This window comes from Streptomyces sp. NPDC001549, assembly GCF_042894025.1.
GTDB classification, from domain to species: Bacteria; Actinomycetota; Actinomycetes; order Streptomycetales; family Streptomycetaceae; genus Streptomyces; species Streptomyces kutzneri.
Genome location: NZ_JBIAVJ010000001.1, coordinates 561,640 through 607,559, shown reverse-complemented (window position 1 = coordinate 607,559; position 45,920 = coordinate 561,640). Strand labels below are relative to the sequence as shown.

Sequence of the window (45,920 nt, the reverse complement as noted above, 5' to 3'; positions counted from 1 at the left end):
GGCCCCCGCCCCGCGGCCCCCGCCCCCCCCCCCCGGGGCCCGCCCCCCCCCCCCCCCCCCCCCCCCCCCCCCCGCGCCCCCCCCCGGGGGGGGGGGCGGGGGGGGGCGCCGGCGCCCCCCCCCCCCCCCCCCCCCCCCCCCCCGCTTCCGTAGGCTCAGGGCGATCACGGGATCAGGGGACCAGGGGGGTAGGGGATGGGCTTCTTCGACGGCATCATGGGCAGCCGGGCCGTGCAGTTCCAGTCGGGCAGTGCCTCGTCGAACGCGATCGAGCTGACCAAGCGACATGCGACGGTGTCGCTCACCAAACAGGGGGCCGTCCACGGCAATCTGCGGGTGAATCTGTCCTGGCGCATGCGCACCTCGGACATCGGAGGCCGCTCCGGCCAGAGCGGCCAGCTCTTCCGGCACCCGTTCAAGCTGTTCAAGCCGGACATGGTGCAGGCGCACACCCAGGGCATGGTCAACGTCGACCTCGACATGGGCTGCCTGTACGAGCTGACGGACGGCACCCGCGGCGCCGTGCAGCCACTGGGGAACCTGCTGGGCGACCTCAACGACCCGCCGTACGTCAAGCTCAGCGGGGACGACCGGTTCGGCTCGGCGTCGGGGGAGACGCTCTACGTCAACCTCGACCACGCCGACGAGATCAAGCGGCTGCTGGTCTTCGTCTACATCTACGACCAGACCCCGGCCTTCGACCGGACGCACGCCATGGTGACCCTCTACCCCGTCACGGGGCCGCGGATCGAGATCCCGCTGGACGAGCGGCACCCGCAGGCCCGGTCCTGCGCGGTGGTCTCCCTGGAGAAGGTCAAGGGCGAGCTCGTGGTGCGGCGCGAGGTGAAGTTCGTGTACGGGTTCCAGGCCGAGCTGGACCGGCTGTACGGCTGGGGGCTCCAGTGGGGGCGGGGCTACAAGAGCACCAAGAGCTGACCGGGGCCCCGGGACGGGCGACCGTCCGCGGGGCCCTCGGTGTGAGCCGGGCCGACCGGGCCGACCGGGCCGGCAGGCCCGGCAGGTCGGGCGGCACTGGCAGGCCGGCTCGGTCCGGCGTCGGCGGGGTCAGCGGCGGATGAACTGCGGGCCCTGCACCGGCAGCCGGAAGGACGGATCGCCGCCCGGACCCGGCACCGGGGCCGGGGACACCGGCTGCGGGTACCCGTAGGCGGGCTGGACGGGCGGCGGGGCCTGCGTGGGCGGGGCCATCATCGCCGTCTGCTCGGAAGCGGGCCCGGAGGCGGGACCGGCGGCAGCGTCGGCCGCGGGCGCCGCCTCGGCCTCGGCGGCGTTCTCGTCCACCGAGATCCCGTGGTCGGTCGCGAGCCCCACCAGCCCGTCGGAGTAGCCCTCGCCGAGCGCCCGGAACTTCCACCCCTCGCCCCGCCGGTACAGCTCCCCGCAGATCAGCGCCGTCTCGGCGCCGGTCTCGGGCCGTACGTCGAAGTAGGCCAGCGGTTCGGAGCCGCCGGTCGCGGTGGCGTCGTAGAGGAGGATCCGCAGGTCGCTGACCCTGCGGAACGGGACGTCCTCGGCGGAGGCGACCACCAGGATCCGGTCCACCATGGGCGTCACCGTCCGCAGGTCCGCCTGGACGGCGTCGGTGATCGCGTCACCGATCTGCTTCTTGCCGAGTCGCCAGACGGCCCCCGAGGGGTGCCGGGGCTGGTTGTAGAAGACGAAGTCCTCGTCCGAACGCACCCGGCCGTCCGGGCCGACGAGCAGTGCCGAGGCGTCCACGTCCGGCACCTCGGGGCCGCCGGTCCAGCGCAGCACCGCCCGGACCGCCACGGCGGCCACCGGGATGTTCGAGCCCTTCTGCATCGCGTGCGTCATGCACGTCATCCTGCCCTCCCGGGGTGGACAGGGACAATGCGGCCCCCCGTAGGGCCTTGTCTCGAACGCGAGACCTGGGCATGGTGCAAGAGGGTTACCTGAACTTCATGTGCTTGAGGAACTCTTGACTCACGTTCGTACGTACTATTACCGGCCATGCCAGTTGGGCCGCCGAGGCAGTACGGGGGAAGCACATGCGTCACTTTGGGCACATATCGCCCACCGTCCGTAAGGACCTCTTCCACCAGGAACCGGCGGAATTCACCGGAGCCTCGCCCTCCCGCGTCCTCGCGGCGGCACTGGGAGCCACGCTCTACAGTCCGGCCACCCGGCCCACGCTCGCGGCCGACATCCGCAAGCAGGCCGGCCGCGGAGTCGTCTCGATGGTCCTCTGCCTGGAGGATTCCATCAGCGACGGCGATGTCACCGGAGCCGAGGAGAACCTCGTCCGGCACTTCTCCGAGCTCGACGCCGACGCCGCGGAGCTCCCGCTGCTCTTCATCCGCGTCCGCACGCCCGAGCAGATACCCGACCTGGTGCGTCGGCTGGGCGGCTCCGTGCGGCGACTGGCCGGATTCGTGCTCCCGAAGTTCGACGAGAACCGCGGGATCGCCTTCCTCGAAGCCGTCGCCGAGGCGGAGGCGGTCGGCGGACTGTCCCGCCTGTATGCCATGCCGGTCCTGGAGACCCCGGACCTCCTCCACCTCGAAACCCGCGTCGAGGCCCTCGCCGGCATCTCCCGCACGGTCAACAGCCACCGCGAGCGCGTCCTGGCGCTGCGGCTCGGCGTGACCGACTTCTGCTCGGCCTACGGCCTGCGGCGCACGCCCGACATGACCGCCTACGACGTCCAGATCGTGGCGGGCGTCATCGCGGACGTCGTCAACGTCCTCAGCCGGGCCGACGGCACCGGCTTCACGGTGACCGGGCCCGTCTGGGAGTACTTCCGCAGCCAGCAGCGCCTCTTCAAGCCCCAGCTGCGCCGCAGTCCGTTCCTGGAGGAGGGCGTGGAGGAACTGCGCACCGCCCTGATCGAGCACGACCTGGACGGACTGCTGCGCGAGATCGAGCTGGACCGGGCCAACGGGCTGCTCGGCAAGACCTGCATCCACCCCGCCCACGTCACGCCCGTGCACGCGCTGTCGGTGGTCTCGCACGAGGAGTTCTGCGATGCGCAGGACATCCTGCGGCCCGAGCGCGGCGGCGGCGGCGTGATGCGTTCCGCCTACACGAACAAGATGAACGAGGTGAAGCCCCACCGGGCCTGGGCCGAGCGCACCATGCTGCGCGCCGAGGTCTTCGGTGTGGCGAAGGAGGAGGTCGGCTTCGTCGACCTGCTCACGGCCGGGCTCCAGGTGTGAGCACGCCCGCGCGGACGCCGGCCCAGGACCGGGACCGGGCCCAGGACCCGGCACAGCCACAGGCACAGGCACGGACAATGACGATGACGATGACGAGGAAAGGCAAGACGATCGAAGAGGTGTGGTCGGGTACCTGGGTCGCGGACCGGCTGGGCGTGAGCCTGGAGGACTCCGGTGACGGTCCGCGGCTGACCGAGCTGCTCGGACTGGCCCTGCGGCGCAACCCCAAGCGCGCCCACCTGCTGGTCTCGCAGGTCCTCGGCAAGCACGTCCCGCAGTCCCCGGCGGTCGTCCACGCCGCCGGTTTCGGCCTCGGCGAACGCGTCCGGGCACTGCTCGGTGAGGACGGCGCCGCGTCCGCCGTGGTCCTCGGCTACGCCGAGACCGCCACCGGGCTCGGCCACTGCGTGGCCGACGGCCTCGGCCCGGCCCCCTACCTGCACTCCACCCGCCGGCCCGTGCCGGGCGTGCGGGCGGCCGGCGGCTTCGAGGAGGCGCACTCGCACGCCACCTCGCACCTGCTGCTGCCCGAGGACCCGCGGCTGCTCGCCGGCAGCGGGCCCCTGGTCCTCGTAGACGACGAGTTCTCCACCGGCAACACGGTCCTGAACACCATCCGCGACCTGCACGCCCGCCACCCCCGCTCGCACTACGTCGTCGTCGCCCTCGTCGACATGCGCTCGCCGGCCGACCGCGACCGGCTCACCGCCTTCGCCGCCGAGCTGGGCGCGCGCGTGGACCTGATCGCCCTCGCCTCGGGCACCGTCTCCCTCCCGGACGGCGTCCTGGCCAAGGGCCAGGCCCTGGTCGAGGAGTACGAGGGGTACCAGGCGCGGACCGCCCCGCCGGAGCGGGACCGGGGCGGCCCCGCCGCTGCGGCGGACGCCCCGCGGCCGGTCACCCGCGTGGACCTGGACTGGCCCGCGGGCGTCCCCGACGGCGGCCGCCACGGCTTCACCGCGGCGCACCGCACCCGCCTGGAGGCGGCCCTGCCCGAGCTCGCCGGCGCTCTCGCCGCCGCGCTGGGCGAGAACCCCGGGCGGGTCCTCGTCCTCGGCAACGAGGAGCTGATGTACGCGCCGCTGCGCCTCGCCAAGGCCCTGGAGGACGCGGGGGCGGCCCGCGAGGTCCGCTTCTCGACCACCACCCGCTCGCCCGTGCTCGCGGTCGACGACCCCGGATACGCGATCCGCACCCGGCTGGTCTTCCCGGCCCACGACGCCCCGGCCGACGGCCCCGGCGACCGCTACGCCTACAACGTCCACAGCGCGGACGGCGCCGGTTTCGACGCCGTCGTCGCCGTCGTGGACTCGGCCGGGGACACCCCCGAGCTGCACACGGGACTGCTGGCGGCGCTCGCCCCGCACACCGGCCACGTCGTCCTGGCCGTCGTCCCGTCCTACACACCCGACCGGCGGGAGCCGAAGCCGATCATGACCGAGCCGACCGAGCCGACCGAGCAGCCGACCGCGCTGACCCAGCAGCTGACCGAGCAGCTGACCGAGCCGACCCTGCGCGAGCCCCTGCGCGGCCCCGCCTTCTCCTCGTACGCCCCCGAGGACGTCGGCTGGCTGCTCCAGGACTTCTCCGACGTCGAGCTGGAGGCGCCGACGGAGGAGCGCGAGGAGGCGATACAGGCGGGCGGCGCCCACTACGCCGAGTCCCTGCCCGTCGAGTACCAGCCGTCCCCCCAGTACCAGGAGCTGTACGGGAGTGCGCTGGCCGCCTCCGCCGTCCGCGTGGCCCGGGCCGTCGGCACGGTCACCGAGACCGTCCTCGCCGAGCGCTCCCCGTCCCCGGTCCTGGTCTCCCTGGCCCGCGCCGGCACCCCCGTAGGCGTACTGATGCGCCGCTGGGCCCGCGCCCGCCACGGCCTGGACCTGCCGCACTACGCCGTCTCCATCGTGCGCGGCCGCGGCATCGACGCCAACGCCCTGCGCTGGCTGGCCGCCCACCACGACCCGGCCGACGTCGTCTTCGTCGACGGCTGGACCGGCAAGGGCGCCATCACGCGCGAGCTGCGCGATGCCCTCGCCGGGTTCGAGGGCTTCAACCCGGAGATCGTCGTCCTCGCCGACCCCGGCTCCTGCGTGGACACGTACGGCACCCGGGAAGACTTCCTGATCCCCTCCGCCTGCCTCAACTCCACCGTCTCCGGTCTCATCTCGCGTACGGTTCTGAGGTCCGACCTCGTCGGTCCCGCCGACTTCCACGGCGCGAAGTTCTACCGCGAGCTCGCCGGAGCCGACGTCTCCGTCGCATTCGTCGACACCGTCGCCGCCCACTTCGACGACGTGGCCGACGCCGTCGGCGAGGAGGTCAAGGAACTCCTCGCGGCCGACCGCACACCCACCTGGGAGGGCTGGGCGGCGGTCGAGCGGATCAGCGAGGAGTACGGCATCCACGACGTGAACCTCGTCAAGCCCGGCGTCGGCGAGACCACCCGCGTCCTGCTGCGCCGGGTGCCGTGGAAGATCCTGGCGCAGCGCGGCGCCGGGGCCGACCTGGACCACGTACGGCTGCTCGCCGAGCAGCGCGGCGTCCCGGTGGAAGAGGTCGACGGGCTGCCCTACACGTGCGTAGGACTCATCCACCCCCGATTCACGCGCGGCGCCACCGGCGCCGACGGAAAGGCTGTGGCCTCGAAGTGACTGTCCTCGTAGCCAGTGATCTCGACCGTACGCTCATCTACTCGACGGCCGCCCTCGGCCTGACCATGCCCGACCCGGTGGCCCCGCGGCTGCTGTGCGTCGAGGTCCACGAGAGCAAGCCGCTGTCCTACATGACGGAGACGGCGGCGGGACTGCTGGCGGAGCTGACGGCCGATCCTTCGGTGGTCTTCGTCCCCACCACGACCCGGACCCGCAAGCAGTACCAGCGCATCCGCTTCCCCGGCCGCCCGGCCCCGTACGCCATCTGCGCCAACGGCGGGCAGCTGCTCGTCGACGGGGTCCCGGACCGGGACTGGCGGCGGCAGGTCGCGGCGCGCCTGGCCGAGGAGTGCGCCCCCCTGGAGGAAGTGCACCAGTACCTGCTGGCCACGGCCGACCCGGAGTGGCTGCGCAAGGCGCGCCTGGCGGAGGACCTCTTCGCCTACCTCGTCGTCGAGCGGGACCTGGTCCCGGACGAATGGCTCAAGTCCCTGACCCGGTGGGCCGAGGACCGCGGCTGGACGGTATCCCTCCAGGGCCGGAAGATCTACGCGGTCCCGCGCCCGCTCACCAAGAGCGCGGCGATGCGCGAGGTCGCCCGCCGTACGGGGGCCACCACCACCCTCGCGGCCGGCGACTCGCTGCTGGACGCGGACCTGCTGCTGGCGGCGGACGTCGGCTGGCGCCCGGGCCACGGCGAACTGGCCGACGCGGCCTGGACGGCGCCGTCGGTGACCGCGCTGGCCACGGCGGGCGTCCTGGCGGGCGAGGAAATCGTGCGCGCATTCGCCCAGGAGGCGGCCCGACTGGGCAGACTGGACGCATGACCAAGGGCAACAGCACCAAGATCACGGATGAGCTCTACCGGTACATGCTCGACCACAACCCCCCGCTGGACCGGGTCCAGCGGGGGCTGGTGGCGACGACGTACACCGAATTCCCGGACGTGGCCGGGATGCAGTCGGCGGAGGAGCAGGGGCCGCTGCTGGCCTTCCTGGTGCGGCTGACAGGCGCCCGCCACATCGTGGAGGTCGGCACCTTCACCGGCTTCTCGGCCCTGTCGATGGCCCAGGCACTGCCCGCCGACGGCCGCCTCATCGCCTGCGACGTCTCCGAGGAGTGGACGCGGTACGGCCGGCAGGCCTGGGAGGAGGCGGGCGTCGCGGACCGCATCGAGCTGCGCATCGCACCGGCGCTGGAGACCCTGCGCGCGATGCCGGCCGAACCGCACATCGACATGGCCTACGTGGACGCGGACAAGCAGAGCCAGATCTCCTACTGGGAGGAGCTCGTGCCGCGGCTGCGTCCCGGCGGCCTGATCGTCACCGACAACACGCTGTTCCACGGCACGGTCCTCGACGAGTCGGCCACGGGCGCGGCGGCCGGCGTCCGCGCCTTCAACGACCACGTGTCGGCGGACCCGCGCATGGAATCCGTCCTGCTCGCGATCTCGGACGGCCTGACCCTGTCGCGCAAGCGCTGAGACTCCCGCCCGGGATCCGGGTCCGGGATCCCGGGTCCGGGATCCCGGGTCCGGGATCCGGGTCCGGGATCAGCCGCAGCCGCCGCCACCGCAGCAGCCGCCCCCGCCGCCCATCGCGGGCGCGGGAGCGCTGCTCGTACCGCCCACGGCGACGGCGGACAGCAGCTTCACGGTGTCGGAGTGCCCCGCCGGGCAGTCGGCGGGCGCGGAGGACTCGGCCATGGGCCGACTGACCTCAAAGGTGTCGTCGCAGGTCCGGCAGCGGTAATCGTATCGAGGCATGCGCACAGGCTAAGCGCGCCCGGCGCCCGGGCGCTACGTACGGCGCGGCCGCGTACGCGACGTACGCCGCGGCTACGGGCAGCGGCCGTGCATGACGGGGGTCACGGGGGCCCGCCCCTGAACGCGCCGCGCCCGGTCCTCCCGGGCCGCCTGCTCGGGGTGGCGGGCCCGCCAGTACGGATTGTCGTGCGGCAGGGCGCTGCCCACCCGCCCGTACATCCCGAACCACATCAGCATCACGCCCACGACGAAGCTGAACAGCACGTTCTGGATCTCGAAGGCCAGGAAGTTCAGCTCCGTGTCCAGCAGCGCCAGATTCACGAACCCGCTCGCGATGAACAGCACGCCCAGCACGATGTTCAGGGTCGAGGCGAAGGTGCCGCCCACCACCATCCCGAAGAACAGCAGCGCACCGATGCAGATCGACAGGACGCTCAGCGCCCCGTTGGTGTTGAGCGCGAGCACCGTGTCCCCGCCGGTGTCGAAGAACCCGATCTGATCGATCAGCCCCAGGATCCCGAACGCCACCAGGAGCAGGCCCGTCAGACCCGCCCCGACCCGGTACACCTGGCTGAGCTTGTGGTCCGTGGGCAGATGATCGTCGAGCCGCGCGTTGACGGGATGCAGCACGTGTGCCATGCGCCGCGAGACCGTGTCGGCGAGGCGTGGCGGGGCGGGCGCGTCGGGATCGGGCTCATGGGCGATGTAGGGCGCGTAGTGCTCATGCGGTTCCGTGCACCCGTACGCCGCATGAGCCACATAGGGCTCATGGGTCACAGGAGGCTTCTTGACGGTGCGGGCAGCCATGGTGCCCTCCTCTGGTCCGTTCCCGGCACCTCCCAGCATCCGCCGTAGGCCGCCCGGAAACAACCGGGTCCCCGCCGGGGGCGGCCTAGGCGTGCCCGCGCTCGGCCCGGATCCCGTTCACCACCCGGTTCACGGAAGCCCGTACGTCCGCCATCTCCAGCAGGAACGCCCAGTAGTCCGGATGCCGCCCCTCCAGCGCCGCAAGCGCCCGGGCCACCCGCGCCACCGCATCGTCCAGCGGCCGCGCGTGCTGCGGATCCGGCACACTGCGCCCCGCCATCGCCAGCCGCTGCGCATCCCGGATCGCGAAACGGGTCCGGTCCACCTCCGCCTGCGGATCCCGTGCCACCGCCTCCAGCCGCGTCAGCCGGTCCTGCGCCGCCGACACCGCCTCGTCCGTCGCGTCCAGCGAGCCGCGGACCGCCTCGATCAGCGCCCCCACATCGGCCCAGCGCTGCTCGTCCCGGGCCCGGCCGGCCTCCCGCAGCTGCTCCTCGGCCCGCGCCACGTCCCGCACCGCCTGGTCCGGTACGTGCTGCAGGTCCTGCCAGCAGGCCGCACTGAACCGCCGCCGCAGCTCACTGAGCACCGGATCCACCCGGTCCGCCCGGTTGCGCAGCGCCTGCGCGCGCGTCCGAAGGCTGACCAGCCGCCGGTCGATCTCCGCCGCCCGCTCGGGCAGCCGCGCCACCTCGGCACGTACCGCCTCCGCATCACGCAGGATCCGGTCGGCGCGCTGCACCGTCTCCTGCACACCGTGCTGGGCCGCGCCCTGGTTCAGCTTGGTCAGCTCCGGGCCGAGCGCCGCCAGCCGCGCCGCGAGGTCATCGGCCCGTATCCCCTTGGCCCGTACGGCGTCCAGCGCGTCACTCGCCCCGATCAGCGCGGCCCTGGCCCGCTCCCGGGCCGGCGCCACCCGCGCGAGCTGCGTCTCGGCCTTGTCCAGCAGCGGCTGCAGCCCCTGCGCGAACCGCTCCAGCTCCCCCTGGACCCGCACCAGCTCGTCCCGGGCCCGGGTCAGCTGCTCCCGCGCGCGCGTGGCGACCGAGGCCTCCAACTCCGCCCGGTCCAGGTCGTGCGCGTCGACCGCCTCGATGTAGACATGACTGACCTCGTCGATCCGCCGCCCCAGCGCCGCGAACCCCTCGGTCGCCTGCCGCGCGGCGGGAGACCCGTCCGCCGCGGCGATCGTCTCGATCGAGATCCGCAGATCCCGCTGCGCCGTGTCCAGCTCGTAGAACGCGGCCGCGGCGGCATCCTTCGCCGCCTGCGCATCCGCCCGCCGACTCTCGTCCCGCCCGCCGAACCACCGCCGGGATGCCGTCGTCACAATCCCTCTCCCGTACCGCGTCCGCCATGCCCCGGTCCATTCTCTCCCACGGGAACGGGTTTGCGTGGGGGGTGTGCCCGCCATGTAGGCTGTCCACTCATCCACGGGTGCGTAGCTCAGGGGTAGAGCGCTGCTCTTACAAAGCAGATGTCGGCGGTTCGAAACCGTCCGCGCCCACCAGCACAAAGGCCCCCAACCGATCTTGGTTGGGGGCCTTTGACGGTTCCAAGTGACGGCAGTCGCCTACTCGGTCGGCCGCCGACGGCGCAGCATCCGGTCCATGTGCCCTATCGCCTCGCGCCTGCCGCCGTCAGCCACGTTGGTGTAGATGTTCATCGTGACGGCGATCTGCGAGTCCCCAGGATCTCCATGACCACCCGCGTCGGCATTCCTGCTGCGAAGAGCCGGGTGGCGCACCCGTGTCGGACATCGTGCAGACGGACCCGGGGGAGACCCGCACCGTCCGCGATTTGCTCGAAGGCCGGCTGATGTTCCGCGGCTCCACCGGTCGCCCGGACCGAGTCGTGAACGCGTAGTCGCTCTCGTGCCAGTTGGCGCCGGCAGCCTCCGGCTGAGCAGCCTGGCGAAGACGCTGCCACCGGAGCGAGGCCACGCGCATCAGCGGGATCGGGACCACCCGGGTCCGGCGGTTCTTGACGGAGTCCGCGTACAGCTCTTTCTGCACCCGCTGTTCTCTCCTTCATCAAGGCGGCTCGCTCCGCAAGAACATCGGGGACAAGGCTCGGACCTTCGACGGTGCCGACCAGAAGCTCTTCGATCGCAACGGCAGCAAGTACAGCGCGGACACCGCCGCGGGGCTCCATCTCGACGGCATCGTCGTCTTCGACATTCCGAGGGGTGCGGATCCTGTTCGCATCGAGCTGCACGACTCGCTGTTCAGCGGCGGTACCACCGTCGATCTGACCGGTCGGCGTTGACCCGGGCGTGTGCCCGTCGTGCTTCCGTCCGCGTGTGCTGCGCCGCCCCCGTACGCGGGACCATCCTGGGATAGGGGAGGGGGAGTGATGACTCGGCCCAGGTGTGGGGCGCAGACGGCCGCGGGGCGGCCGTGTACCAAGCCCGCGATGGTGAACAGCTCTCGGTGCCAGTTGCACCAAGGGGGCTGGTCCGGCTACGGAGTGGCGCAGCGGAAGAAGAAGGAAGCCGAAGCGAAGATGCGGAAGCTTCGGAAGCGGAAGTGACCCGCGAAGACCCCCGGCCGGTCGTGGTCGGGGGTCTTTCGGGTGGTTCGCTCAGGCGTTGGGGCGCTTGCCGTGGTTGGCCTTCTTCTTCTTGCGGGCCCGACGCTTGTTGCCTCGCTTCGCCATGGTCGTGGTCTCCCTCGTCGGCGACAGGTTCATGCCTCGGTCAGTCTAGGTTCGGTGTGGTTCATCCGCATTTGGGGAGGCGGACGCTCTCTTGGCCGCCGGTTCGGGGCGTGGGATCGTCGGGGGATGGGCGAGCTCGCGTGGGGTGGGTTGGTCGTGGCCGTGGTCGCCGTGGCGCTGGCGCTGATGGAGCGGTCCCTGGGGGTGGGGTTCGAGCGGAAGCGGGACGAGGAGCGGGTGCGGCTGCTCGCGCACCTCGCCGAGCCGGGCGAGGCCGACAGGCCGTCCGTCGTGCCCGGCGGGGGGAAGTTCCAGGACGTCGGCGGGATCCAGCATCCCGCGGCGCAGCTCGGCGACCGGCGGGACGACTTCACGCCGATCCTCGTGGAGTACTACGCCTACGGACTGACCCAGGCGCGCAGCAGCTTCGCGACCAGCCAGCGGTTCGCCGGGGTCGGGGCGGCGATCCTGCTCTTCGGGGTCGGGCTCGCCGTCTGGAAGGCCGAGGGCGGCGGGGAGCTCTACCTGGGGATCGTCACGAGCGCGGCGGGACTGGTCACCACCCTGATCGGGCAGCTCTTCCACCGGCGGGCCGACATCGCGCTCAAGCACATGGCCGACCAGACCGCCTCGCTGCGGGACGACCGGCGGGCCGCCGAGACGACCCAGCAGGCCATCGAGCTCCTGGACACGGTCGAGGACCCGGGGCTCAGGGCCCGCCTCCAAGCCGGTTTGATCATGAAACTTTCCGGGGCCGAGCTGCCCCGGTAGCGGGATAGTGGGGGTATGTGCCGTTCCATTAAGACCCTGCGCCCGCCCGCCATCCCCGAGAAGGCGACCGAGGACGAGATCCGCGCCGCCGCCCTGCAGTACGTTCGGAAGGTGTCCGGGTTCCGGGTGCCCGCCGCGCACAACCGCGAGGTGTTCGAGGCAGCGGTGGACGCCGTCGCCGAGGCCACCGCGGCGCTGCTCGACGGGGTGCACGTACGGGGGCAGGCCGCCCCGGCATGACCCCGACGCGGGTTACGAGGCCGCCGCGCGGCGGCGCATCACCCACACTCCGGCACCCAGCGCGCCCGCGGTGAGGGCGCTGCCTACGGCGATCTGCCCGGGGCTCATCGAACCGATGCTGCCGCCCGCCCCACCACGCGCCGCACCCGTGGTGACCTGCAGCGATACGGTGGTGCGCTCGCCGCCGGGGCCGCCGCACTCGAAGTCCACGCGGTGCGTGCCCGTGTTGGCGTTGTTGAAGACGGTGGCGTTGCCGATGAGGTTGGTGGCCGCAGGGCTGCCCGGGGTCAGCCGGACCTCGCCGAAGGCGGTCGACGTGACCCTGGCGACCTGCGTTCCGCAGCCCGTGACATTGAGCGCGACCCGGCCGCCCGGGGCGACAGCGGTGGGGGAGACGGTGGCGGAGGGGTAGGCGTACGCGAGTGTGGCGGGGGCGGCGGCAGCGGCGATGAGCGTCGCGGCCGCGACGGTCATCAGACGGCGTGCCGTGGCGGGCGGTGCGGCGGGCGGTTTGGCGGGCATGGAGAGGACTCCTCGGCTCGTCGAAACGGCGCGGCCAGGCCACTGATGTGACGCGGATTCGGTTGCGCACCGTGCTGTGGACGCTAGGAGCCCAGCCCGGGGGCGGCGATCGGGGCCGGGTGAACGGGTGAGCCACTGCTCCGCCCGGGGGAGCCGAGTCGTGCTGGACGGCCTACGCCGTCGCCGCGGCCGTCTCCGGGCGGCGGACGAGGAAGGCCGCCAGGGCGCCCGCGGCGAAGAGGGCGACGACGGACAGGGCGGTGCCGAGCCACTGGGTGCCCAGCCACTGCGTACCGAAGTAGCCGAGGGCCACGCTGTAACCGGCCCAGGCCATGCCCGCCAGGACCGACCAGGGCAGGAACTCCGCCACCTTGCGCTGGGTCTTGCCCGCACCCAGCGACACCACCGAGCGTCCCGCCGGGGCGAAGCGGGCGATGACGACCAGGGCGCCGCCGCCGCGTGCCAGAGCCGTGCCGAGGCGCTCGTGGGCGCGGGTCAGCCGGCGGGAGCGCGCGATGGCCCGGTCCAGCCGGGCTCCGCCCCGCCGGCCCAGCCGGTACGCGGCCATATCGCCCAGCACCGAAGCGGTCGTGGCGATCACGAGCAGGAGCAGGATGTCCGGCACCTGTTCAGGTACCGGCACCGGCACCGGGCCCGCCGCCCCGGCGGCCGCCGCGGCCGCCGCCGCGGTGATCACCAGAACCCCGCTCGGGAGCACCGGGAGGAAGACGTCGAGCACGATGGAGACCGCCACGAGGGCGTAGATCCATGGGCTCGCGGTCAGCGATCCCAGCGTCTCAAACAAAACGGGACTCCCCAGTCCGGTTGACGTGCTGCGACACGAAGCGCCGCGGCGTCGCGGGGAGCGGCAGGAGCGGCCTGACAGCCAGACAGCGTACGCCCGGCGTTCACACCCCGGACGCCCGGGGCGCCTGCCCGGTACGCCTGGCGGGGACGCCTGCCGGGGACGGGCGCGTGCCAAGGGCGACCCCGCACCGCCGGGGCCTGCCGCATCCCCTACTCCGTTGCCGTGAGTTCCCGGTCCAGCACCGTCACCAGCACGGCCCCCTCGCGCTTCTTGCGCGCCTGGTCCAGTCGCAGGCGTGCCGTCCGCCCCGACAGGGCCAGCGTCATCAGCTGGTTCCCGAACCAGGGCCCACCCGTACGCCGCCAGTTCAGCGGCGGCCGCCCCGTCCGTGCGTGCAGGGAGAAACCGCGCCCCAGCCACCGCCCCGTCCGGGACCAGCCCAGCCGGAAGCCCCACTTCACCGCGGTATGGATGGAATTGTGAACCGGCGAGCACGTCAGCTGGAACACCCGTGCCGTAGTCGGTATTCGAGGCTCGGCCACATACGCGTGATGCACGTCCCCGGACAGCACGCACACCGTCGCCGGCGCCCGGGGCCCCGTCCCCACCTCCTCGATCAGATCCGTCAGGGCCGCGAACGAGGCCGGGAACGCCGCCCAGTGCTCCAGATCGCTGCGCCGGCGCAGATCCTCCCCGATCCGCGCCCACCGCGGCCCCCGCTCCCCCCGGCACAGCGCGGCATTCCACGTCTCGGCATCGTGGATCAGCGGCGGCATCAGCCAGGGCAGCGAGGACCCGATCAGCAGATGGTCGTAACCACCGTGCCCGGCCAGGGCGTTCTCCCGCAGCCACTGCTGCTCCGCCGGATCGAGCATCGCCCGCCCGTCCTCGGCCAGCACCCGCGCGGCCCGGGTGTCCACCATCAGCAGCCGGGTCCGGCCGAAGTCGCGCCGGTAGCTCCAGCGCACCGTGCCCGGATCGGCATCCGCCGCGGACGCGAAGGCCTGCAGTACGTCCGTACCGTCAGGGGCCTGCCGTACCGCCTCGTACACCGCGTCGGCGGCCAGCTCGGCGGGGGAGAGATTGCCCAGGTGCTGGTACACCCAGTACGACATCAGCCCGCTGAGGACACGCTCGCGCCACCACGGCGTCGCCCGCATCTCCGCCAGCCACGCCGCGCTCGTGTTCCAGTCGTCGATGACGTCGTGGTCGTCGAACATGTGCAGGCTGGGAACCGTCGACAGCAGCCAGCGGATCTCCGGGTCGAGCCAGGACTCGTAGTAGAGCCGGGTGTACTCCTCGTAGTCCGCGACCTGGGCACCCGGCGGTTCCCGCAGATCCCGCCGGGCCGCGAGCCACTGCCGGGTCTCCCGGGACAGCGCGTCCGCGTACACCTGGTCGCCGAGCAGCAGCAGGACGTCGGGGCGCTCCGCCTCCGGGTCGGCGGCCAGCCGCGCCGCGAGGGTGTCGAGCGCGTCCGCGCCGTGCGGCCCGTGCCGGCCAGCGGGCGGCGCGGCCTGCCGGCAGGAGCCGAAGGTCACGCGCAGCCCGGGCGAAGGCCGGCCCGGGCCTGTCACGGCCGGAGCGGTGATCGTGCTCGGCGGGAAACCGCTCTCCGGCAGCGGCCACACCGGCCGGCCGTCGAGCAGCACCTCATACGCCGTGGTCGCGCCCGGGGCCAGGCCGGTCACCGGCACCAGCGCGTAGTGGTGACCGGCTATCTGGAAGGTGCGCGCACTGCCGCCCGCCCCGTCCGCGCACCGCACCTCGGCCGTGCACGGGCGGTCCGCCTCGACCCATATCGTGGCCGACCGGCCCGTGTCCCAGTCGACGTGGCGCAGCAGCGGCCCCAGACGCAGTCCGGCCATGCAACTCCCCCTCCTCCGTAGCCCCTTCGATCACGGTACGACGGGTGGGGGGAGCCACGCCTCCCCCTGACGGGGGAAAGATCGGCCGGCTTGGTCAGCAGCCGTTCAGGATGTTGACCAGGGCCGTCTTCTCGCCGGAGTCCATGCTCAGACCCCAGTACTGCTTCACGTTGACCCACATCCGTGCGTACGTACAACGGTAGGCCGTCCGCGAGGGCAGCCACTTGCCGGGGTCGAGGTCGCCCTTGGCCTGGTTGACGTTGTCGGTGACCGCGATGAGCTGCGGGCGGGTGAGGTCGTTGGCGAACTGCTGGCGCTTGCTCGTGGTCCAGGAATTGGCACCGGAACGCCAGGCCTCGGCGAGCGGAACGACGTGGTCGATGTCGAGGTCGGAGGCGGCGGTCCAGGTGACGCCGTCGTACTCGGAGTACCAGCTTCCGCTCACTGCGGCGCAGGCGGAGTCCTGGACGACATTGACGCCGTCCCGCTTGAGGACGGTCTCGCGGGTGTTGCAGCTGCCGGAGACGGTGCTCCAGTGCGGGAAGAGGTCGCGGCTGTAGCCGCTGGTGGACCCCTCGGTCTTCGGGGTGACCGTCGCCAGGTAGGCGCGGGCCGCCGAGGCGCTGATCGGGGCGGGCGGGGCGGCCTGGGCGGTGGGGGCGTTCAGGAGGGAGGTGAGCGCAGCGAGTGCGGCTGCTGACGCGAGCACGCCAATTCGACGCGCGTAGATGCTGGGTATGAGTGCCATGAGGGGCTCCCTGAGTGCGGGGGGTGCGGCCGTGCGGCCCCGGCGGGGCGTGGCCATGGTCGTGGCGCCGGGTGTCGCTGGGGTGGGCGCCAGGTGACAGCCTGGCGACATGAGCACGTCACATCAAGTCACCCAACGCTCCTGATTTAAACGGTGGTTGAGATTCCGCAGGGGGCGGGTGCGGCAAGGGTGAGCGCCCGGTCCCAGGTCAGAGCGGGGGCGGCGCAGGCCGGGGCGGGGAGCGAGCGGCTGCAGCGCGCGGCGGGAGCGGGACCAAAGACCTATTCCGGCCGGTCGAGGGCGTCGCGTAGTCTGTTCTGAGCAGAAGGGGAGTAGCTCTTCGCCGGACCGTCGACATACTGCTGGGTCACACCAGCCGGCGCCCGGAGGCAGGACGCGGACAGCGGCCGGCCAGCGAGACCTTCGGCCGCAGTGTCCTGTTCAGCGCAGGCGCGTTTCGTACGCGCACGCGCAAGCCAGGGCGCCGCCGAGCCGAAGCGACCCCTGACACACCCCAGGTCTCTCGGTCCCGATGGCGCCCTGCCCGACCGATCGAGGTTTCACCCCCGTGTTCAGCTTCAGCATCACGGCGATCGCCTTCGGCGTCGTCTTCCTTGCCGAACTCCCCGACAAGACGGCCCTCGCCGGCCTGATGCTCGGCACGCGCTACCGTGCCTCCTACGTCTTTGCGGGCGTCGCCGCCGCCTTCGCCGTACACGTCGCACTCGCCATCGCCGCAGGCAGCGTCCTCACGCTGCTCCCGCACCGGCTCGTCCAGGCCGTCGTCGGGATCCTCTTCCTCCTGGGCGCGGCCATGCTGCTCCTGAAGAAGGACGACGGGGACGAGGAGGTCAAGCCGCCCGCAGACCAGTCCTTCTGGAAGGTCTCCGGGGCGGGCTTCATGCTGATCCTGGTGGCGGAGTTCGGTGACCTGACCCAGATCATGACCGCCAACCTCGCCGCCCGGTACGACAATCCCGTCTCGGTCGGCATCGGCGCCGTGCTCGCCCTGTGGGCGGTCGCCGGCATCGGCATCCTGGGCGGGCGCACCCTGATGAAGTACGTGCCGCTGCGACTGATCACCAAGATCGCGGCTGCCGTGATGGCCGCACTGGCCGCGTTCTCGCTCTACGAGGCGATCGCGGGCTGACGCGTCGGAGGTGCGGGCCGTGGTGGCGGCGGATATTTCCTTGCGGGGAGGCGACGCGCAGGTCACGCTCGTGCGCGTGACAGACACCACCGCCGCCACCGGTCCCGCCGCCTCCGCCGGCCCCGCCTCCGCCGGCCCCGCCGCCTCCGCCGGCCCCGCCTCCGCCGGCCCCGCCGTCTCCGCCGTCGAGTCCGCACCCCGATCTGCGTCCGCGCCGGTGTCCGCCGAGGACCGTCAGTTCGGCTGGTCCAACATGTTCGTCCACCCCGACGAGGACACCCGGACCGACGGCGGATTCCAGGGCGAGCGAGCCGTACTCGCCGGCTACCTGCGCGACCAGCGCCTGACGCTGGAACTCAAGTGCGCGGGCCTCGACGCGGAGGCCCTGGCGCGGCGCTCGGTGGAACCCTCCAACCTGTCCCTGCTGGGTCTTGTACGCCACCTCGCGGGCGTCGAGCAGTACTGGTTCCGGCAGGTCATGGCGGGCCAGGAGATACGGCGGCACTACCGCTCGGAGGAGGACCGCGCGGGGGAGTTCACCGGCGCGGTGGCCGACCCGGAGGTGGTCGCGGAGGCGTGGGCCACCTGGCGCGCCGAAGTCGCCTTCGCGGAACAAGTGGTCGCAGAGGCCACCGGCCTGGACGTCACGGGTGACAGCGGACACGGCGACGAGCCGATGGAGCTCCGCGAGGTCCTGGTTCACATGATCGAGGAATACGCCCGCCACAACGGCCACGCGGACTTCCTACGGGAACGCATCGACGGGCGAGTGGGGCAGTAGGGGGCTTCGGGGGGCGGGAGACGGCCGGGCGGGGTCGGGCGAAGTGCGGCGGTGCCTTCGGAAGGCGGGAGCTGGCCGGGCGGCATCAGGGATGCGTATGGGGGTTTCCCGTCAGTCCCATCGTCCCTCCCGTGTCGGGCCGGTCCCTCAAGGGCGCTCCTTCGTCGCGTCACTGCGTGATGGCCTTCGGCCACCCTTGACCGACCGTCCCGCCCCGGAGAAACGAAAGACTGCCGGGAAGCCCCCAAAGGAACGGGCCGGCCGACAAGAGACCACCGGGGCGGTCAGAGATGCCCAGGGAGATCCGGGTGGGCACGGTCCAGAGGCGGGGCCCATCCGGGCCATGGCCCGGGTCGGGGGAGGCGCACCCGATCGCTACGCGCTCCTCATCTCTCAGCGTCTCCACCCCGTCCTGGGCTGGACATAGGCCGCCTCGGATCGCTACGCGCTTCTCCATGACCGCGACCGACGGCCGTCAGGGGCTGACGAGAGTTGCTGAGAGGGGCGGACGGGCGACAGCTCGGCTATTCCGTCGTGGAGCCGGGTCAGCGCGAGCATCACTCCACAAGCTCGTGCCCTGAGAACTCCCAACGAGATGATCTTCGAGGCGGTGGATCCACTGCCGTGACCGTGTGTCCCGAGCCGGGCGATGCCTGAAAGGTCTGTCCCGGCCCGCCTCGAACCGTGTGATCGGAGTCGGTGGAAGGTAATTGCGTCGACAGTGCCTCTCGGTACCCGGCAAAGTGGCCGCTCGTGACGAGCAGTGAGCTGTGGACCCGTGCGACCGCCGACCGCTACGACGCCGAGGAGGCCGAGACGTCCTCGGCCGCCGTTCTCGGACCGACTCTTGCCTTCCTTGCCGAGCTCGCCGGAGACGGCCGGGCACTGGAGTTCGCCATCGGGACCGGACGAGTGGGCGTCCCGCTCCGGGAACGCGGCGTGCCGGTAGTGGGCATCGAACTGTCCGAGCACATGGCAGCGGTGCTGCGGCGCAAGATCGACGAGGGCACGCTCCCGGTAGTCATCGGGGACATGGCCACCACCGTCGTTCCCGGCGAGTTCACCCTGGTCTATCTCGTCTACAACACCATCACGAACCTGCTCACGCAGGACGAGCAGGTCGAGTGCTTCCGCAACGCCGCACGTCATCTGGAGCCCGGCGGCCGATTCGTCATCGAGCTGGGCGTGCCGCCGCTGCGGTTCCTGCCGCCCGGCCAGGTCGCGGTGCCGTTCGACGTCTCCGAGCAGCATCTCGGCTTCGACACCTTCGACCTCGTCGAGCAGATTCTCGTCTCGCACCACTTCACCCGCGACGGCGACGACGGCCGCTACCGCCGCGACAACTCCCGGCACCGCTACGCCTGGCCGGCAGAGCTCGACCTGATGGCACGGATCGCTGGGCTCGAGCTGGAACGTCGCGTCGCGGACTGGGATGGGGCGCCGTTCACCCAGGACTCCGCGAAGCACATCTCCGTGTGGCGCAAGCCAACCTGAGGTCGGCCACCGGGCCGTCAACGCAAGCCGTGTCTGTCCTGAAACTCCCACCGGGAGTTCAGGCGCGCCGCATGCAGATCAGTGCGTCCGGGGGTGAGGAAGGCTTCGTGGCTCGTCATCGCCCTCCCACGGCTTCGGCCGAGCCAGGGGTTCCAAGTGGGGGCAATCGGTCGGCCTTTCGGGCCACCCAGGTGTGCTGACCCGCATCCACGACGACATAGCCGCTGTCCCACGCCTTTCCACCCCAGCCAGCAGTCAGACGCCTCCCGAGAAGAGTGCTTGCGGGTCGTGGGCGGCTTATGGACGGCCGTCGGACGCATGTCGAGCGCCGGGCCGAGCTCTTGGGCGGCCTGTGAACAGCCCCAGACGGTCGCCGGACGCCGTTGGTGAGAAACGCTTGAGGTCTTGGGCGGCCTATGTCCAGCCCAAGACGGCGTGGAGACGCTGAGAGGTGTGGAGCGCGTAGCGATTGGGTGCGTTTCCCCCGACACGGCAGGGGGCTGTCATGGGCCCCGTCTCTGGACCGTGCCCACTGGGATCTGCCTGGGCATCTCTGGCCGCCCTGTCCCTGAAAGTATCGGCCGGCTCGTTCTTTTGGGGGCTTCCCGGCAGTCTTTCGTTTCTCCGGGGCGGGACGGTCGGTCAAGGGTGGCCGAAGGCCATCACGCAGTGACGCGACGAAGGAGCGCCCTTGAGGGACCGGCCCGACACGGGAGGGACGATGGGACTGACGGGAAACCCCCATACGCATCCCTGATTCCGTTCGGGCAGCTCCCGCCTTCCGAAGGCACCGCCGCACTTCGTCTGACCCCGCCCGGCCGACTCCGTACCGCGAAGCCACCCGCCACAGGCCCCCGACCCCGCCCAGCCGGCTTCCGCATCCCAGAGCCGCCGCCAGCCCTCCCGACCCCGCCCGGCCGCCCCCGTAGTCCTGGCGGCGTCTGGTGGGTGTGCCGTTAGGCCGACGGCTGGAGCGTGATGGTGATCGAGCCGTCCGGGGTGGTCGTGACGTGGAGTGCCGTCAGGTCCGGGACGTGGGCCGTCGGGGCGTGGGCGGCTGCGCGGGGGCCCACGCCGATCACGCGCATGCCCGCCGCCCGGCCTGCGGTGATGCCCGCGGCCGAATCCTCGAAGACGATGCAGTCGGCCGGGTCCACGCCCAGCGCGGCGGCGCCCATGAGGAAGCCCTCGGGGTCGGGCTTGCTGGCCTGGACGGACTCGGCCGTGACCCGTATCTCGGGCATCGGCAGGGCGGCGGCGGTCATCCGTGCCGTGGCCAGGGCGGTGTCGGCGGAGGTGACCAGGGCGTGCGGCAGGCCGTCGAGCGCGGCCATGAACTCCGGGGCGCCCGCGACCGGGATCACTCCGTCGGTGTCGGCCGTTTCGCGGGCGAGCATCACCGCGTTCTCGGCGTGGTTGACCTCCATGGGGCGGTCCGGCAGGAGTACGGCCATGGTGGCGTAGCCCTGACGGCCGTGAACCACCTTCATGGCCTCCTGCGGGTCCAGCCCGTGGGAGACCGCCCAGTCGTGCCAGCAGCGCTCGACCACCGCGTCGGAGTTGACGATCGTGCCGTCCATGTCCAGGAGCAGGGCCTTGGCGGTCAGGGCGACGGGTGCGGTGGTGGTGCTGGCCGGCATCGGCGGGGCTCCAGACGGGGCGGGAAAGAGAACAAGTGGTTCCGTCCACCGGTCAGGGAATGAGGACGGAACCATTTTGTTCCTTCACGATACAAAACAAAGGGCAGTCCGCGCCACCAGCGGACATGTGACGCTCATCCCTCCAGAGCCTTGCGGGTCACCGGCCCGTAGAAGCCCCACTCCTGATCGTCGATGCCTCTGTCGTACTGGAACTCCGACACGGCCTCCTCCACCCGCCAGTCGAACCGGCCGTTGATCCTGCCCCGGTACAGGCCCTGCGCCGCGAGCAGCCGCTGGAGCTTCTCCACCTCCGAACCGGAGTCCCCGTGCCGCAGGGTCGGGGCCTGCGTGGGCGACGGGCTGGAGGAGCGGCTCGCGCTCGGGGACGGGCTGGGGGACGGGGCTGCCGATGTGCGGGACGCGCTCGGCGACGGGGACGGCGACGCCGACTTCGAGGCGCTCGGTGACGGGGAGGCCGAGGGGGACGGGCTGCCCTTGCTCGGGGACGGGCTCGCGGAGGGCGCGGCCGGGGCGGCGCTCGTCACGGGCGCCGACGCCTTCGCGTCCATCAGCGCGGCCTCGGTCTCGGTGGAACTCGGGAGCGCCCACACCGCCACGGCCGTCCCGCTGAGGGCGACCGCCGCCGCGGCGCCGATCAGCAGCGCGAGCGGCTTTCGGGCGGACGGGCCGGTTCGCTTCTCCGGGCCCCCGCCCCCACCCCCTCCCGCTTCGCTGCCGTACGTGTGGCCCGCTGCCGGGATCGTCCGGAGCTGGACCGTCTCGGCCGGGTTCGATGCGTGCGCGGGCCCGGCAGGCCCCGCGGGCCACGGCCCGTCCTGCGGCGGCCCGGGTATCCCGTACGCCGGGGTGTCGTCCTCCGCCGGCGCAGGCACGGGCGCCGGGCGCGGGTCCGGGGCCACCACTCCGGACACCGGCTGCGGGGACACCGGGGTGTCCGGCTCGCCGGGGTCCGGCAACGTCACGTACGGGCGGATGCGCAAGGGGTTGAAACCCACACCCGGCACGCACCCGCAGCCTGCGCCGGCGGCGCCGCATTCTGGACAGTGCTGACGGCTCACTGGACTCCCTCCCTGGCTATTGCCTGCGATTATGCAGACCCGCAGGGGCCCTCCCAACCGCCCGAGAGGCCATAACCGGACACACCGCTCAGGATGGAGATGTTGATCCGGCCTGAGGAGGTACCGATGGCTCAGGATGTGACCGCGCAGGGCCCGGGCCCCGTTCTCGACCCGGAGAAGACCGGTCCCGCCGCCGAGCACGCCTCCCGCGATGTCCTCGTCTCCATCGGAGCCCTGCTGCTGGGCCTGCTGATCGCCGCACTCGACCAGACCATCGTCTCCACCGCCCTGCCGACCATCGTCAGCGACCTCGGCGGCATGGCGCACCTGTCCTGGGTCGTCACCGCCTACATGCTCGCCGCCACCGCCGCCACCCCCCTGTGGGGCAAGCTCGGCGACCAGTACGGACGCAAGAGGTTCTTCCAGTACGCCATCGTCCTCTTCCTCATCGGGTCGGCGCTGTGCGGGATCGCCCAGGACATGCCCCAGCTCATCGGCTTCCGCGCCCTGCAGGGTCTGGGCGGCGGCGGACTGATCGTGCTGTCGATGGCGATCGTCGGCGACATCGTCCCGCCGCGCGAACGCGGCAAGTACCAGGGCCTCTTCGGTGGCGTCTTCGGCGCGACCAGCGTGCTGGGCCCGCTGCTGGGCGGCCTGTTCGTGGACAACCTGTCCTGGCGCTGGGTCTTCTACATCAACCTCCCGATCGGGCTCGTCGCGCTCGTCGTCATCGCCGCCGTCCTGCACATCCCGGCGCGCTCCTCGAAGCACACCATCGACTACCTCGGCACCTTCCTCATCGCCTGCGTCGCCACCTGTCTCGTGCTCGTCGCCTCCCTCGGCGGCACCTGGGGCTGGGGCTCGGCCCGGATCATCGGCGTCGCCGTCCTCGGCGCCGTACTGCTCGCCGGCTTCCTCCTCGTGGAGCGCAAGGCCGCCGAACCCGTCCTGCCGCTGGGTCTGTTCCGCATCCGCACCTTCACCCTCTGCTCGGCGATCAGCTTCGTCGTCGGCTTCGCGATGTTCGGCGCGATGGTCTACCTGCCGACATTCCTCCAGATCGTCCAGGGCGTCTCACCGACCATGTCCGGCGTCCACATGCTGCCGATGGTGATCGGCATGCTGATCACCTCCACCGCCTCCGGCCAGATCGTCAGCCGTACCGGGCGCTGGAAGGTCTTCCCGATCGCCGGTACGGCGGTGACCGCGATCGGTCTGCTCCTCCTGCACCAGTTGCACCGCACCAGCTCCACCTGGGAAATGAGCGTCTACTTCTTCGTCTTCGGCGCCGGGCTCGGCCTGGTCATGCAGGTGCTCGTCCTGGTGGTGCAGAACGCGGTCAGCTACGCCGACCTCGGCGTCGCCACCTCCGGTGCCACCTTCTTCCGTTCCATCGGCGCCTCCTTCGGCGTCGCCATCTTCGGCACGGTCTTCACCCATCAGCTCGATGACAAGCTGGCCGCCTCCCTCGCGGGCGTCACGCTGCCGGCCGGTGCGAGCATCGCGCAGCTGGAGGCGGACCCGCGGGCCATCGGCGCGCTTCCCGCCGAGCTCCAGCCGCAGGTGCTCGACGCCTACGCCACCGCCATCACCGACGTGTTCCTCTACGCGGTGCCGATCGTGCTGATCGCCTTCGTGATCGCCTGGTTCCTGAAGGAGGACAAGCTCCGCGGCTCGGTCACCGCCCCCGATGTGACGGAGACCCTGGCCTCCAACCCCGTCCAGCGCTCCTCCCACGACGAGGTCGCCCGCGCCCTGTCGGTCCTCGGCACCCGGGAGGGGCGCCGCCACGTCTACGAGAAGATCACCGAGAAGGCGGGCTACGACCTGCTGCCCGCCTCCAGCTGGCTGCTGCTGCGGATCAAGAGGTACGGCTCCGTGGAGCCCGCGATACTCGCCGAGCGCACCAGTGTGCCGCTGAAGGTCGTCACGGACGCCGCCCGCCAGGTCGAGGAGCGTGGGCTCGCCGTCCGGGACGGGCTGCCGCTGGTCCTGACCGACCAGGGGCGCGCGTGCGCCGCGAAGCTCGCCGAGGCCCGGGAGGAGTCCCTCGCCGAGCTGCTCGGCGACTGGTGGGGCCCGGACCGTCCGACGGACCTGGTGAAGCTGGTCCGGCAGATCAACAAGGAGTTGTGCGGTTCGGACGCCGAGGAGCCCTACGACGCCTTGCCGCGCCGGGACCACGCCGCCCACTAGCGGCAGCCGCTCTGCCGGTGCGCGGCCCCGTCGCCGGGGCACGGGCTCAGGCCAGGCGCTTCTCGAACCAGTGCTGTGCGTACGGGCCGGAGTTGTAGGCCGGTATTTCCGCATACCCGTGGCGCGCGTACAACGCCCGGGCCTCCACGAGGTCCGACCGGGTGTCCAGCCGGACCCGCTCGGCGCCGAGCGCACGGCCCTCCGCCTCCAGGACCTTGAGCAGAGCCGCCCCGCCGCCGGTGCCGCGGGCGCGCCGGTCGACGTACACCCTGGTGAGCTCGGCGGTCCGGGGGTCGAGCAGCCGGATCCCGCCGCACGCCAGGGGCTCGCCGTCCAGTCTGCCGACGACGAACTGCCCCGTCGGCGGGACCAGCCCGTCGTCCGGGAAGTCCAGCAGCCCTTGGTCGATCTCGGTCTCGGTGACCTGCCGTTTCCAGTAACGGCCGGCGACCTCGGCGTAGTACGCGCGGCGCAGGGCGGTGGCGTCCCGGGTGGTGAACGGCTCGGGGGTCACGGTCCACGACAGGGTGGATGTGCGGTGTTCGCTGTGAGTGGTCATGGCGTCATTGTGGAGTTCGCGGAGGATCTCCCGCGTGGAATATCCACAAGGCCGGGCCGATGATAGGAAAAGGACATTCCCTGCGTACCCGGAGGGTGGGAACGCCATGTCAGAGCATCCCGACTGTGCCCTGGTCCGCCGCGGTTACGAGGCCTTCGGCAAAGGCGACATGGAGGCGATGAGCACGTTGCTGACGGCCGACGTCATCCACCACGTGCCGGGCAGCAACCCGCTGTCCGGGCACCACAAGGGGCGGGAGAACGTCCTCGACCTCTACCGCCGCCTCGGCGAGGAGACGAAGGGCACCTTCCAGGTGGACCTGGAATCGGTGCTGGCGGACGGCCGGGGGCACGTGATGAGTTTCCACACGGCACGCGCCGACCGCGGTGACCGCGGCATCGAGATCCGTCAGGGGCTCTTCTTCACGATCATCGGCCACAAGATCACCGATATCGACCAGTGCACGGCGGACATCGACGAGGAAGACGCCTTCTGGAGCTGACGCTTTACGAGTCCGCGAGCCGAGTCCCCGAGCCGCGAGTCCGCGTGCGCCCAGTCCGAGTGCGCCCAGTCCGAGTGCGCCCAGTCCGAGTGCGCCGAGTTCGCATGCGCCGAGTCCCCGAGTCCGTCGCGCCACGGGCCCGGGTCGGGCCGATACCGGCCTCGACCCGGGCCCGTGGCGCGCGTCCGGATCGCGTCAGGCCTGCTTCGGGGCCGCCTGCTGCACGACCTCGAACGACCACACCGTCGAAGCGGAAGCCGCGGGCTTCGGCCGCTCGCCGCCGCCCTCACCGCCACCCTGGTGAGCGGCCTTCATCGGGCCCTCCATCCACGCCTGGAAATCCTCCTCCGAACGCCAGCGCGTGTAGACCAGGTACTGGTCCGTGCCCTCCACCGGGCGCAGCAGCTCGAACCACTCGAACCCGTCCGAGCTCTCCACCGCCCCGGCCCGGGAGGCGAAGCGCTGCTCCAGGATCTCCCGCTGCTCGGCGGGAACCGTCAGTGCGTTGATCTTTACGACACTAGGCACAGGACACCTCTCATGAAACACAGGCCGGGCCAACGCCCGGCCATGACCATATGCGTGCAGTTTCCTACATCCGCCCCTCCGGAAGGCCGCAGGGACCGCACCGTGGTGCGGTGCGGTCCCTGCGCCGTGCCGGTCCGGAAGCTCGCCTCAGTCCCCAGTCCCCAGTCCCCAGTCCTCAGGTCCCAGTTTTCAGGTCCCCGATTTCAGGTCTGAGGCGGCCGGCCCTCCCCGGACGTGGGCGGCTGCTTGCCGATCTGTTCGTTGAGCTTCTGCTGCGCCGTGTCGACCTGGCTCTGGTACTTGCTCCCGGTCTTCGCGTCGAAGGCGTCTCCGGCCTTGTCGACGCCTTGACGGGCCTGGTCAGGGTGTCCCTTGATGAGGTCCTTGAGCTTGTCAAGCATGGACATGAGCCGTCCTCTCCACGGAATGCCTGTCCACCTCAGCTTCGCCACGAAGTCCGCTGTCCGCACCTGGAGGGCCCGTGGGCCCCGGATCGACCCGGGTGCCCCGTCCAGGAACGGGCCTCGCAGGCCGGCGGGCCTGTCGGTCCGCGCGATGCCCGTGACAGCCATCCAACGCATCCCGTGGGAGATATCGTCGTGCGGGTAATGGAGCGCGGCAGCCAGGCGAAGTCAGGGTTGCGGTCAACATGGCGGGAGGCCGGCGAGGCGTGGCTAACGCGGCAGAGCACAGCGGTGCGAACGGACATGCCGGAGTCATAGGCGATCACGGCAGGCTCGGGGCGGCTCGCCTTCTCCTGTGGGCGCTGGCCGGCGCGCTCGCCGTCAGACAGGCCGCCGCCGTGCTGCGGGTGCCACCGGCCGAATGGCTGAGCGGCTTCCACCTCCCCGGCCGCCTGCCCGGATCGGTCTACGACACCGGCCAGTTCTCCGACACCCCCTTCGCCGGGCTGGTCCTCAAGCCGCTGGTCGGCCTCGCCGCCCCGTCGCTGGAGGTCGCCTGGACCTGCGTGACGCTGCTGTGCGTCGCCGCCATCGGGCTCGTCGCCTCCCGTGGCCTGCCCGACCCGGTGCCGCGGCGCACCGCGCTGCTCGCCGCGCCCGTGCTCACGGCCCTGATGATGGTCTCGCTCCCCGTCCGCGAGGCCGCCTCACCCGGCCGGACCGCCGTCCTGCCCGTGCTGCTGGTGCTCATCGCCGTGTTCCGGGTGCCCGGCGACCGGCCCGCCGGCCTCCTCGTCGGCCTCGCCGCCGCACTCCAGCCCGCACTGCTGCTGTTCGCCCCACTGCTGTGGCTGACCGGACGCCGCCCCACCGCGCGCACCGCCGCCGTGACCTTCGCCGGAGCCACCGCGCTGTCCTGGGCGGCCATGCCGCGCGACTCCTGGACGTACTGGGTCGAGCACCTGGCCGGTACCGGCCTCGGCGGAGCCCCCGACGGCCTCGCCAACCAGTCCGTGCACGGCGCGCTGCTGCGCCTCGGCCTGACCGGACCCGCCGAGATCCTGCTCTACGCCGCCCTCGCGGCCGCCCTCGTCTGGATCGGCCTGCGCCGCGCGGTCCGCTACGCCCGCGACGGCCAGCTGCTGCTCGCCGTCGCCGTCACCGGCTGCGTGGCCGTCGCGGTGTCCCCGACGGGCTGGCGCCACCAGCTGCTGTGGGTGCTCCTCGCCGTCGCCGGCAAGGTGGGCAAGCGGGCCGCCGACCGGCCCGTGTGGCCGGTGGCCGTGGTCCTCGCCATGACCCTGCCGAGCACGATGCTGCTGCCGAACCTGGCCGCGCTGGCCCCCGTACGCGACAACGTGCTGCTGCTCACCGCCGTGGCCGCGGCCTGCGCGGTACCGTTCCTGCCGCGCTCGTCGGCGTACTGGCGCGAGCCCGTACCCACCGCATACGGGCGGCCCGCGGCGGCCCGCTGGGCGCGGGTGCCACTGATGCCGTTCTGGCGGCGCGTGCTGTCCCGCCCGAACCTGCTGCTGGAACTCCTGCTGATACGGGTGGGCTACTCGCTCTACTCGCACATCCGGGCCGCCGCGCCCACCAGCCGCAGCCTCGCCGAGGGCAACGGCAGCCAGATCCACGGGATCGAGCGCGCGCTGGGCATCGACATCGAACACGCCGTGAACCACGCCGTGGTGAACACGCCCTGGATGGAGGCGTTCTTCAACTTCTACTACACCTCCTTCCACTTCGTGGTCCCGCTGACGATCCTCGCGGTCCTGTACTGGCGGCGCCCCGGCGACTACCGGTGGGCGCGGGCCTCGCTGGGGCTGGCCACGGTGCTGGCCCTCATAGGTTTCTGGCTCTACCCGCTCGCGCCGCCGCGCCTGATGCCCGGCCTCGGCTTCATCGACACCGTGCACGGCCCGCAGGACCTGGCCAATCCCTCGTACGGGGCCATGACCGCGATCTCCAACCAGTACGCGGCGATGCCCTCGCTGCACTTCGGCTGGTCGCTGTGGTGCGGGATCGTGATCGTGGTGCTGGCGCCGAAGGGCTGGCAGAAGCTGCTCGGGGCGCTGCACCCGCTGATCACGGTGTGCGCGATCGTGGCCACCGCCAACCACTGGGTGCTGGACGCCGTGGGCGGGGCCGCGGTCGTGTCCGCCGGCTTCGGGCTCGTGTACGTGCTGTCCGGGCCGCGGGGGCTGCAGCTGACCCTGCCCGGGCAGCGCACGGGCGCGGAGGCGGAAGCGGAGGCGGAGGCGGAGGAGGAGCCGAGCGAGGGGGAACGGCGGCTGAACGCTCCGGCCCGGACCTCGTAGGGGTCCGCGGCGGCGCCGTGCCGGCTCCCGCAGGCGCCGCGCGCGGCCCGGTGCCAGCATCGGGGCATGAGCGCAAAGCCGACGGGGGCCGCACACGCCGCCGGGCGGGTGGCCTGACCCGTGGGCGACTGGTACCAGCGTCAGATCGTCGAACCCGGCAAGCAGCCGCTGCTCTGCCTGCTGCTGGGCTTCCTCGGCGCGTTCCTCTTCATCCGGATCAGCGTGCGGCTGATCCGGGCGCAGGTGTCCTGGTGGCCGAAGAACGTCACGCCGGGCGGGCTGCACATCCACCACGTGGTCTTCGGTGTCGTCCTGATGATCGTCGGGGGGCTGGGCCTGGCCTCCCCGACCGGCAACAGGCCCCCGTGGGCGGAGATCGACGCGGCGGTGTTCGGCATCGGGACGGCGCTGGTGCTCGACGAGTTCGCGCTGATCCTGCACCTGAAGGACGTGTACTGGTCCGAGGAGGGCCGGCTCTCGGTGGACGCGGTGGTGATCGGAGCCGCGGCGTGCGGGCTGCTGTTGCTGGGGGCGTCGCCCTTCGGCGTCGACGACGCCGAAGTCTCGGAGGGCGGTACGAAGGCCTCCGGCTGGACGTACGTGGTGGTGGTCGCGGTGAACGCGGGCTTCGCGCTGGTGGCGCTGGCCAAGGGGAAGGTGTTCACCGGGCTGCTGGGGATCCTCGTACCGTTCTTCGCGCTGGTCGGGGCGGTGCGGCTGGCCCGGCCGGGGTCGCCGTGGGCGCGGGCGAGGTATCCCGCCGGGGGGCGGAAGGAGCGGAGGGCGCGGGTGCGGGAGGAGAAGGAGGGGTGGCGGAGGCGGGTGCGGCTGCGGGTGTACGACGCGGTTGCGGGGAGGCCGTCCGAGCCGTAGCCCTGGCCGGGCCGTGGCCGTAGCCGTCTCGCCTGGCCTGGCCTGGCCTGGCTCGGGGAGGCCGAAGGGGCGCCGGGGCATTCGCTGCCCCGGCGCCCCTTCGGCTGGATCGCCGCTGCTTGCCAGGATCACTCCGTTCGGGCCGGGCCGCCACTCGAACGGGTGCGGCGCCGTTGCGGGGGCGCTGCCCCCGGACCCCCGCGCCTCAAACGCCGGCGAGGCTGGAAGAGCCGGGGCTCCGCCCCCAGTCCCCGCGCCTCAAGCGCCGGCGAGGCTGGGTGGGGGCGGCAAGGCTGGAGGGGTGGCGGGGCTGAAGACCTGGGGCCCCGCCCCCGACCCCGTGCCTCAAGCGCCGGCGGGGCTGGATGGGGGCGGCGGGGCTGGAGGGGGTGGCGGGGCTGAAAGGCCTGGGGTTCCGCCCCCGGACCCCCGCGCCTCAAACGCCGGCGGGGCTGGAGGGGGTGGAGGGGCTGGATGGGGTGGTGGTGACGCGGAGTTCCTTGATGCCGTTGAGCCAGGCTGCGCGGAGGCGGCGTGGGGGGGTGTTCGTGAGGTGGAGGTTCGGGAGGGTGTCGGCCAGGGCGTTGAAGATCAGGTCGATTTCCATCACCGCCAGCGACTTGCCGAGGCAGAAGTGCGGTCCGCCGCCGCCGAAGCCCAGGTGGGGGTTGGGGTCGCGGGTGATGTCGAAGACGTCCGGGTTCGTGAAGACCTCGGGGTCGTGGTTGGCGGAGGAGTAGAACATCCCCACCCGGTCGCCCGCCTTGATCTTCGCGCCGCCCAGTTCGGTGTCCTGGGTGGCGGTGCGCTGGAAGGACACCACCGGGGTGGCCCAGCGGACGATCTCCTCGGCGGCCGTCGACGGCCGGGTCGCCTTGTAGAGCTCCCACTGCGCGGGGTGGGTCAGGAAGGCGTGCATGCCGTGGCTGATGGCGTTGCGCGTGGTCTCGTTGCCCGCGACCGCCAGCAGCAGCACGAAGAAGCCGAACTCGTCCGAGCCGAGGTTGCCCTGGCCCTCGGCCGCCACCAGTTGGGTGACGATGTCCTTGGCCGGGCATTCCTTGCGCTGGGCGGAGAGGTTCATCGCGTAGCCGATGAGCTCCATCGCCGCGTTGGAGCCGACCTCCTCGGTGATCGCGTACTCCGGGTCGTCGTAGGCGATCATCTTGTTCGACCAGTCGAAGATCTTCGCGCGGTCCTTCTGCGGTACGCCGATCAGTTCGGCGATGGCCTGCAGCGGGAGCTCGCACGCCACCTGCGTGACGAAGTCGAAGCTGCCGTCGGCCGCCGTGGCCGCGGCCTCCTCGACGATCTTCCGGGCGCGGTCCCGCAGGGCCCCCTCCAGGCCGCGGATGGCCCGCGGGGTGAAGCCCCGCTGCACGATCTGGCGTACGCGCGTGTGTTCCGGCGGATCCATGTTCAACATGATCAGACGCTGGGCATCTATCGCATCACGCTGGATGTGCTCGTTGAAGCGGATGATCGCGGTGTTGGTCGTCGACGAGAACAGTTCCGGGTGCGTGGAGACGTACTTGACGTCCGCGTGCCGGGTCACGGCCCAGTAGCCCTCGTCGTCGAAGCCGGTGACGCCCCGCCGCTGCGGGCACCACCACACGGGTGCGGTCTGCCGCAGCTGCGCGAACTCCGGGAAGGGGACGCGGCTTTGGAGCAGGTCTGGGTCGGTGGCGTCGAAGCCTTCGGGCAGTGCGGGGCAGGACATCGGGCAACTCCAAAGTCTGACGGACCATCAGAAGTTGGCTTGAAGGTAGTAACGAGTTCTAGAAGTGACAAGGGTCCTGGCGCCAACTGTTGCGTGTGGAATCCGTGCAGGCCGCGTGCAAGACCCTTGCGTGCCGGGGCCTCAGGTCATAAGACTGCGGGGAGAACTAGAACGCGTACTAGTTCGGGCGGGGCGCCGGGACGGCCCGCCGTGCTGACGCAGTGCAGGAGAGGACGAGCTCATGGCCGCGGAACCCGTCATTGTCGAAGCCGTACGCACCCCCATCGGTAAGCGCGGGGGCGCTCTCGCCAACCTCCATCCCGCCTACCTGCTCGGTGAGACCTACCGCGAACTGCTGGCCCGTACCGGAATCCAGCCCGACTGCGTCGAGCAGATCGTCGGCGGAACCGTCACGCACGCCGGCGAGCAGTCGATGAACCCCGCCCGCAACGCCTGGCTCGCCATGGGGCTCCCGTACGAGACCGCCGCGACGACGGTGGACTGTCAGTGCGGCAGCTCGCAGCAGGCCAACCACATGGTCGCCAACATGATCTCCGGCGGGGTCATGGACATCGGCATCGCCTGCGGCGTCGAGGCCATGAGCCGCGTGCCGCTCGGCTCCGGATCCAAGCACGGCCCGGGCAAGCCCTTCCCGGACGAGTGGAACGTCGACCTCCCCAACCAGTTCGAGGCCGCCGAGCGGATCGCCCGCCACCGGGGCCTGTCCCGCGAGGACGTCGACCGGCTCGGGCTCCTCTCCCAGGAGCGGGCCGCTGCCGCATGGGCCGAGGAGCGGTTCAAGCGCGAGACCTTCGCCGTGCAGGTGCCGACGACCGAGGAGGAGCAGGCCGCCGGACAGGGCATGTGGCGCCTGGTCGGCCGGGACGAGGGGCTGCGGGACACGAGCATGGAGGCGCTGGCCCGGCTCAAGCCGGTCATGCCCACCGCCGTGCACACCGCCGGGAACTCCTCGCAGATATCCGACGGCGCCGCCGCCGTCATGTGGGCGTCGCGGAAGATGGCCCGCGCCCTCAAGCTCAAGCCGCGCGCCCGGATCGTCGCCCAGACGCTCGTCGGCGCCGACCCCCACTACCACCTCGACGGGCCGATCGACGCGACGCGGGCCGTGCTCGGCAAGGCCGGGATGTCGCTGCGGGACATCGACCTCGTCGAGATCAACGAGGCGTTCGCCTCCGTGGTCCTGTCCTGGGCGCAGGTCTTCGACCAGGACCTGGAGAAGGTCAACGTCAACGGCGGGGGCATCGCGCTCGGCCACCCCGTCGGCGCCACCGGCGCCCGGCTGATCACCACCGCGCTGCACGAGCTGGAGCGCCGTGACAAGGAGTTCGCGCTGATCACCATGTGCGCGGGAGGCGCGCTGGCGACCGGCACGATCATCCAGCGCCTGTGAGGCGCCCCTGAGTCCCGTGGGATGGGATGCAGAAGGCCCCGGAGGCCGGACCTGGGGAGGCCGGCCACCGGGGCCTTCGTATGTCTGCTGTGCTGTGCTTCGCTGTGCTGCTGCCCGCTGGTGGCCTAGTACCAGTGGTTGGCGGACCAGAAGTTCCAGGCGCCGACGGGGCTGCCGTAGCGGTCGTTCATGTAGTCCAGGCCCCACTTGATCTGGGTGGCCGGGTTGGTCTTCCAGTCCGCGCCCGCGGAGGCCATCTTCGAGGCCGGCAGGGCCTGGGCCAGGCCGTACGCGCCGGAGGAGGCGTTGGTCGCGGTGTGGTCCCAGCCGCTCTCGTGGGAGATGATCTTGTCGAAGGCGGCGAACTGGGCCGGGTCCTTGATCATCTGCTGCGCGATCGCCTTGGCGCTCACCGGGGCCGCCTGGGCGGGAACCGTGGCGAGCATGGAACCGGCGACACCCAGGGCGACGACGGTGCCCGCGAGGGCCTTCTTGGAGGCGGCGATGCGGCGGATGATGGCGTTGGACACGGATTGACCTTCCGACGGGGACAAGGGCGGTCGCAGGCATGCCGAAGACATGCGTGAGCCACTCACGCAAAGGAGAGAGGTTCGTCGGCGGCGGGTGAAGTACCCCTGCCGCCTTGCGACTCATCCAGTTCTACAGACGCCCCGACCCCCTGGCAAAGGTCCCGCTTACTAGTGGTCCTCGCAGCGGGCGGTCCACTGAGCCCCCGTGAGGGCGGGTTCAGGGGCTCCAAGGCCTACTAGCCGCGTTCGTATGTGACCCAGGTCCTATGGGGCGGGTCACCGGCGGAGGCCCCGAATGTCACCCTCCGCTGCCGTTCGTACCCCTCCCGAGGGCAGGTTCGCGCTCGATTCCGGCCACCGGATCGAAGGAACCGAAGGAGACCGGGGCGTCGAACGCAGCTTTACGGGTCGCCCGGCGCAGCGCCTTCAGCAGCGTCGCCCCGAGGGTCAGGGTCAGCACGACCGTCAGTACGGCCCGGCCCAGGTCCCAGCCCACCGAGGTCGCCAGGCAGTACGCCGCGAACCGCGCCAGGTTCGCGGCCACCGGCTCCCCCGGATGGAAGGAGATGCCCTGGCCCATGCCCTGCAGCAGCACCCACCCCTGCAGGTTCATGACCGTGCCGTACGCGAACGAGCCCACGAAGCCGTACGCGGCCAGCATCAGCAGCTCCGCCCGGCCCCGGATCCGCTCCGGGCCCGGCAGCAGCCCGGCCCCCAGCGCGAACCAGCCCATCGCCAGCATCTGGAACGGCATCCACGGCCCGACCCCGCCCGTCAGCAGGGCGGAGGCGAAAATCGTCACCGAGCCCAGGACGAAGCCGAAGCCGGGACCGAGAACCCGCGCGCTGAGCACCATCAGGAAGAACATGGGCTCCAGCCCGGCCGTACCCGCGCCCAGCGGTCTCAGCGCCGCCCCGACGGCGGCGAGCACACCGAGCATCGCCACCGCCTTCGCGTTCATGCCGTTGTCGGCGATGGTCGCGACGACCACCGCCACCAGGAGGGGGAGGAGCGCGGCGAAGAGCCAGGGGGCGTCCTGTGCGTGGGCGAGGCCCGAGCCCCGGCCGGCGAGCAGCGGCCAGCCGAAGGCCGCGATGCCGATGAGGGTGACGAGGACCAGGGCGACGGCGGCGCGGGGACCGATCCGGACGGGTCGGGCGGGACGCTTCACGGGGCCTCCGCCGCGTCGAGGGCCTCGGCGACCTGGCGCACGGTGAGCCAGTGGTCCGGGGCGAGGACCTTCGCCACCTGCGGCGCGAAGGCGGGCGAGGAGACGACGACCTCGGCGGTCGGACCGTCCGCGACGATCTCCCCGCCGGCCAGGATCACCACGCGGTGGGCGAGCTCCGCGGCGAGCTCCACGTCGTGGGTGGCCAGGACGATGGCGTGGCCGTCGGCGGCCAGGCCGCGCAGGATCTCGACCAGGCGGACCTTGGCGGCGTAGTCCAGGCCGCGGGTGGGCTCGTCCAGGAGCAGCAGGGCGGGGCGGCCGGTGAGGACCAGGGCCAGGGCGAGGGCCAGGCGCTGGCCCTCGGAGAGATCGCGCGGGTGGATGTCGTCGGGGACGTCCGGAAGCAGCGCGGAGACGAGGTCCCGGCAGGTCCCGGCGGGCGCGGCGGCGTCGGAGTCGGCGGCGGCGCACTCGGCGGCGACCGTGTCGGCGTACAGGAGGTCGCGGGGTTCCTGCGGGACGAGGCCGACGCGGCGCACCATCTCGGGCGGTGCCGTGCGGTGGGGGGTGCGGCCGCCGACGGTCACCTCGCCGGTGGTGGGGGTGACCGTACCGACGAGGGTGGAGAGGAGGGTGGACTTGCCGGCGCCGTTGCGGCCCATGAGGGCGATGGTTTCGCCGGGGGCCACGGTGAGGGTGATTGCGTGCAGGGCCTGTACGCGGCCGCGGCGGACGGTGACCCGGTGGACCTCGGCGGGGCCCGTGCCGGGGGCGTGGGCGGGGGCGTGGGCGGCGGGGTCGGCGTCGGGGGTCGGCCTGCCGCGGCGGAGCAGGCGCGCGAGGAGCCCGGGGGCTCCGGCGACGGGGGCTCCGCCCCCGGACCCCCGCGCCTCAAACGCCGGCGGGGCTGGATTTGCCTCAGGCGCGGGGTCCGGGGCGGAGCCCTGGGAAGCGGCGGGGCGGCCGGGTACGGACGGGCGGTCCGCAGGGTTCGACGGGGCCGAGGCCGACGCAGTCGACAGGCGGGACCGGAGCGGAGCGGCCTGGCGGCGGGCGTCGCGGACCGACAGGGGGAGCGGGGACCAGCCCGCGAGGCGGCCCAGGGAGACCACCGGCGGGTGGACCGGGGAGACGGCCATGATCTCGGCCGGGGTGCCGATGACCGGGGCCGCGCCCGGCGACGGCAGGAGCAGGACCCGGTCGGCGTACTGGACGACCCGCTCCAGCCGGTGCTCCGCCATCAGCACCGTCGTGCCCAGGTCGTGCACCAGGCGCTGGAGGACCGCGAGGACCTCCTCCGCCGCCGCCGGGTCGAGCGCGGACGTCGGCTCGTCCAGCACCAGCACCTTCGGGTGCGGGGTGAGGACCGAGCCGATCGCGACCCGCTGCTGCTGGCCGCCGGACAGCGTCGCGATCGGCCGGTCGCGCAGCTCGTTCAGGCCCAGCAGGTCCAGGGTCTCCTCCACCCGGCGGCGCATCACCGCAGGTGGCAGTCCCAGGGACTCCATGCCGTAGGCGAGCTCGTCCTCCACCACGTCCGTCACGAAGTGCGCGAGGGGGTCCTGGCCGACCGTGCCGACCACGTCCGCGAGCTCGCGCGGCTTGTGGGTGCGCGTGTCCCGGCCGGCGACCGTGACCCGGCCCCGCAGGGTGCCGCCCGTGAAGTGCGGGACCAGTCCGGAGACCGTCCCCAGCAGGGTGGACTTGCCGACGCCCGACGGGCCGACCAGCAGCGTCAGCTCCCCCTCGGGGATCACCAGGTCGACGCCTTGCAGGGAGGGGGCGGACGCGCCCTCGTAGGTGACCGACACCTGCTCGAAGCGGATCACTGCGACGCCTCCTTGGGCGGTACGGGTGCCACGAAGGCGGGCAGCAGGCCGATCAGGATCGCGGCCGCCGGCCACAGCGGGAGCGTGGGGGCCGCGAGCGGGACCACGCCCGGGTGCAGAGCGGCGGGATCGACGGAACCGGCGCGGATCAGCAGGGCGGCCACGGCCGCGCCCGATCCGGCGACCAGCCAGGCCCGCGGCCCCCAGCGGTCGGGCCGGTAGCGCGTCCGTACCGACCGGCGCCCGCCCAGGCGCAGACCCGCGACGGCCAGCGCCGCGCCGACGCCGAGCACGGGGAGCCCGTACGCGGCACCCTGCGCGGCGAGCAGGCCGTACGTGCCCGCGCACATGCCGATGAGGCCGCCGAGGGTGAGGGCGTTGGTGGTGTGCCGGACGGCGGGCGGGACCTCGGCCGTGCGGCCGTAGCCGCGCGCGTCCATCGAGGCGGCGATGGCGACGGAGCGTTCGAGGGCGCCCTCCAGGACCGGCAGGCCGATCTGGAGGATGGCCTTCACCCCGCCCGTGGGCCGGCCGCGCAGCCGGCGGGCGGTCCGCAGGCGGACGACGTCGGCGACCATGTTCGGCGCGAAGGTCATGGCGACGACGACGGCGACCCCGGCCTCGTACAGGGCGGCCGGCAGGGACTTCAGCAGCCGCGCCGGATTGGCGAGGGCGTTCGCGGCGCCGACGCACACCAGGAGCGCGGCCAGCTTCAGACCGTCGTAGAAGGCGAACACGAGCTGCTCGGCGGTGACGCGGCCGCCGAAGCGGATGCCCTGGGCCCAGGCCGGGAGCGGGATCTCCGGGAGGGTGAAGAGGGTGTGCGAGCCGGGGATGGGGGAGCCGAGGAGCATGGAGAAGAGCAGGCGCAGGCCGATGACGAAGAGGCCGAGCTTGAGGAAGGCACCGTAGGAACGGGCCCAGGGCGCGTCGGTGCGGCGGGCCGCGACCACGTACCCGGCGACGCCGACGATCAGCCCGAGCAGCAGCGGGTTGGTGGTGCGGGAGGCGGCGGTGGCGAGGCCGAGGGCCCACAGCCACCAGGCCCCCGCGTGCAGGGCGGTGGCCCGAGAGGCCTGCGGGGGCCTCCACCGTTCGTACGTCGACCGGTGCGCGGGATCCTGCGCCGCGGCCGGGCTCCGCCGGGCCGGGGGCACGCCGTCGGGTGCGGCTCCGGTGGGGGCGCGGTGGGCCCGCGGCCACGCCCGGCGGGTACCGGTGCCCGTGGCCGTAGTGCGGGTCGCCCCGGCGGCCGGCTTGCCGTCGGCGGTGAGGGACGCGGCCCGGCAGGTACCGGTGCCTGTGGTGCGGGTCGCCCGGGTGGTTGGCGTGCCCTCATTGCCGGTGCCGGTGCCGGTGCCGGTGCCGGTGGCGGGCGCGGTCCGGGGTGCGCCGGTGTCCGTGGTGGTCGGCTCGGCGTCGTTGCCGGGGTGTGCCGCTGCGCCGGGGCCGGTCATCGGGTGCGGCGGCGGGACTGCCAGACGCCGGCCGCGGCCAGGGCGGCCACCGCCGCGATGCCCGCGAGCAGGCCCGCGGACGGGCCCCCGCCGGAACCCGGAGCGGCGGACTGCGCCGGGTCCGACGGGGCCGACGGGTCCGACGGGGCCGGGGTGCCGGCCGCGCTGTCCGCGACCTGGTCGCCGCAGCCCTGCTTCGGGTAGCCGGAGATCGCACACAGCAGCGCCGCGCTGTTGTAGCGCAGCGGCTTGGCGACCGAGGCCAGCGCCTCGGCCGTCGTGGCCTCGGGGGCCACCTGCGCGCAGGCCGTGCGCGGGGCGGCATCGGGCGGGGTGTCACCCGTCGGGGCGTCCTCCGGGACGCCGAAGTCGATGACGAGTGCCACCCGCTTGCTGCCCTCCGTCGGGGCGGTCGCCCCGCAGACGGTCTCGAAGTCGGCCGCCGCGCGCGGCGGGGCCGCCTGTGCCGCCGCGTCCTTGCTCACCGAGAAGCGGAAGCCCTGGACGGCGCCGTCCGCGGGGCGGGCCATCGAGGGGCCCTGGGTGGCGTAGGACCACCGGCCGCCCGCCGAGCCGTCCCAGAACGACCAGTAGCGGTAGCCGGCCGCCAGCGCCGGGGTGGCGGCCAGCAGGGCCAGGGTGATCCCGAGAGCGAGGGCCACGGCGGGCAGGCGGCGGCGCATCAGGAGTGGTTCTTCTTCCGGCGGCCGCTCAGCAGGATGCCGATGCCGATACCGGCCGCGGCGCACGAACCGACGATCCACCAGACGTTCTGGCCGCCGGAGGGCTTCTCCTTCTCGCCGTCCACCTTGGTCGCTTCGGTGTCCGCGCCCTGCGGGGCCGGACCGGTCGCGTTCAGCGCGGCGACGAGGTCGGTGCCGCCGAAGGACTTCGGGTCGGTGCCGGTCGCGTGCGTGGCGAGGACGAGGGCGCCCAGGGCGGCCGGGCTGCCCTTCGCCCACTCGGCGGAGTTGGTCTCCAGCCACTTCAGGGCACCCGCCGCCGACTCCTTGTGCCCGGCGGCGGCCAGGGCCAGTACCGCGTCGACGGTGTTGCCGGTGTCGGGGGTGGGCTGGTCCGCGCCCGGGGTGACGGCCGTGAGGTGGCCGTCCTTCTTGAGGGCCTCGGCCAGGTAGCCGGCCGCGCCCTGGGCGGCGGCCACCGGGTCGGCGGCGTTGGCGGCCGGGCAGGCCAGCGGGGCCGCGGGGGTGTTCTCGGCGGACGGGACGACGGCCGCGCCCTTGCCGAGGCCGGCCAGGGCGGCGGCGGCCGTCGCGTCGGCGTTGGCGACGAGCTTGCCGTCGGCCGGCTGGTACGCGAAGGCGCCCCGGTCGGCGGCCGGCTCGGCGGTGCAGCCCAGCTGGAAGGGGAGCAGGCCCTCGTAGGCCGACTTGCCCGCCTTCGACCTGACCTCGGCCGGCTTCTCGCCCGCCACGGACAGGGCGCTGATCACCACGGCGGTGGAGTTCGCGTCGCTGGGGGAGCTGGGCCCGGGCACGTAGCTCCAGCCGCCGTCCTCGTTCTGGACGGACTTCAGCCAGTCCACGCCCGTCTTGACGGCCGCGTCCTGGCCGCCGAGCGCCTTCAGCGCCTGCACGGCCGCCGCGGTGGCGTTCGTGTCGTACGTCGTGTTCGCGTCGCACGCCACGGCGGCGTTCGGGCGGAAGGAGGCGAAGCCGCCGTTGTCGCACTGCTGGCCGAGCAGCCAGATCACGGCCCCGCGGGCGGGCTCGACACCGACCGTGTGCTGGGCGAGCAGCGCGAAGGACTGCCGCCACACGCCGTCGTACGTGGGGTCGCTCTTGCCGTACAGACCGGAGGGGATGACCGGGGGCGCGGAGGGGGAGGCGGGCGGCGCGGTGTCGGCGAGGGCTGCGGGGGCGGCGCCCACGCAGAGCACGGCGGAGGCGGCGAGCGCGGCTGCGCTGCGACGGACGTTCATAAGGGGGGTGGTGCCTCTCGTACGGGGGAACCGGCAGCAGGCACGCACAGGCACCGGGCTCCGGCTCCGTTTACCTCGACGGTGCCGGCCGCCGGGGCTCCGGCGACACGAGCCGCGCACCTCCGGTACGGGGCATTCCGGCTCCCCGCCCGGGCGGTGCCGGGTGTGGGTCACGGTTGCGGGTCAGCGCCGGAATTGCACCGGCTTCCCCCCGTACAGAGGTGTGGACGACAGGTTCACTCTACCGGCCCGTAACCAGCGGGCTCTGGGGCGCAGGGGCCGGGCGCCCCTTACAGGGCCCGGTACGCGACCGGGTCCGTGCCCGGTACCGCCTCGGCGCGGCCCTGCTTCACCAGCCGCCGCACGTGGGCTTCCGCTTCGGAGACGGCGATGTTGCGCGAGCCGTACGGGATCTGCTCCCAGGGCCGGTTCCACTCCATCCGCTCGGCCAGGCCCCACGGGGTCAGTGGCTGGGCCAGCAGCGTCCAGAGGCCGGCGAGGCGTTCCTCGTGGTGGTCGAGGAGCTCCCGTACGCGGGCGGGTGCGTCGGTGAAGGCGTGCTGATGGGCCGGGAGCACCTCGGCGGGTCCGAGGCGGCCGATGCGTTCGAGGGAGTCGAGGTAGTCGCCGAGGGGGTCGGTGACGCGGGTGTCCTCCGGGGCCTCGTACAGGCCGATGTGGGGGGAGATCCCGGGCAGCAGGTGGTCCCCGGAGAAGAGGCGGCCGTTGCCGGCGAGGTTCGCCGGGTGCGCTTCCTCCAGGTGCAGGCAGACGTGGCCGGGGGTGTGGCCTGGGGTCCAGATCGCGCGCAATCGGCGCCCGGCGAGGGGGAGCAGCTCGGCGGGGACGATCTCCCGGTCGGGGACGGCGGCGCGCAGGCCGGGCAGGGTCCGCATGCGGCCGCTCGCGCGGGCGGCGCGCAGCGGGGCGATGTGCTCCTCGGGGGCTCCGGCGGCGGCGAGTTTGGTGCTCATGTAGTCGAACCAGACGCCGGGTTCGGAGGTGCGGGTCCGTACGACGACCTCGGTGTCGGCGGCGTGCATGGCGATCCAGGCGCCGGAGGCCTCGCGGACCTGGCCGGAGAGGCCGTGGTGGTCGGGGTGGTGGTGGGTGATGACCACGCCGTGGATGTCGGCGATGGCGGTGCCGAGTGCGGCGAGGCCGGCGACGAGGGTGTCCCAGGAGGCGGGGTCGTCCCAGCCGGTGTCGACGAGGACCGGGCCGCGGTCGGTGTCGAGGACGTGGACGAGGGTGTGTCCGAGGGGGTTGTCGGGGATGGGGACCTTGATGCCCCACACGCCGCCGCCGTGATCGGTGACGTGCGGTGTGTCGCCGGTAACCGGCGATGTGTCCTCCTTGACCGGCGATGTGTCCTCCGCGACCTGTGGCGTGTCCTCGGTGACCTGTGGCGTGTCCTCCGTCATGCGCCCGCCCTCCCCTGTTCTCACCCTCGGACGAGAACGTGTTCCAGTAGTAGCCCAAGTCGACCACTTTCCGGGCTCTCTGACTAGTCGTTCGATCTTCTCCGCTGCGGCAGCGGAGGTTCCGTCCTGGCCGTGGACTCCTCTAACTAGAACTGGTATCAGTTCTGCAACGCCAAGCCGCAGGAGGCCTCAGCCATGACCGAGCTCGTGGAACACGGAAAGCTGTTCATCGGCGGGGAGTGGACGGATCCGCTGGGCACCGACACGATCCGGGTCGTCTCCCCCCACACCGAGCAGGTCATCGGATCCGTCCCGCACGCCTCGAAGGCGGATGTCGACCGCGCCGTCGCCGTCGCGCGCAAGGCGTTCGACGAGGGGCCCTGGCCGCGGATGGCCCTGGACGAGCGGATCGCCGTCGTCTCCCGGATCAAGGACGCCATAGCCGTCCGGCACGAGGAGATCGCCCGTTCCATCAGCTCCCAGAACGGGTCCCCGTACTCCTGGAGCGTCCTCGCCCAGGCGCTCGGCCCGATGATGGTCTACGACGCCGCGATCACGGTCGCCCGCGCCTACCCGTACGAGGAATACCGGCAGGGCGTGCTCGGGCCCATCCTGGTGCGCCGGGAGCCGGTCGGCGTGGTCGCCGCCGTCATCCCGTGGAACGTCCCGCAGTTCGTGGCGGCGGCCAAGCTGGCGCCGGCCCTCCTGAGCGGCTCGACGGTGATCCTCAAGCCGTCGCCCGAGGCACCGCTCGACTCCTACATCCTCGCCGACATCGCACGCGAGGCCGGGCTCCCCGAGGGCGTGCTGTCGATCCTGCCCGCCGACCGCGAGGTCAGCGAGTACCTCGTCGGGCACCCCGGCATCGACAAGGTCGCCTTCACCGGCTCGGTCGCGGCCGGCAAGCGCGTGATGGAGGTCGCCGCGCGCAACCTCACCCGCGTCACCCTCGAACTCGGCGGCAAGTCCGCCGCCGTGGTCCTCCCGGACGCCGACGTGGCGACCGCGGTCGCCGGGATCGTGCCCGCGGCCTGGATGAACAACGGCCAGGCGTGCGTCGCCCAGACCCGCATCCTCGCTCCCCGCAGCCGGTACGAGGAGGTGGCCGAGGCCCTCGCGGCGGCGGCCGGCGCGCTGGTCGTCGGCGACCCGCTCGACCCGGCGACCCAGCTCGGCCCGCTGGTCGCCAAACGGCAGCAGCAGCGCTCGCTCGACTACATCCGGATCGGGCAGGAGGAGGGCGCGAAGGTCCTGGCGGGCGGCGGCCGCCCGGCGGGCCTGGAGCAGGGCTGGTACGTGGAGCCCACCCTCTTCGGTGACGTCGACAACTCCATGCGGATCGCGCGCGAGGAGATCTTCGGCCCGGTCGTCTGCCTGATCCCCTACGGGGACGAGGCCGAGGCGGTACGGGTGGCCAACGACTCGGACTTCGGCCTCAGCGGCAGCGTCTGGACCGCCGACGTCGAGCGCGGCATCGACTTCGCCCGCCGGATCCGCACCGGCACCTTCAACGTGAACACCTTCAGCCTGGACATGCTGGGGCCGTTCGGCGGCTACAAGAACAGCGGCCTGGGGCGGGAGTTCGGCCCGGAGGGCCTGAGCGAGTACCTGGAGCACAAGATGATCCACCTCCCGGCCGGCCACGAGGCGAGTGCCTGATGGGTGACCGCTGGCAGGTCGAGGTGGACCGGGGGGTCTGCATCGGCTCGGGCATGTGCGTGAACCACGCCCCGGACGGCTTCGTCCTGGACTCGGCACGCCAGTCCCACCCGCGCACACCCCAGTCGGACGCGAACGAACCGACCCTCACGGCGGCGGAGGGCTGCCCGGTGGAGGCCATCCTGATCACCCTGGCGGCGACGGGGGAACCGGTCTTCCCGCCGGAGGAGTAGGGGAGCAGGGGAGCAGGGGAGTAGAGGAGTGAAGGAGCAGGGGAGTAGGGGCTGTTGGGGGCGGGGCGGTCGGATACGCGCCGCCCGCCCGGCCGCTGTTCGTTCCGTCGTTGATGTTGCATACTCCGCTGCGCTCGCGTTTCGAACTGGCGAGCGGGCGAGTTCAATGACAGGAACCTTGTGGCCCTACCTCATATCGTCGATTCATCCGTGTCCATCCCCATCCTCTACACCTCGGCTGCGGCTGTGGCGCTGTGCTTTCTCCTGGCCGGCCTCATACCTCCACGGCCCCTGAACGGGCGTCTGGCCGGGCCCGATCCGCAACTTCAGCTCGCGCTCAAAACCGTGCGCACCGGAGCGTGGCAGCCCGCGGCCGACCTCATGGAGGCGGCCGGAACCGACTGGGAGCGCCGTACGCACTACGCCAGGCACCTGGCGTACTCGGCCGCATATGACGGTGACGGCTGGCTGAGCGCGTGGCAGGCGGCCGGTCCGGACAACCCCGATGCGGTCCTGGTCGCCGCGTGTGCGCGCGTGAGGCGGGCGTGGCGGCTGCGCGGGGGACGCGCGGCGAGCGGGACGTCCCAGCAGCAGTTCGCCGACTTCCACCAGGAGCTTGCCACGGCCCGCGAGGAGCTGGCGCACGCCGCGCGTCTGTGCCCGGAGGATCCGACGCCGCTGGCCGAGATGGTCTCGGTCGCGCTCGGGCTGGGCTTCCCCAAGGACGACATGGGTGTGTTGTGGACCGAGGTCGAGGCGAGGTCGCCGCACCACTTCGGCGCCCACAGTGCCGCGCTGCAGTACTTCAGCAGCAAGTGGTGCGGTTCCCGGGCCGAGGTCGAGGAGTTCGCGGCGCGGGCGGCCCGGCAGGCACCGCGTGGAAGCCTGCTGGCGCTCCTGCCCCTGCTCGCCTGGTACGAGGAAGTGGACCTGAAGGGCGACGCCACGGGCTTGTTCGGTACGCCGCACGTCGTCGCGCTCGTGGACGCGGCGCTGGAGGACGTCGCCGCGGCCGAGGGCCACCCGAACCTGCCTCAGGCGCGGCACCTGCTCGCCTATTTCCTCGTCCGGCAGCGCCGCTACCGCGCGGCCCTGGAGCAGTTCCGTCAGGTCGACGGCTACGTGGACGCCATCCCGTGGAGGTACCGCACCTGGGGAAAGATCTCCTACCGGTCGCACCGTTCGCGGGCCGTGTGGGGAGCGCTGCTCACGCGCCGGTGAGGAGTCCTGGGGGGCGGGGGCTTGGGCGGCTCCGGTGGGCGGGAGCCGGCCGGGCGGCTCCCGTCCGTCGAAGCCACCCCGGCATCATCCGACCCCGCCCCATCTGGCCCGGTCAGCCCCCGGCCCCGCCCTCCAGCGGCGGCTTCAGGCCTTTTCCGGGGACGTCAGGTCGATCAGGCGGCACACCGTTTCGATGTCGATCTTGACCTGGGCGATCGAGGCGCGGCCGGAAAGCCACGTGATCAGCGCCGAGTGCCAGGTGTGCTCGATGACCCGGACCGCCGAGAGCTGCTCCGCCGTCGGCGGTCGCTCCAGGCCCATCGCGTCCAGGATGATCGCCGTGGTCAGCCGGGACACCGTGTCCACCTCGGGGCTCACGCTGCGGTCCGCGAACGTCAGTGCCCGCACCATCGCGTCGGCCAGCTGCGGCTCCCGCTGGAGGGCGCGGAAGGCCCGCATCAGGGTCTCCGCGACCCGGGCCGCCGGGTCGTCCCCGGCCGGCGGGCGTTTGCGCAGCGTGGTGTGCATGTGCTGGAGCTGGTCCTGCATGGTGGCGACCAGCAGGTGCACCTTGGAGGGGAAGTAGCGGTAGAGCGTGCCGAGGGCCACGCCCGCCGCCTCCGCGACCTCGCGCATCTGCACGGCGTCGAATCCGCCCCGGCTGGCCAACTGGGCGCTGGCGTGCAGGATCCGGCGGCGGCGTGCCTCCTGGCGTTCCGTCAGGGGAGGCGACGCCGGTGTGGTGACGGCCTTCACTTCCACTGTCATGTGTCCCGTTCCGTGTCGTTGCGCGGGCTGAATCCGGGCTGGTCGGCGGCCAGCATCGCAGGCGCCGGAGCCGTGGCGCGAATCACCTGCTCCGCCTCTTACGGTGTGGTTTCCGGCCGGTAGATTCAATGGTCTTCAACGGATCAAGTCTGAAACTTGTTCTACATTATCCGAGCGGTTACGCTCCGGCGAAAGTTGCAGTGAGAAGGGGGCCGAGAGTGACCGCTGAGGCCATGGTGACGAGCCCTTTCGCGGGTTCCGCCGCCGACGGCGACCGCCCGCTGCGTATCGCGCTCCTCACCTATAAGGGGAACCCGTTCTGCGGCGGCCAGGGCGTCTACGTCCGCCACCTCTCGCGCGAACTCGTACAACTGGGTCACTCCGTCGAAGTCATCGGCGCGCAGCCCTACCCGGTGCTCGACACGGGCGCCTCGCTCACCGAGCTCCCGAGCCTGGACCTGTACCGCAGCCCGGACCCCTTCCGCACGCCGAAGCGCGACGAGTACCGCGACTGGATCGACGCCGTCGAGGTCGCCACCATGTGGACCGGCGGCTTCCCCGAGCCCCTGACCTTCTCGCTGCGCGCCCGCCGCCATCTGGCCGCGCGCGCCGGTGACTTCGACGTCATCCACGACAACCAGACGCTCGGGTACGGCCTCCTCGCCGACCTCGGCGCCCCGCTGGTCACGACGATCCACCACCCCATCACCGTCGACCGCAAGCTCGACCTCGACGCCGCGCAGGGCCGGCTGAAGCGGGCCTCCGTGCGCCGCTGGTACGCCTTCACCCGCATGCAGGGCCGCGTGGCCCGCCGGCTGCCGTCCGTGCTCACCGTCTCCGGGTCCTCCAAGCAGGAGATCGCCCAGCACCTAGGCGTCCGGGACGAGCGCATCCACGTCGTGCACATCGGCGCCGACACCGACCTCTGGTCGCCGGACCCGTCCGTGGCCGAGGTGCCGGGCCGCATCGTCACCACCTCCAGCGCCGATGTGC

46 protein-coding genes, 1 tRNA gene and 1 riboswitch (1 of these 48 running past the window's edge) are annotated in these 45,920 nt (G+C 72.3%); of the genes, 23 read left to right on the top strand and 24 right to left on the bottom strand.

Going from position 1 to position 45,920, the window contains the following annotated elements; translation table 11 throughout:
- Window positions 1–195: 195 nt before the first annotated feature.
- On the top strand, window positions 196–936 hold the full coding sequence (locus tag ACFY04_RS02890) for a Tellurium resistance (RefSeq protein ID WP_351149271.1): 741 nt from the start codon (window positions 196–198) through the stop codon (window positions 934–936).
- A gap of 129 nt (window positions 937–1,065) precedes the next feature.
- Here ACFY04_RS02890 and ACFY04_RS02885 read toward each other — a convergent pair whose 3' ends face one another.
- Complete coding sequence (locus ACFY04_RS02885; protein ID WP_389113891.1) at window positions 1,066–1,836, bottom strand: TerD family protein; 771 nt, start codon at window positions 1,834–1,836, stop codon at window positions 1,066–1,068.
- Window positions 1,837–2,030: 194 nt separating this feature from the next.
- Here ACFY04_RS02885 and ACFY04_RS02880 point away from each other — a divergent pair, with 194 nt between their 5' ends.
- From ACFY04_RS02880 to ACFY04_RS02865, 4 genes are all read left to right on the top strand, one after another.
- Window positions 2,031–3,197 carry an HpcH/HpaI aldolase/citrate lyase family protein gene (locus tag ACFY04_RS02880; RefSeq protein WP_389113890.1) on the top strand — a complete coding sequence of 389 codons (1,167 nt, stop codon included), beginning with the start codon at window positions 2,031–2,033 and terminating at the stop codon, window positions 3,195–3,197.
- Between the two features lie 77 nt (window positions 3,198–3,274).
- The gene (locus tag ACFY04_RS02875) at window positions 3,275–5,848 is read left to right on the top strand and encodes a phosphoribosyltransferase (RefSeq protein WP_389113889.1); all 2,574 of its coding nucleotides are present in this window, start codon (window positions 3,275–3,277) and stop codon (window positions 5,846–5,848) included.
- Window positions 5,845–6,675 carry an HAD family hydrolase gene (locus ACFY04_RS02870; RefSeq protein WP_389113888.1) on the top strand — a complete coding sequence of 277 codons (831 nt, stop codon included), beginning with the start codon at window positions 5,845–5,847 and terminating at the stop codon, window positions 6,673–6,675. Before ACFY04_RS02875 ends, ACFY04_RS02870 begins: the two co-directional genes overlap by 4 nt.
- Window positions 6,672–7,331, top strand: a complete 660-nt coding sequence (locus ACFY04_RS02865; protein ID WP_389113887.1) for an O-methyltransferase — start codon at window positions 6,672–6,674, stop codon at window positions 7,329–7,331. Before ACFY04_RS02870 ends, ACFY04_RS02865 begins: the two co-directional genes overlap by 4 nt.
- Before the next feature lie 69 nt (window positions 7,332–7,400).
- Here ACFY04_RS02865 and ACFY04_RS02860 read toward each other — a convergent pair whose 3' ends face one another.
- The 3 genes from ACFY04_RS02860 to ACFY04_RS02850 all read right to left on the bottom strand — a co-directional run bounded on the left by ACFY04_RS02860 (window position 7,401) and on the right by ACFY04_RS02850 (window position 9,750).
- Window positions 7,401–7,613, bottom strand: coding sequence for a zinc ribbon domain-containing protein (locus tag ACFY04_RS02860; protein ID WP_094744670.1), 213 nt, complete (start codon window positions 7,611–7,613; stop codon window positions 7,401–7,403).
- A 72-nt stretch (window positions 7,614–7,685) separates the two neighbouring features.
- Window positions 7,686–8,420 carry a DUF4383 domain-containing protein gene (locus tag ACFY04_RS02855; RefSeq protein ID WP_389113886.1) on the bottom strand — a complete coding sequence of 245 codons (735 nt, stop codon included), beginning with the start codon at window positions 8,418–8,420 and terminating at the stop codon, window positions 7,686–7,688.
- Window positions 8,421–8,505: 85 nt separating this feature from the next.
- On the bottom strand, window positions 8,506–9,750 hold the full coding sequence (locus tag ACFY04_RS02850) for a hypothetical protein (RefSeq protein ID WP_389113885.1): 1,245 nt from the start codon (window positions 9,748–9,750) through the stop codon (window positions 8,506–8,508).
- Between the two features lie 105 nt (window positions 9,751–9,855).
- Here ACFY04_RS02850 and ACFY04_RS02845 point away from each other — a divergent pair.
- A tRNA-Val gene (locus tag ACFY04_RS02845) sits at window positions 9,856–9,930 on the top strand.
- A 152-nt stretch (window positions 9,931–10,082) separates the two neighbouring features.
- Here the strand turns inward: ACFY04_RS02845 and ACFY04_RS02840 are convergent.
- The gene (locus ACFY04_RS02840) at window positions 10,083–10,187 is read right to left on the bottom strand and encodes a hypothetical protein (RefSeq protein WP_389113922.1); all 105 of its coding nucleotides are present in this window, start codon (window positions 10,185–10,187) and stop codon (window positions 10,083–10,085) included.
- Window positions 10,188–10,403: 216 nt separating this feature from the next.
- On the opposite strand from ACFY04_RS02840, the gene ACFY04_RS02835 reads away from it, so the two are divergent.
- A complete protein-coding gene (locus tag ACFY04_RS02835) occupies window positions 10,404–10,688 on the top strand; it encodes a DUF4352 domain-containing protein (RefSeq protein WP_389113884.1) in 285 nt (94 codons plus the stop codon).
- A gap of 87 nt (window positions 10,689–10,775) precedes the next feature.
- On the top strand, window positions 10,776–10,952 hold the full coding sequence (locus ACFY04_RS02830; protein ID WP_389113883.1) for an HGGxSTG domain-containing protein: 177 nt from the start codon (window positions 10,776–10,778) through the stop codon (window positions 10,950–10,952).
- Between the two features lie 51 nt (window positions 10,953–11,003).
- Here ACFY04_RS02830 and ACFY04_RS02825 read toward each other — a convergent pair whose 3' ends face one another.
- Entirely contained in the window at window positions 11,004–11,078 is a 75-nt protein-coding gene (locus tag ACFY04_RS02825) for a 50S ribosomal protein bL37 (RefSeq protein ID WP_100661309.1), read from the bottom strand.
- Between the two features lie 126 nt (window positions 11,079–11,204).
- On the opposite strand from ACFY04_RS02825, the gene ACFY04_RS02820 reads away from it, so the two are divergent.
- Together ACFY04_RS02820 and ACFY04_RS02815 are read left to right on the top strand one after the other, a co-directional pair.
- Window positions 11,205–11,849, top strand: coding sequence for a hypothetical protein (locus ACFY04_RS02820; protein ID WP_389113882.1), 645 nt, complete (start codon window positions 11,205–11,207; stop codon window positions 11,847–11,849).
- Between the two features lie 15 nt (window positions 11,850–11,864).
- Window positions 11,865–12,089 carry a DUF2277 domain-containing protein gene (locus ACFY04_RS02815; RefSeq protein WP_351149245.1) on the top strand — a complete coding sequence of 75 codons (225 nt, stop codon included), beginning with the start codon at window positions 11,865–11,867 and terminating at the stop codon, window positions 12,087–12,089.
- Between the two features lie 12 nt (window positions 12,090–12,101).
- Here the strand turns inward: ACFY04_RS02815 and ACFY04_RS02810 are convergent, their stop codons facing one another.
- From ACFY04_RS02810 to ACFY04_RS02795, 4 genes are all read right to left on the bottom strand, one after another.
- Window positions 12,102–12,611 carry a hypothetical protein gene (locus ACFY04_RS02810; RefSeq protein ID WP_389113881.1) on the bottom strand — a complete coding sequence of 170 codons (510 nt, stop codon included), beginning with the start codon at window positions 12,609–12,611 and terminating at the stop codon, window positions 12,102–12,104.
- Window positions 12,612–12,783: 172 nt separating this feature from the next.
- Window positions 12,784–13,416: a DedA family protein gene (locus ACFY04_RS02805; protein WP_389113880.1), complete on the bottom strand. Its 633-nt coding sequence runs from the start codon at window positions 13,414–13,416 to the stop codon at window positions 12,784–12,786.
- 212 nt (window positions 13,417–13,628) lie between these two features.
- The gene (locus ACFY04_RS02800) at window positions 13,629–15,287 is read right to left on the bottom strand and encodes an alkaline phosphatase D family protein (protein ID WP_389113879.1); all 1,659 of its coding nucleotides are present in this window, start codon (window positions 15,285–15,287) and stop codon (window positions 13,629–13,631) included.
- A 94-nt stretch (window positions 15,288–15,381) separates the two neighbouring features.
- Window positions 15,382–16,026: an HNH endonuclease family protein gene (locus ACFY04_RS02795; RefSeq protein ID WP_389113921.1), complete on the bottom strand. Its 645-nt coding sequence runs from the start codon at window positions 16,024–16,026 to the stop codon at window positions 15,382–15,384.
- 577 nt (window positions 16,027–16,603) lie between these two features.
- Here ACFY04_RS02795 and ACFY04_RS02790 point away from each other — a divergent pair.
- From ACFY04_RS02790 to ACFY04_RS02780, 3 genes are all read left to right on the top strand, one after another.
- A complete protein-coding gene (locus tag ACFY04_RS02790; RefSeq protein ID WP_314254558.1) occupies window positions 16,604–17,185 on the top strand; it encodes a TMEM165/GDT1 family protein in 582 nt (193 codons plus the stop codon).
- A 253-nt stretch (window positions 17,186–17,438) separates the two neighbouring features.
- A complete protein-coding gene (locus ACFY04_RS02785; protein WP_389113920.1) occupies window positions 17,439–17,966 on the top strand; it encodes a DinB family protein in 528 nt (175 codons plus the stop codon).
- Window positions 17,967–18,719: 753 nt separating this feature from the next.
- Window positions 18,720–19,460: a class I SAM-dependent DNA methyltransferase gene (locus tag ACFY04_RS02780; RefSeq protein WP_389113878.1), complete on the top strand. Its 741-nt coding sequence runs from the start codon at window positions 18,720–18,722 to the stop codon at window positions 19,458–19,460.
- Window positions 19,461–20,416: 956 nt separating this feature from the next.
- Here ACFY04_RS02780 and ACFY04_RS02775 read toward each other — a convergent pair.
- Window positions 20,417–21,100, bottom strand: coding sequence for an HAD-IA family hydrolase (locus ACFY04_RS02775; protein WP_389113877.1), 684 nt, complete (start codon window positions 21,098–21,100; stop codon window positions 20,417–20,419).
- Between the two features lie 134 nt (window positions 21,101–21,234).
- On the bottom strand, window positions 21,235–21,408 hold the full coding sequence (locus ACFY04_RS02770; protein WP_158712014.1) for a peptidoglycan-binding protein: 174 nt from the start codon (window positions 21,406–21,408) through the stop codon (window positions 21,235–21,237).
- Window positions 21,409–21,448: 40 nt separating this feature from the next.
- Here ACFY04_RS02770 and ACFY04_RS02765 point away from each other — a divergent pair, with 40 nt between their 5' ends.
- Together ACFY04_RS02765 and ACFY04_RS02760 are read left to right on the top strand one after the other, a co-directional pair.
- Complete coding sequence (locus ACFY04_RS02765) at window positions 21,449–22,171, top strand: hypothetical protein (RefSeq protein ID WP_389113876.1); 723 nt, start codon at window positions 21,449–21,451, stop codon at window positions 22,169–22,171.
- Window positions 22,172–22,305: 134 nt separating this feature from the next.
- Window positions 22,306–24,375 (top strand): DHA2 family efflux MFS transporter permease subunit, encoded by a 2,070-nt coding sequence (locus tag ACFY04_RS02760; protein ID WP_389113875.1) that lies wholly within the window; start codon window positions 22,306–22,308, stop codon window positions 24,373–24,375.
- A gap of 46 nt (window positions 24,376–24,421) precedes the next feature.
- Here ACFY04_RS02760 and ACFY04_RS02755 read toward each other — a convergent pair whose 3' ends face one another.
- Window positions 24,422–24,934 carry a GNAT family N-acetyltransferase gene (locus tag ACFY04_RS02755; protein WP_389113874.1) on the bottom strand — a complete coding sequence of 171 codons (513 nt, stop codon included), beginning with the start codon at window positions 24,932–24,934 and terminating at the stop codon, window positions 24,422–24,424.
- Window positions 24,935–25,040: 106 nt separating this feature from the next.
- Here ACFY04_RS02755 and ACFY04_RS02750 point away from each other — a divergent pair, with 106 nt between their 5' ends.
- The gene (locus ACFY04_RS02750; protein ID WP_389113873.1) at window positions 25,041–25,436 is read left to right on the top strand and encodes a nuclear transport factor 2 family protein; all 396 of its coding nucleotides are present in this window, start codon (window positions 25,041–25,043) and stop codon (window positions 25,434–25,436) included.
- A gap of 195 nt (window positions 25,437–25,631) precedes the next feature.
- Here the strand turns inward: ACFY04_RS02750 and ACFY04_RS02745 are convergent, their stop codons facing one another.
- Window positions 25,632–25,964 (bottom strand): antibiotic biosynthesis monooxygenase, encoded by a 333-nt coding sequence (locus ACFY04_RS02745; protein ID WP_301371460.1) that lies wholly within the window; start codon window positions 25,962–25,964, stop codon window positions 25,632–25,634.
- A 203-nt stretch (window positions 25,965–26,167) separates the two neighbouring features.
- Complete coding sequence (locus ACFY04_RS02740) at window positions 26,168–26,371, bottom strand: antitoxin (protein WP_389113872.1); 204 nt, start codon at window positions 26,369–26,371, stop codon at window positions 26,168–26,170.
- 242 nt (window positions 26,372–26,613) lie between these two features.
- On the opposite strand from ACFY04_RS02740, the gene ACFY04_RS02735 reads away from it, so the two are divergent.
- Both ACFY04_RS02735 and ACFY04_RS02730 read left to right on the top strand, forming a co-directional pair.
- The gene (locus ACFY04_RS02735; protein WP_389113871.1) at window positions 26,614–28,689 is read left to right on the top strand and encodes a bifunctional glycosyltransferase 87/phosphatase PAP2 family protein; all 2,076 of its coding nucleotides are present in this window, start codon (window positions 26,614–26,616) and stop codon (window positions 28,687–28,689) included.
- Between the two features lie 120 nt (window positions 28,690–28,809).
- Complete coding sequence (locus ACFY04_RS02730; protein ID WP_389113870.1) at window positions 28,810–29,562, top strand: hypothetical protein; 753 nt, start codon at window positions 28,810–28,812, stop codon at window positions 29,560–29,562.
- A gap of 436 nt (window positions 29,563–29,998) precedes the next feature.
- Here ACFY04_RS02730 and ACFY04_RS02725 read toward each other — a convergent pair whose 3' ends face one another.
- Window positions 29,999–31,282, bottom strand: coding sequence for a cytochrome P450 (locus ACFY04_RS02725; RefSeq protein ID WP_389113869.1), 1,284 nt, complete (start codon window positions 31,280–31,282; stop codon window positions 29,999–30,001).
- Window positions 31,283–31,523: 241 nt separating this feature from the next.
- On the opposite strand from ACFY04_RS02725, the gene ACFY04_RS02720 reads away from it, so the two are divergent.
- The gene (locus tag ACFY04_RS02720; RefSeq protein WP_389113868.1) at window positions 31,524–32,693 is read left to right on the top strand and encodes a steroid 3-ketoacyl-CoA thiolase; all 1,170 of its coding nucleotides are present in this window, start codon (window positions 31,524–31,526) and stop codon (window positions 32,691–32,693) included.
- A 125-nt stretch (window positions 32,694–32,818) separates the two neighbouring features.
- On the opposite strand, the gene ACFY04_RS02715 is transcribed toward ACFY04_RS02720, so the two are convergent.
- From ACFY04_RS02715 to ACFY04_RS02685, 7 genes are all read right to left on the bottom strand, one after another.
- The gene (locus tag ACFY04_RS02715; protein WP_389113867.1) at window positions 32,819–33,274 is read right to left on the bottom strand and encodes a transglycosylase SLT domain-containing protein; all 456 of its coding nucleotides are present in this window, start codon (window positions 33,272–33,274) and stop codon (window positions 32,819–32,821) included.
- Window positions 33,275–33,521: 247 nt separating this feature from the next.
- Window positions 33,522–34,394, bottom strand: a complete 873-nt coding sequence (locus ACFY04_RS02710) for an ECF transporter S component (RefSeq protein ID WP_389113866.1) — start codon at window positions 34,392–34,394, stop codon at window positions 33,522–33,524.
- A complete protein-coding gene (locus ACFY04_RS02705; RefSeq protein ID WP_389113865.1) occupies window positions 34,391–36,223 on the bottom strand; it encodes an ABC transporter ATP-binding protein in 1,833 nt (610 codons plus the stop codon). The genes ACFY04_RS02710 and ACFY04_RS02705 overlap by 4 nt, the downstream gene beginning before the upstream one ends.
- Entirely contained in the window at window positions 36,220–37,380 is a 1,161-nt protein-coding gene (locus tag ACFY04_RS02700) for an energy-coupling factor transporter transmembrane component T (protein WP_389113919.1), read from the bottom strand. Before ACFY04_RS02700 ends, ACFY04_RS02705 begins: the two co-directional genes overlap by 4 nt.
- Before the next feature lie 296 nt (window positions 37,381–37,676).
- Window positions 37,677–38,363 carry an SCO2322 family protein gene (locus tag ACFY04_RS02695; protein ID WP_389113864.1) on the bottom strand — a complete coding sequence of 229 codons (687 nt, stop codon included), beginning with the start codon at window positions 38,361–38,363 and terminating at the stop codon, window positions 37,677–37,679.
- Window positions 38,363–39,622 carry a prenyltransferase/squalene oxidase repeat-containing protein gene (locus ACFY04_RS02690; protein ID WP_389113863.1) on the bottom strand — a complete coding sequence of 420 codons (1,260 nt, stop codon included), beginning with the start codon at window positions 39,620–39,622 and terminating at the stop codon, window positions 38,363–38,365. Before ACFY04_RS02690 ends, ACFY04_RS02695 begins: the two co-directional genes overlap by 1 nt.
- A 130-nt stretch (window positions 39,623–39,752) precedes the next feature.
- A riboswitch (cobalamin riboswitch) is annotated at window positions 39,753–39,833 on the bottom strand.
- 79 nt (window positions 39,834–39,912) lie between these two features.
- On the bottom strand, window positions 39,913–41,046 hold the full coding sequence (locus ACFY04_RS02685; protein WP_389113862.1) for an MBL fold metallo-hydrolase: 1,134 nt from the start codon (window positions 41,044–41,046) through the stop codon (window positions 39,913–39,915).
- Window positions 41,047–41,241: 195 nt separating this feature from the next.
- Here ACFY04_RS02685 and ACFY04_RS02680 point away from each other — a divergent pair, with 195 nt between their 5' ends.
- The 3 genes from ACFY04_RS02680 to ACFY04_RS02670 all read left to right on the top strand — a co-directional run bounded on the left by ACFY04_RS02680 (window position 41,242) and on the right by ACFY04_RS02670 (window position 44,159).
- The gene (locus tag ACFY04_RS02680; RefSeq protein WP_389113861.1) at window positions 41,242–42,705 is read left to right on the top strand and encodes an aldehyde dehydrogenase; all 1,464 of its coding nucleotides are present in this window, start codon (window positions 41,242–41,244) and stop codon (window positions 42,703–42,705) included.
- A complete protein-coding gene (locus ACFY04_RS02675; protein WP_266391064.1) occupies window positions 42,705–42,938 on the top strand; it encodes a ferredoxin in 234 nt (77 codons plus the stop codon). Before ACFY04_RS02680 ends, ACFY04_RS02675 begins: the two co-directional genes overlap by 1 nt.
- A 210-nt stretch (window positions 42,939–43,148) precedes the next feature.
- Window positions 43,149–44,159 carry a hypothetical protein gene (locus ACFY04_RS02670; protein ID WP_389113860.1) on the top strand — a complete coding sequence of 337 codons (1,011 nt, stop codon included), beginning with the start codon at window positions 43,149–43,151 and terminating at the stop codon, window positions 44,157–44,159.
- A 144-nt stretch (window positions 44,160–44,303) separates the two neighbouring features.
- Here the strand turns inward: ACFY04_RS02670 and ACFY04_RS02665 are convergent, their stop codons facing one another.
- Complete coding sequence (locus tag ACFY04_RS02665) at window positions 44,304–44,927, bottom strand: TetR family transcriptional regulator (protein ID WP_382550994.1); 624 nt, start codon at window positions 44,925–44,927, stop codon at window positions 44,304–44,306.
- Between the two features lie 218 nt (window positions 44,928–45,145).
- On the opposite strand from ACFY04_RS02665, the gene ACFY04_RS02660 reads away from it, so the two are divergent.
- On the top strand, window positions 45,146–45,920 hold the 5' portion of the coding sequence (locus ACFY04_RS02660) for a glycosyltransferase family 4 protein (protein WP_389113859.1). 545 nt of this gene lie beyond the right edge of the window; the window shows 775 of its 1,320 coding nt (coding positions 1–775); its start codon is at window positions 45,146–45,148; its stop codon lies off the right edge, out of view.

Bases quoted from the DNA above. Each gene is read 5' to 3' on its own strand.
- ACFY04_RS02890 (WP_351149271.1), top strand. From the start codon at position 196: ATGGGCTTCTTCGACGGCATCATGGGCAGCCGGGCCGTGCAGTTCCAG.
- ACFY04_RS02885 (WP_389113891.1), bottom strand. From the start codon at position 1,836: ATGACGCACGCGATGCAGAAGGGCTCGAACATCCCGGTGGCCGCCGTG.
- ACFY04_RS02880 (WP_389113890.1), top strand. From the start codon at position 2,031: ATGCGTCACTTTGGGCACATATCGCCCACCGTCCGTAAGGACCTCTTC.
- ACFY04_RS02875 (WP_389113889.1), top strand. From the start codon at position 3,275: ATGACGATGACGATGACGAGGAAAGGCAAGACGATCGAAGAGGTGTGG.
- ACFY04_RS02865 (WP_389113887.1), top strand. From the start codon at position 6,672: ATGACCAAGGGCAACAGCACCAAGATCACGGATGAGCTCTACCGGTAC.
- ACFY04_RS02860 (WP_094744670.1), bottom strand. From the start codon at position 7,613: ATGCCTCGATACGATTACCGCTGCCGGACCTGCGACGACACCTTTGAG.
- ACFY04_RS02855 (WP_389113886.1), bottom strand. From the start codon at position 8,420: ATGGCTGCCCGCACCGTCAAGAAGCCTCCTGTGACCCATGAGCCCTAT.
- ACFY04_RS02830 (WP_389113883.1), top strand. From the start codon at position 10,776: ATGACTCGGCCCAGGTGTGGGGCGCAGACGGCCGCGGGGCGGCCGTGT.
- ACFY04_RS02820 (WP_389113882.1), top strand. From the start codon at position 11,205: ATGGGCGAGCTCGCGTGGGGTGGGTTGGTCGTGGCCGTGGTCGCCGTG.
- ACFY04_RS02815 (WP_351149245.1), top strand. From the start codon at position 11,865: ATGTGCCGTTCCATTAAGACCCTGCGCCCGCCCGCCATCCCCGAGAAG.
- ACFY04_RS02810 (WP_389113881.1), bottom strand. From the start codon at position 12,611: ATGCCCGCCAAACCGCCCGCCGCACCGCCCGCCACGGCACGCCGTCTG.
- ACFY04_RS02800 (WP_389113879.1), bottom strand. From the start codon at position 15,287: ATGGCCGGACTGCGTCTGGGGCCGCTGCTGCGCCACGTCGACTGGGAC.
- ACFY04_RS02785 (WP_389113920.1), top strand. From the start codon at position 17,439: ATGTTCGTCCACCCCGACGAGGACACCCGGACCGACGGCGGATTCCAG.
- ACFY04_RS02775 (WP_389113877.1), bottom strand. From the start codon at position 21,100: ATGCCGGCCAGCACCACCACCGCACCCGTCGCCCTGACCGCCAAGGCC.
- ACFY04_RS02760 (WP_389113875.1), top strand. From the start codon at position 22,306: ATGGCTCAGGATGTGACCGCGCAGGGCCCGGGCCCCGTTCTCGACCCG.
- ACFY04_RS02755 (WP_389113874.1), bottom strand. From the start codon at position 24,934: ATGACCACTCACAGCGAACACCGCACATCCACCCTGTCGTGGACCGTG.
- ACFY04_RS02750 (WP_389113873.1), top strand. From the start codon at position 25,041: ATGTCAGAGCATCCCGACTGTGCCCTGGTCCGCCGCGGTTACGAGGCC.
- ACFY04_RS02740 (WP_389113872.1), bottom strand. From the start codon at position 26,371: ATGTCCATGCTTGACAAGCTCAAGGACCTCATCAAGGGACACCCTGAC.
- ACFY04_RS02735 (WP_389113871.1), top strand. From the start codon at position 26,614: ATGGCGGGAGGCCGGCGAGGCGTGGCTAACGCGGCAGAGCACAGCGGT.
- ACFY04_RS02725 (WP_389113869.1), bottom strand. From the start codon at position 31,282: ATGTCCTGCCCCGCACTGCCCGAAGGCTTCGACGCCACCGACCCAGAC.
- ACFY04_RS02720 (WP_389113868.1), top strand. From the start codon at position 31,524: ATGGCCGCGGAACCCGTCATTGTCGAAGCCGTACGCACCCCCATCGGT.
- ACFY04_RS02715 (WP_389113867.1), bottom strand. From the start codon at position 33,274: ATGTCTTCGGCATGCCTGCGACCGCCCTTGTCCCCGTCGGAAGGTCAA.
- ACFY04_RS02695 (WP_389113864.1), bottom strand. From the start codon at position 38,363: ATGCGCCGCCGCCTGCCCGCCGTGGCCCTCGCTCTCGGGATCACCCTG.
- ACFY04_RS02690 (WP_389113863.1), bottom strand. From the start codon at position 39,622: ATGAACGTCCGTCGCAGCGCAGCCGCGCTCGCCGCCTCCGCCGTGCTC.
- ACFY04_RS02685 (WP_389113862.1), bottom strand. From the start codon at position 41,046: ATGACGGAGGACACGCCACAGGTCACCGAGGACACGCCACAGGTCGCG.
- ACFY04_RS02680 (WP_389113861.1), top strand. From the start codon at position 41,242: ATGACCGAGCTCGTGGAACACGGAAAGCTGTTCATCGGCGGGGAGTGG.
- ACFY04_RS02675 (WP_266391064.1), top strand. From the start codon at position 42,705: ATGGGTGACCGCTGGCAGGTCGAGGTGGACCGGGGGGTCTGCATCGGC.
- ACFY04_RS02665 (WP_382550994.1), bottom strand. From the start codon at position 44,927: ATGACAGTGGAAGTGAAGGCCGTCACCACACCGGCGTCGCCTCCCCTG.